Annotated in this window: 49 protein-coding genes (2 of these 49 only partly in view); 26 read left to right on the top strand and 23 right to left on the bottom strand. The window is 67.1% G+C overall.

What is annotated here, in order from left to right; genetic code table 11:
• The 3 genes in view from KW836_RS02060 to KW836_RS02050 are tightly spaced (each overlapping or abutting the next) and all read left to right on the top strand, a layout consistent with a single transcriptional unit that may run on beyond the window.
• Positions 1-628, top strand: the 3' portion of a protein-coding gene (locus tag KW836_RS02060) for an ABC transporter substrate-binding protein (protein ID WP_175185624.1). It extends 599 nt beyond the left edge of the window; the window shows 628 of its 1,227 coding nt (coding positions 600-1,227); its start codon lies beyond the left edge, outside the window; its stop codon occupies positions 626-628.
• Positions 625-1,737, top strand: coding sequence for an alcohol dehydrogenase (locus tag KW836_RS02055; RefSeq protein ID WP_218342313.1), 1,113 nt, complete (start codon positions 625-627; stop codon positions 1,735-1,737). Before KW836_RS02060 ends, KW836_RS02055 begins: the two co-directional genes overlap by 4 nt.
• Positions 1,734-3,155, top strand: coding sequence for an aldehyde dehydrogenase family protein (locus KW836_RS02050; protein ID WP_218342312.1), 1,422 nt, complete (start codon positions 1,734-1,736; stop codon positions 3,153-3,155). Before KW836_RS02055 ends, KW836_RS02050 begins: the two co-directional genes overlap by 4 nt.
• Before the next feature lie 36 nt (positions 3,156-3,191).
• Here the strand turns inward: KW836_RS02050 and KW836_RS02045 are convergent, their stop codons facing one another.
• On the bottom strand, positions 3,192-4,412 hold the full coding sequence (locus KW836_RS02045; RefSeq protein ID WP_175137131.1) for an MFS transporter: 1,221 nt from the start codon (positions 4,410-4,412) through the stop codon (positions 3,192-3,194).
• A 97-nt stretch (positions 4,413-4,509) separates the two neighbouring features.
• Here KW836_RS02045 and KW836_RS02040 point away from each other — a divergent pair, with 97 nt between their 5' ends.
• A complete protein-coding gene (locus tag KW836_RS02040; RefSeq protein WP_218342311.1) occupies positions 4,510-5,445 on the top strand; it encodes a LysR family transcriptional regulator in 936 nt (311 codons plus the stop codon).
• Between the two features lie 31 nt (positions 5,446-5,476).
• Here KW836_RS02040 and KW836_RS02035 read toward each other — a convergent pair whose 3' ends face one another.
• The 3 genes from KW836_RS02035 to KW836_RS02025 form a co-directional block, all read right to left on the bottom strand.
• Positions 5,477-6,457, bottom strand: coding sequence for a quinone oxidoreductase (locus KW836_RS02035; RefSeq protein WP_218342310.1), 981 nt, complete (start codon positions 6,455-6,457; stop codon positions 5,477-5,479).
• Between the two features lie 41 nt (positions 6,458-6,498).
• On the bottom strand, positions 6,499-7,434 hold the full coding sequence (locus tag KW836_RS02030) for an ornithine cyclodeaminase family protein (protein ID WP_218342309.1): 936 nt from the start codon (positions 7,432-7,434) through the stop codon (positions 6,499-6,501).
• A gap of 130 nt (positions 7,435-7,564) precedes the next feature.
• Entirely contained in the window at positions 7,565-8,497 is a 933-nt protein-coding gene (locus KW836_RS02025; RefSeq protein ID WP_218343243.1) for an N-carbamoyl-D-amino-acid hydrolase, read from the bottom strand.
• 469 nt (positions 8,498-8,966) lie between these two features.
• Here KW836_RS02025 and KW836_RS02020 point away from each other — a divergent pair, with 469 nt between their 5' ends.
• Both KW836_RS02020 and KW836_RS02015 read left to right on the top strand, forming a co-directional pair.
• On the top strand, positions 8,967-10,487 hold the full coding sequence (locus KW836_RS02020; protein ID WP_239215271.1) for an EAL domain-containing protein: 1,521 nt from the start codon (positions 8,967-8,969) through the stop codon (positions 10,485-10,487).
• 174 nt (positions 10,488-10,661) lie between these two features.
• Positions 10,662-11,714, top strand: a complete 1,053-nt coding sequence (locus KW836_RS02015) for a YafY family protein (protein WP_218342308.1) — start codon at positions 10,662-10,664, stop codon at positions 11,712-11,714.
• 16 nt (positions 11,715-11,730) lie between these two features.
• Here the strand turns inward: KW836_RS02015 and KW836_RS02010 are convergent, their stop codons facing one another.
• Positions 11,731-12,510 (bottom strand): Sir2 family NAD-dependent protein deacetylase, encoded by a 780-nt coding sequence (locus KW836_RS02010; protein ID WP_175123781.1) that lies wholly within the window; start codon positions 12,508-12,510, stop codon positions 11,731-11,733.
• A gap of 247 nt (positions 12,511-12,757) precedes the next feature.
• Between KW836_RS02010 and KW836_RS02005 the strand changes: the two genes are divergently transcribed.
• Positions 12,758-16,168 (top strand): TM0106 family RecB-like putative nuclease, encoded by a 3,411-nt coding sequence (locus KW836_RS02005; RefSeq protein WP_218342307.1) that lies wholly within the window; start codon positions 12,758-12,760, stop codon positions 16,166-16,168.
• Between the two features lie 96 nt (positions 16,169-16,264).
• Here KW836_RS02005 and KW836_RS02000 read toward each other — a convergent pair whose 3' ends face one another.
• From KW836_RS02000 to KW836_RS01990, 3 genes are all read right to left on the bottom strand, one after another.
• Complete coding sequence (locus KW836_RS02000) at positions 16,265-16,477, bottom strand: DUF1059 domain-containing protein (protein WP_175123779.1); 213 nt, start codon at positions 16,475-16,477, stop codon at positions 16,265-16,267.
• Positions 16,478-16,623: 146 nt separating this feature from the next.
• Positions 16,624-18,735: a bifunctional diguanylate cyclase/phosphodiesterase gene (locus KW836_RS01995; RefSeq protein WP_218342306.1), complete on the bottom strand. Its 2,112-nt coding sequence runs from the start codon at positions 18,733-18,735 to the stop codon at positions 16,624-16,626.
• Between the two features lie 182 nt (positions 18,736-18,917).
• A complete protein-coding gene (locus KW836_RS01990; protein ID WP_175123777.1) occupies positions 18,918-20,027 on the bottom strand; it encodes a YcjF family protein in 1,110 nt (369 codons plus the stop codon).
• A gap of 339 nt (positions 20,028-20,366) precedes the next feature.
• Between KW836_RS01990 and KW836_RS01985 the strand changes: the two genes are divergently transcribed.
• Together KW836_RS01985 and KW836_RS01980 are read left to right on the top strand one after the other, a co-directional pair.
• Positions 20,367-21,368 carry a hypothetical protein gene (locus tag KW836_RS01985; protein ID WP_218342305.1) on the top strand — a complete coding sequence of 334 codons (1,002 nt, stop codon included), beginning with the start codon at positions 20,367-20,369 and terminating at the stop codon, positions 21,366-21,368.
• Entirely contained in the window at positions 21,365-22,540 is a 1,176-nt protein-coding gene (locus KW836_RS01980; protein WP_175123775.1) for a glycosyltransferase family 4 protein, read from the top strand. The genes KW836_RS01985 and KW836_RS01980 overlap by 4 nt, the downstream gene beginning before the upstream one ends.
• Here the strand turns inward: KW836_RS01980 and KW836_RS01975 are convergent.
• A complete protein-coding gene (locus KW836_RS01975; protein WP_056319378.1) occupies positions 22,479-23,588 on the bottom strand; it encodes an S-(hydroxymethyl)glutathione dehydrogenase/class III alcohol dehydrogenase in 1,110 nt (369 codons plus the stop codon). The two genes, KW836_RS01980 and KW836_RS01975, sit on opposite strands and share 62 nt — an antisense overlap.
• Before the next feature lie 23 nt (positions 23,589-23,611).
• Positions 23,612-23,902, bottom strand: coding sequence for a metal/formaldehyde-sensitive transcriptional repressor (locus KW836_RS01970; RefSeq protein WP_175123774.1), 291 nt, complete (start codon positions 23,900-23,902; stop codon positions 23,612-23,614).
• 170 nt (positions 23,903-24,072) lie between these two features.
• Between KW836_RS01970 and KW836_RS01965 the strand changes: the two genes are divergently transcribed.
• Both KW836_RS01965 and KW836_RS01960 read left to right on the top strand, forming a co-directional pair.
• Entirely contained in the window at positions 24,073-24,675 is a 603-nt protein-coding gene (locus KW836_RS01965; RefSeq protein ID WP_175123773.1) for a HutD family protein, read from the top strand.
• An 87-nt stretch (positions 24,676-24,762) separates the two neighbouring features.
• Complete coding sequence (locus KW836_RS01960) at positions 24,763-25,527, top strand: carbon-nitrogen hydrolase family protein (RefSeq protein ID WP_175123772.1); 765 nt, start codon at positions 24,763-24,765, stop codon at positions 25,525-25,527.
• A 4-nt stretch (positions 25,528-25,531) separates the two neighbouring features.
• Here the strand turns inward: KW836_RS01960 and KW836_RS01955 are convergent, their stop codons facing one another.
• The gene (locus KW836_RS01955; RefSeq protein WP_175137140.1) at positions 25,532-27,154 is read right to left on the bottom strand and encodes a methyl-accepting chemotaxis protein; all 1,623 of its coding nucleotides are present in this window, start codon (positions 27,152-27,154) and stop codon (positions 25,532-25,534) included.
• Positions 27,155-27,322: 168 nt separating this feature from the next.
• Entirely contained in the window at positions 27,323-28,732 is a 1,410-nt protein-coding gene (locus tag KW836_RS01950) for an MFS transporter (protein ID WP_218342304.1), read from the bottom strand.
• Positions 28,733-29,170: 438 nt separating this feature from the next.
• On the opposite strand from KW836_RS01950, the gene KW836_RS01945 reads away from it, so the two are divergent.
• From KW836_RS01945 to KW836_RS01930, 4 genes are read left to right on the top strand one after another with little or no spacing between them, the layout of a single operon-like run.
• Complete coding sequence (locus tag KW836_RS01945; RefSeq protein WP_175123769.1) at positions 29,171-29,674, top strand: spore coat U domain-containing protein; 504 nt, start codon at positions 29,171-29,173, stop codon at positions 29,672-29,674.
• 12 nt (positions 29,675-29,686) lie between these two features.
• Positions 29,687-30,394 (top strand): molecular chaperone, encoded by a 708-nt coding sequence (locus tag KW836_RS01940; protein WP_218342303.1) that lies wholly within the window; start codon positions 29,687-29,689, stop codon positions 30,392-30,394.
• 59 nt (positions 30,395-30,453) lie between these two features.
• Positions 30,454-32,799 (top strand): fimbria/pilus outer membrane usher protein, encoded by a 2,346-nt coding sequence (locus KW836_RS01935; protein ID WP_370632971.1) that lies wholly within the window; start codon positions 30,454-30,456, stop codon positions 32,797-32,799.
• Positions 32,796-33,779 (top strand): spore coat U domain-containing protein, encoded by a 984-nt coding sequence (locus tag KW836_RS01930; protein WP_218342302.1) that lies wholly within the window; start codon positions 32,796-32,798, stop codon positions 33,777-33,779. Before KW836_RS01935 ends, KW836_RS01930 begins: the two co-directional genes overlap by 4 nt.
• 67 nt (positions 33,780-33,846) lie before the next feature.
• Here the strand turns inward: KW836_RS01930 and KW836_RS01925 are convergent, their stop codons facing one another.
• Together KW836_RS01925 and KW836_RS01920 are read right to left on the bottom strand one after the other, a co-directional pair.
• On the bottom strand, positions 33,847-35,928 hold the full coding sequence (locus tag KW836_RS01925; RefSeq protein ID WP_218342301.1) for a site-specific recombinase: 2,082 nt from the start codon (positions 35,926-35,928) through the stop codon (positions 33,847-33,849).
• A 16-nt stretch (positions 35,929-35,944) separates the two neighbouring features.
• Complete coding sequence (locus tag KW836_RS01920) at positions 35,945-37,636, bottom strand: MFS transporter (RefSeq protein ID WP_218342300.1); 1,692 nt, start codon at positions 37,634-37,636, stop codon at positions 35,945-35,947.
• Between the two features lie 256 nt (positions 37,637-37,892).
• Between KW836_RS01920 and KW836_RS01915 the strand changes: the two genes are divergently transcribed.
• Positions 37,893-38,324, top strand: coding sequence for a DUF2809 domain-containing protein (locus tag KW836_RS01915; protein ID WP_175123764.1), 432 nt, complete (start codon positions 37,893-37,895; stop codon positions 38,322-38,324).
• A 135-nt stretch (positions 38,325-38,459) separates the two neighbouring features.
• On the opposite strand, the gene KW836_RS01910 is transcribed toward KW836_RS01915, so the two are convergent.
• The gene (locus tag KW836_RS01910; protein WP_105237066.1) at positions 38,460-38,675 is read right to left on the bottom strand and encodes a hypothetical protein; all 216 of its coding nucleotides are present in this window, start codon (positions 38,673-38,675) and stop codon (positions 38,460-38,462) included.
• A 226-nt stretch (positions 38,676-38,901) separates the two neighbouring features.
• On the opposite strand from KW836_RS01910, the gene KW836_RS01905 reads away from it, so the two are divergent.
• The 4 genes from KW836_RS01905 to KW836_RS01890 all read left to right on the top strand — a co-directional run bounded on the left by KW836_RS01905 (position 38,902) and on the right by KW836_RS01890 (position 40,689).
• Positions 38,902-39,633, top strand: coding sequence for a TenA family transcriptional regulator (locus KW836_RS01905; RefSeq protein ID WP_056319353.1), 732 nt, complete (start codon positions 38,902-38,904; stop codon positions 39,631-39,633).
• 72 nt (positions 39,634-39,705) lie between these two features.
• The gene (locus KW836_RS01900; RefSeq protein ID WP_056566926.1) at positions 39,706-40,005 is read left to right on the top strand and encodes a 2Fe-2S iron-sulfur cluster-binding protein; all 300 of its coding nucleotides are present in this window, start codon (positions 39,706-39,708) and stop codon (positions 40,003-40,005) included.
• On the top strand, positions 40,002-40,337 hold the full coding sequence (locus KW836_RS01895) for a ferredoxin (protein ID WP_246282835.1): 336 nt from the start codon (positions 40,002-40,004) through the stop codon (positions 40,335-40,337). Before KW836_RS01900 ends, KW836_RS01895 begins: the two co-directional genes overlap by 4 nt.
• Positions 40,338-40,341: 4 nt before the next feature.
• Positions 40,342-40,689: a 2Fe-2S iron-sulfur cluster-binding protein gene (locus KW836_RS01890; protein WP_175137147.1), complete on the top strand. Its 348-nt coding sequence runs from the start codon at positions 40,342-40,344 to the stop codon at positions 40,687-40,689.
• 67 nt (positions 40,690-40,756) lie between these two features.
• Here KW836_RS01890 and KW836_RS01885 read toward each other — a convergent pair whose 3' ends face one another.
• Positions 40,757-41,479, bottom strand: coding sequence for a GntR family transcriptional regulator (locus tag KW836_RS01885; protein ID WP_105237069.1), 723 nt, complete (start codon positions 41,477-41,479; stop codon positions 40,757-40,759).
• A gap of 79 nt (positions 41,480-41,558) precedes the next feature.
• Positions 41,559-42,302, bottom strand: a complete 744-nt coding sequence (locus KW836_RS01880; protein ID WP_218342299.1) for a sulfite exporter TauE/SafE family protein — start codon at positions 42,300-42,302, stop codon at positions 41,559-41,561.
• A gap of 230 nt (positions 42,303-42,532) precedes the next feature.
• Here KW836_RS01880 and KW836_RS01875 point away from each other — a divergent pair, with 230 nt between their 5' ends.
• The 4 genes from KW836_RS01875 (at position 42,533) to KW836_RS01860 (ending at position 47,224) form a co-directional block, all read left to right on the top strand.
• Positions 42,533-44,065: a hypothetical protein gene (locus tag KW836_RS01875; protein ID WP_218342298.1), complete on the top strand. Its 1,533-nt coding sequence runs from the start codon at positions 42,533-42,535 to the stop codon at positions 44,063-44,065.
• 170 nt (positions 44,066-44,235) lie between these two features.
• A complete protein-coding gene (locus KW836_RS01870; RefSeq protein ID WP_218342297.1) occupies positions 44,236-45,696 on the top strand; it encodes an aldehyde dehydrogenase family protein in 1,461 nt (486 codons plus the stop codon).
• 29 nt (positions 45,697-45,725) lie between these two features.
• Positions 45,726-46,205, top strand: coding sequence for a heme-binding protein (locus KW836_RS01865; RefSeq protein ID WP_056319338.1), 480 nt, complete (start codon positions 45,726-45,728; stop codon positions 46,203-46,205).
• An 11-nt stretch (positions 46,206-46,216) separates the two neighbouring features.
• Positions 46,217-47,224: a 2Fe-2S iron-sulfur cluster-binding protein gene (locus KW836_RS01860; protein WP_218342296.1), complete on the top strand. Its 1,008-nt coding sequence runs from the start codon at positions 46,217-46,219 to the stop codon at positions 47,222-47,224.
• Positions 47,225-47,258: 34 nt separating this feature from the next.
• On the opposite strand, the gene KW836_RS01855 is transcribed toward KW836_RS01860, so the two are convergent.
• The 6 genes from KW836_RS01855 to KW836_RS01830 all read right to left on the bottom strand — a co-directional run bounded on the left by KW836_RS01855 (position 47,259) and on the right by KW836_RS01830 (position 53,964).
• The gene (locus tag KW836_RS01855) at positions 47,259-47,696 is read right to left on the bottom strand and encodes a universal stress protein (protein ID WP_175123758.1); all 438 of its coding nucleotides are present in this window, start codon (positions 47,694-47,696) and stop codon (positions 47,259-47,261) included.
• Between the two features lie 104 nt (positions 47,697-47,800).
• A complete protein-coding gene (locus tag KW836_RS01850; RefSeq protein ID WP_218342295.1) occupies positions 47,801-49,507 on the bottom strand; it encodes an ABC transporter ATP-binding protein in 1,707 nt (568 codons plus the stop codon).
• Positions 49,508-49,521: 14 nt separating this feature from the next.
• Positions 49,522-50,400 (bottom strand): ABC transporter permease, encoded by an 879-nt coding sequence (locus KW836_RS01845; protein ID WP_218342294.1) that lies wholly within the window; start codon positions 50,398-50,400, stop codon positions 49,522-49,524.
• The gene (locus KW836_RS01840; protein WP_218342293.1) at positions 50,397-51,374 is read right to left on the bottom strand and encodes an ABC transporter permease; all 978 of its coding nucleotides are present in this window, start codon (positions 51,372-51,374) and stop codon (positions 50,397-50,399) included. Before KW836_RS01840 ends, KW836_RS01845 begins: the two co-directional genes overlap by 4 nt.
• A gap of 19 nt (positions 51,375-51,393) precedes the next feature.
• Positions 51,394-53,076 (bottom strand): ABC transporter substrate-binding protein, encoded by a 1,683-nt coding sequence (locus tag KW836_RS01835; RefSeq protein ID WP_175137153.1) that lies wholly within the window; start codon positions 53,074-53,076, stop codon positions 51,394-51,396.
• Positions 53,077-53,136: 60 nt separating this feature from the next.
• A complete protein-coding gene (locus KW836_RS01830; RefSeq protein WP_218342292.1) occupies positions 53,137-53,964 on the bottom strand; it encodes a hypothetical protein in 828 nt (275 codons plus the stop codon).
• Positions 53,965-54,190: 226 nt separating this feature from the next.
• Between KW836_RS01830 and KW836_RS01825 the strand changes: the two genes are divergently transcribed.
• Together KW836_RS01825 and KW836_RS01820 are read left to right on the top strand one after the other, a co-directional pair.
• A complete protein-coding gene (locus tag KW836_RS01825; protein ID WP_218342291.1) occupies positions 54,191-55,432 on the top strand; it encodes an SfnB family sulfur acquisition oxidoreductase in 1,242 nt (413 codons plus the stop codon).
• 4 nt (positions 55,433-55,436) lie between these two features.
• On the top strand, positions 55,437-56,593 hold the 5' portion of the coding sequence (locus KW836_RS01820; protein WP_218342290.1) for an SfnB family sulfur acquisition oxidoreductase. The gene runs 88 nt beyond the window's last position; only the first 1,157 of its 1,245 coding nucleotides appear in the window; the start codon lies at positions 55,437-55,439; the stop codon falls past the right edge of the window.

Below are 56,593 nucleotides of genomic sequence, written 5' to 3'. Positions count from 1 at the left end.
CTCGCCGCTGAACACGCCCGACTTCAGCTCGTACCTGCTGCAGGCGCAAAGCTCCAAGGCCGGCATCATCGGCCTGGCGCTGGGCGGCAACGACGTCATCAGCGCGATCAAGCAGGCCGCGGACTTCGGCATCGGCCGGCCGGGCAGCTCGCAGCGGCTGGTGGCGCTGCTGGCGTTCCTGTCCGACGTCAAATCCATCGGCCTGCCGCTGGGCCAGGGGCTGCTGCTGACCGAAGCCTTCTACTGGGATCAGAACGACGCCACGCGCGCATGGTCGCAGCGCTTTCAGGACAAGGTTGGCCGCAAGCCCACCATGACGCAGGCGGGCACGTATGGCGCCGTCACGCACTACCTGAACGCGGTCAAGGCCGCGGGCACCAAGGACGCCGACGCCGTCATGGCGAAGATGCGCGAGATGCCGATCAACGACTTCATGACGAAGGACGGCAAGCTGCGCGTGGACGGCCGCGTGGTGCGCGACATGTACCTGTTTGAAGTGAAGAAGCCGGCGGACTCCAAGAGCGAGTGGGACCTGTACAAGCAGGTTGCGGTGATTCCCGGCAACGTGGCGTTCCGTCCGCTGGACAAGGGCGGCTGCGCGCTCGCCAAGTCCGGAGGCGCGGAATGATCAGCTATCAGGTCACAGCGTTTGGCGAACCGCTGACGCGCGCCGAACGCGCGACACCCGCGCCGCAGGGCAGCGAGGTGCTGCTGCGCGTGCTGGCCGCGGGCGTCTGCCACACCGACATCCACACCTGGGAAGGCTCGTACGACCTGGGCGGCAGCAAGCGCCTGAGCATGCAGCAGCGCGGCGTGACGCTGCCGCTGACGCTGGGCCACGAGACCGTGGGCGAAGTCGTTGCCACCGGACCGGACGTGCCGGGGGACGTGCAGCCGGGGCAGCGTTACCTCGTCTATCCCTGGATCGGCTGCGGCGACTGCAAGGTGTGCAGACGCGGCCGCGAGAACCTGTGCGCGTCGCCGCGCTTTCTGGGCATCTTCCGCCCCGGCGGCTACAGCGATCACATCGTGGCCCCGCACGCGCGCTACCTGGTCGATATCGGCGAACTGCGGCCCGAGCAGGCCGCGCCCTACGCGTGCTCGGGCCTGACCACCTACAGCGCCATCCGCAAGATTCCCGAGGACGTGCTGGCCGAGGAGTCGGTGGTGGTGATCGGCGCGGGCGGGCTGGGGCTGATGGGCGTCACGCTGCTGCGCGCGATGGGATGCGGCCACGTCGTCGTGGTGGAGCCGGACGGCGCGCGCCGGGGCGCGGCGCTGGCCGCGGGCGCGCATGCGGTCATCGACCCCGGCGCAGCCGATGCCGCCGCGCAGGTTCGGCAGGCGGCGGGCGCGGTGTGGGCCGTGATCGACTGCGTGGGCGCGGCCAGCACCGTGCAGCTGGGCCTGGAGCTGCTGACCAAGGGCGGCCAGCTCATCCTGGTGGGCCTCTTTGGCGGCGAGCTGTCGCTGTCGCCCGCGCTGGTGCCCATGCGCGCCATCAGCATCGAGGGTTCGTACATCGGCAACCTGGACGAACTGCGCGCGTTGATGGCGCTGGTTCGCGAACGCAAGCCCATCGCCATTCCGACCGCGTGCCGCTGCCTGGATAACGCGCAGTCCGCGCTGGCGGATCTGGCCGCCGGCCGCGTGGTGGGACGGCTGCTGCTCACGCCCGCTGACGGCACGGTTCCTGAAGCATCCCCGGTCTCTCTTGAACAGGCAACACAACCATGAGCATCAATCTGGATTCCGATTACACGATGACGGTGGACGGCCGCGCGGAGACGTCGCCGCAGACCTTCGACGTACTCAACCCCGCCACCGAGGAGCGCATCGCGGCCGTGCCCGATGCGTCGCTGGACCAGTTGAACGCCACCATCGCGGCGGCCCGCGCGGCGTTCGGCCCCTGGCGCGACCGCCCTATCGGCGAGCGCCAGGCGGCGCTGCGCAAGATGGCCGATGAACTTGAACAGCACGCCGACGGCTTCATGCGCCTGTTGACGCGCGAGCAAGGCAAGCCGCACGCGGACGCGCGCGCAGAAGTGGGCCGCTGCGTTGCCTGGCTGCGCGCCTTTGCCGCGCGCGATCTGCCGGTGGCGCATCACGACAGCGGCGCGGGCCATCGGTTCGAAACGCGTCGCGTGCCCATCGGCGTGGTCGCCGCCATTGCGCCGTGGAATTTCCCGATGACGCTGGCCATCTGGAAGATCGCGCCCGCGCTGCTGGCCGGCAACACGGTGGTGCTCAAGCCCTCGCCGTACACGCCGCTGACCTCATTGAAGATGGGCGAACTGTTTCGCGGCCTGCTGCCGCCCGGCGTGCTGAACGTGGTCAGCGGCGGCGACCGTCTTGGGCCGTGGCTGACCGAGCATCCCGGCATCGACAAGATCGCCTTCACCGGCTCCACCGTGACCGGCCGCCGCGTCATGCAAAGCGCGTCAAGCCGGCTCAAGCGGGTGACGCTGGAGCTGGGCGGCAACGACGCGGCCATTGTGCTGCCCGATGTCGACGTCAAGGAAACGGCGGCCAAGCTGTTCTGGGGCGCGTTCCGCAATTCGTCGCAGTATTGCCTGGCGACCAAGCGGTTGTACGTGCACGAGTCCATCTATGACGCGTTTGCCGACGCGCTGGCGGGCGAGGCGGCCAACGTCATCGTGGGTGACGGTTCGCAGCCCGGCACCGGACTCGGCCCCATCCAGAACCGCGCGCAGTTCGAACGCGTGAAGGACCTGATCGCCGACGCGCACCGGACCGGCGTGCGCTTTCTGACGGGAGGTGAGGTGCCGGAGGGCAAGGGCTACTTCGTGCCGGTCACCATCCTGGACAATCCGCCCGACGATGCGCGCAGCGTGGTCGAAGAGGCCTTCGGGCCGGTGCTGCCGCTCTTGAAGTACCGCGAGATCGATGAGGTGATCCGGCGGGCCAACGACACCGAGTACGGATTGGGCGGTTCGGTGTGGTCCAAGGATGTGGCCCTGGCGCAATCGATTGCGCGGCGGCTGGAGACCGGCACCGTGTGGATCAACCACATCCACGTCATGTCGCCCGACGTGCCCTTTGGCGGGCACAAGCAGTCGGGCGTGGGGGTGGAAAACGCGCTGGACGGACTGCTGGAATACACCAACACGCAGACGGTGTCGGTGCTGGTGTAGCGGCAAGGGCCGGCGCGCAAAGCGCCGGCCCGATCCTCACGCCGCGTAGCGGCTGGCCTCGCCGTTGCGGTTGCTGGCGGGCCACAGGCGCAGGGCCAGGGCGGCGGCCGCGGCGCCGGCTGCGGTCAGCGTCACGCCGGTCCAGCCCCAGTGGGCCAGCGCCAGGCTGCCCAGCGCGCCACCGGCGGCCATGCCGATGAAGACGCCCGTCATCAGGATGGCGTTCAAACGGCTGCGGGCTGCAGGGTCGATGCCGTAGACGATGCTTTGATGCGCGATCAGCGAGGTCTGGATGCCCAGGTCGAAGCCGACCGCAGCGCCGCCGATCAGCCACAGCGCGGCATGCGTGGGCAGGAAGGGCAGGAAGATCATCGCGGCAAACGACACCATGGTCAGGCCGGCGCCCAGGCTGGCGACCGCCAGCGGACCCCGCGTGTCGGCCACGCGGCCAGCCAGCGGCGCGGCCAGGGCGCCCGCGGCGCCGGCAAGACCGAACGCGCCGGCAGCGCCCGCGCCCAGGTGAAACGGCGCGTCGTGCAGCATCACGGCCAGCGTCGACCAGAAGGCGCTGAAGCCCAAGGACAGCAGACCCTGCGCGGTGGCGGCGCGGCGCAGGCCGGGGTGCTGGCGCCACAGCGTCAGCAGCGAACCCAGCAGCGCACTGTAGGCCAGCCGCGTCGACGGCTCGAACCGCGGCAGGCCGCGCCATAGGGCCGCGCCCAGCGCCACGATGCTGACGGCGGCGGCCGCGAACATCATGCGCCAGCCGAACTGCTCCGCTACGAAGCCGCTGACCACCCGCGACAGCAGGATGCCCAGCAACAGGCCCGTCATGACGGTGCCGACGATCTTGCCGCGCTGGTCGGCCGGGGCCAGATGCGCGGCGGCCGGGACGATGTCCTGCGCCAGCGTGGCGGACAGGCCGATGGCGAAGCTGGCGGCCAGCAGCAGACCGATCGTCGGCGACGCGCCGGCCAGCAGCAGCGCCAGGCTCAGCACGGCGGCCTTGATCAGGATGATGCGTTTGCGGTCATAGCGGTCGCCCAGCGGCGCCAGCATCAGGATGCCGAAGGCGTAGCCCAGCTGCGTCAGCGTCGGAATCCAGCCCAGCGTTTCTGCGCTGGCGTGGATGTCCGCGCCCAGCACGCCAAGCATCGGCTGGCTGTAGTAAAGGGAGGCGACGCCCAGGCCGGCGCCCACGGCCAGCAGGAAGACCAGGCCGCGCGATAGGGAGGGGTGGGAAGTGGGGGATGACATGGTGGTGTCCGGTGGCTTTGGGTACGGGGCAGATTCTGGGCTTGCCGCCGGGGCTTTGGTAGCCGACCTTCGGGTACAGGCGTTATACGATAGGCGTATGACCGCCTCCGCCCTCCCCGCCGCAGCCGGCACCGACCGCATGCTGCTGATCGAAACCTTCGTGCGCATCGTCGAGGCCGGCAGCCTGTCCGCCGCCGCCGCCCAGATGGGCGGCACTCAGCCTACCGTCAGCCGCCGCCTGCAACTGCTGGAACGCACCATGGGCGTGCGCCTGTTGAAGCGCTCCACCCACGCCATCCGCCTGACCGAAGACGGCCAGCGCTGCTACGAGCGCGGCAAGGAGCTGCTGGCCAGTTGGCAGTCGTTCGAGAGCGAGGTGCGCGGCGCGGACGACGACCCGGCCGGAATGCTGCGCGTGGTGGCGCCGCACGTCTTCGGCCAGGATCAGTTCATCGAGCCGCTGGCGAAGTATCTGAAGCGTTATCCGAAGATGCGGGTGGAGTGGCTGCTGCATGACCGCATGCCGGACCTGATCGCCGAGAACGTGGATTGTGCGATCCGCGTCGGGGCGGTGACCGATCCGTCGGTGATTGCGGTGAAGCTGGGCGAGGTGCCGCGCATTGTCGTGGCGTCACCGGACCTGCTTGCGGGCGGGCCGGTTCCGCAGGATCCGTCGGATCTGGCGCGCCTGCCATGGCTGGCGTTGCGCACCTTCTATCGCACCGAGGTGACCCTCACGCACTGCGGCAGCGGCGACAGACAGTCTTTCGACATTCAGCCGCGCCTGTCCACCGACGGCCTGCACGCGCTGCGCAACGCGGCCATCCAGGGGCTGGGCGTGGCGCTGGGATCGGCGTGGGCCATGCAGGCCGATCTGGCCGCCGGCCGCCTGGTGCACCTGGCGCCGCAGTGGCGTGCGGACGCCCTGCCCGTCTTCCTGGTCTATGCGCCGTCGCGCTTTCAGCCGGCGCGCCTGCGGCGCTTCATCGAGATCATGCGCGAGCATCTGCCGATGGAGCTGGCAGGGGCCTGACTTTGCGTGGCGCCGGCCCCCGCGTCGTCGATCAGGGCGTGATGACGATGGCGCCAGTGACCGCGCGGCTTTCAGCGGCGCGATGCGCGTCCTGGATCTGCGCCAGGGGATAGCGCGCCCCGATGGCCGCGCGGACCGCGCCACTTTGCATGGCGTCGAAGACATCCGCCGCATTGGCGCGGAACGTCTGCGTGTCCGCGTTGTGCGGAAACACGGACGGACGCGTCAGGAACAGGCACCCCTTCTTGTTCAGCAGTTCCGGATCGATGGCCGGGGCCGGGCCGGACGCCGCGCCGAACAGCACCACCATGCCGAATGGCGCGGCGCAGTCCAGCGATCCCATGAACGTGTGCCGGGCCACGGAGTCGTAGACGACGCGCGCCTTCTTGCCGCCCGTGGCCGCGATCACCTGCTGGACCCAGTCTTCCTGCGTGTAGTCGATGGCCACATCGCAACCGGCCGCCCGCGCGGCCTCGCACTTGGCGGCCGAGCCCGCCGTGCCGATGACCCTGGCGCCCAGCGCATGGGCCCAGCCGCTCAAAATCTGTCCGACCCCGCCCGCGGCGGCGTGCACCAGCACAATGTCGCCGGGTTGGACCGCATGGGTTTTCTTGACCAGGTATTGCGCCGTCATGGCCTTGAAGAACACGGCGGCGGCGTCTTCGTCGGAGATGCCCGCCGGGATCTTCACCAGTTTGGCGGCCGGCACGTTGCGCCGGTCGGCGTAGGCGCCCACGCCGGCGTTCATGTAGACGACATGGTCGCCCACGCGCAGGTCCGTCACACCTGCGCCCACCGCCTCAATCACGCCGGCTGCTTCATGCCCCAGGCCTGTCGGCGTGGGCAGCGGATACTTGCCCGCGCGCTGATAGATGTCGATGTAGTTGAACCCGATGGCCGTCTGGCGCAGCTGCGCTTCGTCCGGCCCCGGGGGCGGCAGGTCGGCGTCGACAAGCCGCATGACTTCCGGGCCGCCGAACTCGGTCAATTGGATGGAACGTGCCTGCGTCATGCGTTGTCTCCTTTGCGTTATGGGTAAAGCACCATCTGCCCTCATTCCTTCACGGATTCATACACCAGCGTCGCCAGCGTGAGGTCTTCGAGCGCGCTGCCCACCGCCTTGAACACCGTGATCTCCTGATCGTTGCGCCGTCCGGGGGCCTCGCCTTTGGCGAGCTGGTGCAGGTTGCCTTTGATGCCTTCGCGCGTCAGCACGCCGGCGTCGAATGCCGACAGCAGGTCGCCGGACTTGGTCGGCGCCTCGTCGGTATCGACATAGACGGTGGTGCCGTCAAAGCACGCGGGATCGGTCTCGCGCATTTCCGGCTTGAAGCTGCCGATCAGGTCCAGATGCGTGCCGGGGCGCAGCCACGCGCCATGGATAAGCGGTTCGGTGGACAGCGTGGCGCAGCTGACGATGTCGGCCTGTCCGGCGGCCGTTTGCAAGTCAGTGACCGCCTGCGCATCGAAGCCCTGCTCGCGCAAGCTGGCCGCCAGCGTCTCCGCGCCGGCCGGCCGCACATTCCACACCAGAACGCGCTGGATCGGGCGCACCGTGCGCATGGCCTGCGCCACCAGGCCGGCAATGCGGCCGGATCCCACGATCAGCAGCGTGCGGGCATCGGCGCGCGCCAGGTAGTCCGCGCCCAGCGCCGCCGCGCCCGCGGTACGGTACACGGTGACGATATCGCCGTCGACCTGCGCAACCGGCACGCCCGTGGTGGCGCTGTACAGGTTGTACGTGGCGTGCAGGCCCGGCAGGCCCTGATGGGTGTTCTCGGGAAAGATGTTGATGATCTTCACGCCAAAATACCCGCGGTCACTCCACGCCGGCATGATGAGCGACGTGCCGTGCGCGTTGCCGGACTGGATGGCGTGCACGTGGCGGGCGGGCACCGTGGCGTCTTCGCGGAAGGCGTCCCGCAGGGCGGGGATGACGGTGTCGAAGGACAGGGCGTTGCGGGTCTGTTCGGTGTCGATTAAGCGCATCGGATCGTTGCCTGCGTGGTCGGTCAATCAAGGGGCCTCGGGCAGTCTAGCAGCGTGCGGGGCGCGGCCGCCAAAAGAAAATTGCCCGCGATGACGCGGGCAATGGGTCGCTTACCGCAGGCGAACGGCGTCAATCCACGTCGGGCCGGGGCAGCGGATCGCCCGCGCCGGTGCGCTCGACGATGAGCTTGTAGTGATGCGGGCTGCGATGCTTGGCGAAGTTGAACACGTGGTCGCGGAAGGTCTGGCCCATCCCCAGATCGATGCGCGCGGTGATGACTTCGTCTTCCTCGCCGCGGGCGCGGGCCACGATCTCGCCGGACGGCGCGACGATCATCGAGCTGCCGATCATGTGATGGCCGTCCTCGTGCCCGCACTTGGCGGCCGCGCCGATCCACACCGCGTTCTGGTAGGCGCTGGCCTGCAGCACGATCTCGTGCGTGGTGGTGCGCAGGTGCGCGGGCTCGTTCCAGTGGATGTTCAGTGACGGCGTGTTGTAGCCCAGCACGATCAGCTCGGCGCTTTGCAGCGACATGACGCGGTAGGTCTCGGGCCAGCGGCGGTCATTGCACAGGCACATGCCGATCTTGACGTCGTTGGTCTCCCACACGCCAAAGCCCAGGTCGCCGACTTCGAAGAACTTCTTTTCCAGATGCTGGAAGGGGGCGTCGACCTTGTGGTCCGAGTGGCCCGGCAAGTGGATCTTGCGGTACTTGCCGATGATCTTGGCGCTGCGGTCCACCAGGATGGCCGTGTTGAACTGGCGGCCTTCCGGCGTCAGTTCGGCATAGCCCAGGTAAAAGCCGATGCCCAGCTCGCGCGCCGTGTCGAACAGCGGCTGCACGTCGGCGTTGGGCATGGTCTTTTCGAAATAGCGCTCCACCGCTTCGGCGTCGTCCATCCAGTAGCGCGGGAAGAACGTCGTCAGCGCCAGTTCGGGAAACACGACGAACTCGGCCTGGCGGGCGGCGGCTTCGCGCATCATCTCGACAAGGCGGCGCACGACCACCGCGCGGGTGTCGGCCAGATTGACGGCGCCCATCTGGGCGACGGCCAGGCCCATTTTGCGGGACGGGGAAGAGGGGGTCACGGAGATCTCCAGAATCTTGCGAAGGGGCCGCCACGCGGAGGCGCGTTCAAGGCCGAAGGCGCAAGCATGCCCGCGCTCAGGCGGATCGGAAACCGCGGTCTGGCTGTCTGGCGCCGCGTTGCATTGGCCTCGTCCCGGCATGCAACCCACTGATCTGAATGGAAAATCCCGATAAGCCGCGCCATCGCATCCGGCCCTGTGCATAACGCGGGATCATGGGCGTCGCGCAAAGTTTTATATCGGGTTTCCCCGTAGATCCGGTGATTCAGAGGCACTTTGGCGCGGACTGCCCACCGGTTTTCCTAGCAACGTGCCTATTTCCGAAAGCCACAATTAGCGGGTCAGGAGGGGCGAATTTGCCGTTTAGGCTGCGGGAAGTTCGGTTACATTGCCTTACGCGCAGAATTGCATGCCACGCGCCGCCCATGTGCACCGGTCCCCCATGTCACGTTCCAGAATCGCGGCTTTCGTGTTGTTGTTGTCGGCGCTTGGATTCCTCGCGGGGGTGCTGGCTGGACGCCAGATCGAACTGAACCAGGCCGACGACAAACTAGCCGGGCATAACGCCCGGCTGCTTGCGCACGCGCTGCGGGTGGCGCAGGAAAGCCATCGCCTGATGGCTGCGGCCACACAGGGCGGCCCGCTGTGTTCCGAAGCCGATGTGGCGACCCTGCGCGTGCTGCTCTTCAACTCCACCTATATCCGCGACATCGGCCGCACGCTGGGCGGCATGCTGCGCTGTTCCGCGGCGTGGGGCAAGCTGCCCGATCCGCTGACCCTGCCACCGCCGGCCTTCACGTTGGCCAGCGGGCTGCAGCTCTGGGTGGGCGCCGCCAATATCGTCGACCGCCGCATCATCGGCGACATGGCGGCGATGCGCGACATCATCGTGTTCACCGCCCCGGGCGCGTTCGACGGCTTTCCGGAACCGGGTTCCGGCATCGACGCCAAGATCGTGACGCGTGACGGCGACCATGTGTACCGGCGCTTCGGCCGCGCGCACGACCTGGACATGCCGCGCGAGAACGTGGACGACCAGGGTTTCGCGCCTGAACGGCGCGCCTCGCTGTGCGCGCCGGACGGCGGCCCCGACATCTGCGTCGTGTCGCGGCTGCGGTCCGACGCCTGGTTCCAGCTTCCGGCGATGGTGCTGTCCGTGGTCGGCGCCCTGGCCCTTGCCTTTCTGGCGGGTCTTTGCGTCATGTGGCGCATGCACGCGGGCAGCGCCAAGAGCGAGCTGCGCAAGGCCATCCTGGGCGGCGACATCCAGGTCCACTACCAGCCGCTGCGCCAGCTTGCCTCCCGGCAACTGGCGGGTTTCGAGGCGCTGGCACGGTGGCGCGCCCGTGGCCGCGATGTGTCGCCCCTGCTGTTCGTGCCGCTGGCCGAAGCCATGGGGCTGGGCCGCGCGCTGTCCCGGCTGGTGACCTCGCAGGCGCTGCGCGACCTGCACGAGCGCCTGCGCGGCAATCCCGCGCTCTACGTCAGCATCAACGTGTCGGCGGCCGATTTGAAAGACGCGGGTTACCGGAACTTCCTGTTGGACGCGGTCAGCGAGCGCGGTCTGAAGCCCGGCAACGTCGCGCTGGAAATCACCGAAGGCACGCCGTTGTCTGATGGCCATGTGCTGGCAATGGTCAAGACCTTGCGCGGCAAGGGCTTCAAGGTGTTCATCGACGATTTCGGCACGGGGCATTCCAACCTGAACTATCTGGCCGAAATGCAGGCCGACGCCATCAAGCTGGACCGCAGCTTCACCAGCGCGATCGGCGCCGAGGACGCGGGCACCCTGATCATCGACCACGTCATCGCAATATCCCGGGAGCTGGGCATCAGCCTCATCATCGAGGGCATTGAAACCGAGGCGCAGGCCAGCTATCTGCTCGCCCGCCAACCGGCCGCAGTGGGCCAGGGCTGGCTGTTCGGCCGTCCGGTTCCGCTTGCCGACATCGTGGCCGATTGACCGATGGCCGGCTGGTTGTCGAATGTCCATTTTATTTTTGGCACAACCGACATAATGCAGCGCCGTCGCGCAAACTACGCGGCCCGCATTATCTACACCCCGGCAAAACAATATGCGCCGCTTTTACAGATAGAATGCGGGCGGTATTTAACGGGTTAATTTGCTGCATCTGCCATGGGACATAACCAGACGCTCGTCGACAACCTGCTGCGCATCCTTCCGTATGTCCAGAACGAAGAAACCGATGCGATGGCGATGGGCATGGGCATGGCGGAAATCCGCGACCGGCTGGCCGCGCTGCAGAACCCGGTGCCCGGCGACAAGCAGATCCACCGCACGCTGCTCAAGCTGGACAGCGTCGGCAGCGTGGGCGCCACGCGCGGCAAGCTCTGGTATCGCACCATCCAGCGCGCCGATTTCCATATCCAGAACATGAACGCGAACATGGCAATGGCGATGTGCGCGCTCAAGCAGGTGGCCGACCGCCACCTGCCGGCCGTCGTGCTGGACGATCTGGAAACCACCTTCGACAGCGCGTGGCGCTACCTGGAAACGCACCGCTCACAGCCCGGGATCGGGCCGGCACACGACTGGGCGCGCAAGATCCTGCGCATCGACGGCACCCATCCCACCGTGTTGCCCACGGTGTCTGCCGAGGTCTACCGCCAAGTCAGCGGCGCGCTGTACTTCAACCGCAAGCTGTCGTTCCGCAACACGCCCTTCGGCGAGAAGAAGCCCGCCGACCGCCTGTACGTCATGACGCCGCTGGCGATGGTCGACCGCGCGGGCGTGCTGTACATGGTGGCGTGGGGGGCGCGCCAGCCGGGCAGGCGCTTCCTGTTCCGGATGGACCGGTTGTCCGAGGTCCGCCTGCTGGACGAGGCGGCGGACCTGGATCCCACGTTCGACCTGCAGGACTTCGTACGCCGCGAGGAAGCGCTGAACTTCGATCCGGGCGAGGAAACCCGCATCCGTCTGCACGCCGCCGAACCGGTGCTGGACGATGGCCGGCGCCAGCGTCATCCGCTGCGCGAATTCTGGTTGTCGGCGGACCAGATGATCGACGAGGACGAGCGCGGCTTCACGCTGACAGCCACCGTGCGCCCGTCCGTCATGCTGTGGCAACTGCTGCACGGGCACGCGTCCTCGATCGAGGTGCTGGAACCCGAAGACATCCGCGACCGCTTTGCCCAAGAGGCCCGCGAACTGGCGCGCCGCTACCTCTAGTCCGCCGCCCGCGGCGTCAATCGGCGGGCCAGGCGCGCGCCAGCAGCAGCGGCAGCACTTTCTCTGCCGCGCCCCGGATGCTGTGCGTCGCCACGCGATCCAGCGTTGTCGGGTTGGGATTGATCTGCACCAGCTGCGCGCCGCATCCGACCGCCTCGTAGCAGAGCTCGGCCGCAGCGGATGTCTGGCACGACGTGCCCGCTGTCAAGATCAGATCGGCGTTGGCCACCAGCCCCTTGGCCACCCGCCAGACGGCGGGCGCGGGCGCCTCGCCGTGCCACAACCGCCCCGGGCGCACCAGTTCGCCGCAGATACGGCAGGCGGGCGGCGCGGGGTACGGGCCGTGCCGCGCGGACTTGTCCGGCGGGGCGGTCAGCGTGTGGGGCATGCCACAGCCCGAGCAGCGCGGCTGGTCGAACCGGCCTTGCAGATGCAGGATGCGCGGGCTGCCCGCCTGCTCATGTAGCGTGTCGCCGTTCTGCGTCACCACGAACGTGCCCGGCACGCGACCGGCCAGCGCCGCAATGGCGCGGTGCGCCGCGTTGGGCGTGGCCAGCAGCGCGCGGCGCCGCCGTTCCTCGTGCCAGGCCCACACCAGCGACGGATCGTTGCGGTAGCCGGCATCGGTCGCCAGGGCCGCGGCATCGTAGCGCGCCCACAGGCCGCGCATGCCATCCCGGGTTTGTGGCAGGCGGCTGGCGGGGTTCAGGCCCGATCCCGTCACGACGACGATCAGACGCGCCGCGCGCAGCGTTTCCACCAGGGGATCAGGGATATCGAGGGAGCGAAGTTTCATGCGAACCGCCCGCCGTTTGAATGGGCCGCGGCGCGGCCAAGGCTGCAGTTAAACGTATCGAACAAACCAGGCATGTCGCTTCCATTTACTGAAACAGCCTGGATTATGAAACTGCATTCGGACAATTCAGGGTTGAATTAATCGGAACGGATTTCAAGGGATTACTCAGGTATTGGCCGGATAATGTCCAAATTCTTGTTTTGCTATTCTTGGCCTCCGCAAATTGCGCCCGGCCTATTTACGCACCATGCAAAAAACCGGCGACGGCCTGTTGTTTTCCGCCTCCGACCTGGTCGGTTTCCTGGAATGCGAGCACCTCACCACGCTGGATCTGCTCAACCTCGAATCGCCGTTGCCGGCCGCGCCAGAGGACGAGCAGCTCGAACTTATCCAGCAGAAAGGGCTGGACCACGAGCGCGCGTATCTTGAACGGCTGCGCGCAAGCGGCCGGCACATCGTCGACGTCAGCGATGCGGGCGACGGGCTGACCGCGCGCCTGGCCCGGACGCGCGAGGCCATGGCCGACGGCGCAGATGTCATCTACCAGGCGGCGTTTCGGCATGGCCAATACATCGGCCATGCCGATTTCCTGCTTAAGACCGAACGCCCTTCACGCCTGGGCGATTACAGCTACGAGGCCAGCGACACCAAGCTGGCGCGGTCGGCGCGCGCCAAGTTCGCGATCCAGCTCTCGTTCTATTCATGGCTGCTGGGCCTGGAACAGGGCGCGGCGCCGCAGCACATGCACGTGGTGCTGGGCAGCGGCCGCGAGGTGTCCCTGCGCGTGGCCGACTATGCCCATTACTTCCGCCAGGTCATGCGCCGCTTCGAGGCGCACGTCGATCAGCGGGACGCTGCGTCCACGTATCCCGACCCCTGTGAGAAATGCGCCCAGTGCCGCTGGGATCCGCTGTGCAAGGCACGCCGCGCGGAAGACGATCACCTGTCGCTGGTCGCCAACATCACGCGGCAGCAGATCCGCAAGCTGAACGCGCAGGGCATCCGCACGCTGGAACAACTGGGCACGCTGGCGCCCGATGCGGCCGTGGCGCGCCTGGAGCCCGCCATCCTCTCCAAGCTGCGATCGCAGGCGGCGCTGCAGCTGCGCGCCCGGACCGACGGCGGCCGCCATTGGGACCGCATCGCCAAAGACCCGGACGACACCGCGCTGCGCGGCTTTGAACGCATGCCGCAGCCCGACGCGGGCGACATGTTCTTCGACATGGAAGGCGACCCGCTGGAGGAAGGCGGGCTGGAGTACCTGTTCGGACTGTACGTCATCGACGACGGCCAAGAGCGTTTCGTGCCGTTCTGGGCGCACAACCGCGGCGAAGAGAAGCTGGCCTTCGAGGCCTTCATCGATTACGTCGTGGCGCGGCTGCACCGCCATCCCGATGCGCACATCTATCACTACGCGCCCTACGAGGCGACGGCGATCAAGAAGCTGATGTCCGTGCACGCCACGCGCGAGGCAGAGGTCGACAACCTGCTGCGCATGAACAAGCTGGTGGACCTGTACCAGGTCGTGCGCGAAGGCGTGCGCGTGTCCGAGCCGGGGTACTCCATCAAGAACATCGAACATTTCTACCTGCCGCAGCGCGAGGGCGGCGTGACCAACGCCGGCGCCAGCATCGTCTACTACGAGCGCTGGAAGCGCACCGGCGAGGCGAAATTGCTGCAGGACATCGCAGACTACAACCGCGACGACGTGCTGTCCACGTACAAGCTGCGCGAATGGCTGTGCGCGCTGCGTCCTGACGGCATGCCGTGGGCGAACCGCCGCGACTCGCAGCAGCAGATCGACGCCGCCCGGTTCCAGGTCGGCGAAAAGACCGCAGCCGAACTGCGCCTGGAGCCGTACCGCGCCGCGCTGCTTGGCTCCCTGCCCGCCGACGAGCTGGACTGGTCGGCGCGCGACCGCTATCGCGCGCTGGTCTACCAATTGCTGGATTTTCATCGCCGCGAACAGAAGCCGGAATGGTGGGCCATGTTCGCCCGCATGGAGGCCACCGATGCCGAACTGATGGAAGACAACGAATGCCTGGCCGGACTGGTGCGCGACGACACTGTGGCGCCCGAACCGGTGGCGCAGTCGCTGCGCTACACCTACCGGTTTCCCGCGCAGCAGACCAAGCTGCGCACAGGGTCCCCCTGTACGGACGTGCGCGGCGGGCCGGCGATCAGCCGGCTGACGGTGGATCCTGCGGCCGGCGTCGCCACCTTCACCCTGTCGCGCAAGGCGACGCCGCCGCAGCGCCTGTCGCTCGGGCCGGGCAGGCCGGTCAGCATCGACGAACTGGCCAACGCCATGTTCCGCTACGGCGACGCGCTGCTCGCCTCGGACGATGGCGCCAGCACGCCGTTCCGCGCGGTGGATGCGCTGCTCAAGCACGAACGGCCGCGCATTGACGGCGTACCGCCCGGCACCCCGCTGGCCGACCCGGGCGCGACGCTGCTGGATCAGGTCGTGGACATCGTCGGCCGCATGGACCAGACCACCCTCTTCCTGCAAGGCCCGCCCGGCGCGGGCAAGACCTACACCGGCTCGCGCGTGCTGGTGAACCTGCTGCGCCAGGGCAAGCGCATCGCGGTCACGTCCAACAGCCATCACGCCATCAACAACCTGCTGGCCGGCCTGGAGAAGGCGGCGCGCGAGGCGGGCCTGACGTTCGCCGGCGCCAAGAAGTCGGGCAAGGAGGGCGACGACTCCTGTTTCAACGGCGACTTCATCGAAGACGTCTTTGCCAACGACAGGATCGACCTGGCGCGCCATCAACTGGTGGCGGGCACGGCGTGGCTGTTCAGCCGGGCCGACTTCCAGCAGCAGTTCGATTACCTGTTCGTGGACGAGGCCGGACAGGTCAGCCTGGCGAATCTGGTGGCGCTGGGCCAATGCGCGCGCAACATCGTGCTGCTGGGCGACCAGATGCAGCTTGGCCAGCCGACCAAGGGCACGCATCCCGGCCGCTCGGGCGAATCCACGCTGGAATACCTGTTGAACGGCCACGCCACGATCGCGGCTGATCGGGGCATCTTCCTGGACACGTCCTATCGCATGCACCCGGCGATCTGCGGCTTCATTTCCGACGCCATCTACGACGGCCGGCTGCGCGCCGCGGAATCGGCCGCTGGCCAGGGCCTGGTGCTGGGCGCGGACGCACCGGACGCGCTGGCCGCCAGCGGCATCCGGTACGTGCCGGTCGTGCACGAGGGCAACGCGCAGTCCAGCGACGAGGAAGCGCGCGAAGTCGCCGCGCTGTACGCCAGCCTGATGCGGCAGCGCTATCTGGACAAGCACGGGCGCGCGGTGCCGATGACGCCCGACGACGTGCTGGTGGTGGCGCCCTACAACGTGCAGGTCAACACGCTGCGGCAGGCGCTGCCCGAGGGTGCGCGAGTAGGCACCGTCGACAAGTTCCAGGGCCAGGAAGCGCAGGTGGTGATCATTTCCATGGCCACCTCCAGCGGCGAGACCATGCCGCGCGACATGGAGTTTCTGTTCAGCAGGAACCGCCTGAACGTGGCGGTGTCGCGGGCCAAGGCGCTGGCGATCCTGGTCGCCAGCCCCGCCCTGTTGTCGGTACGGTGCCAGACGCCGGAACAGATGGCGCTGGTCAACACGCTGTGCTGGGTGGCCGAGGCGGGTCAGAACGTGTAGCGCGGTCGGCGTAACGCCGTCGCAATACGGGCAAGGAAGGCGGGCGCGCCGTACCGGACAGAAATTGCCGGCCCGGCGCGCCCGCAGGCGTTGCCGTCAGCCTCGGCGGGGCGCTTCGGCGGGCGGCGTGCCGATGTGGAACAGGGACTTGAGCTGCGAGCGCAGTTCGGGCGAGTCAGCGTGCTTGTGCACCGTGGTGGCGTGCTGCACCGCGGCTTCCAGCAACTCCTCGTCCGAGTCCGCGGACAAGGCGACCGAGCAGTTCATCTCGCTCGGATACTCGCGGCAATCGATGTATTTGCGTGTCATGGGGCTCTCCCCGCGCATGCCTGAAAAGGCATTGCGTGCTTGAACAGCCGGCGCGCCAGGCGCAACACACCGGCGCGATGGCGCGTCGCATCGCGGCCGGTGTTTTCAAAGTATAGGTCTGCGGCGCCCGCCGCAGACGTCTTATTTCAGGGGGCCGCACCGGGTCCGTTTCTCGCCGGCGCCGCCTCGGCGGCGGCGTCGCCGTGCGATACGGGTCGACCCAGCAGATAGCCCTGGAAGTGCGAGCAGCCCTCCGCCGTCAGGCGTTCCAGCTGCGCTGGTGTTTCCACACCCTCGGCCGTCGTCGGAATGTCCAGACTGCGGCCGATGCCGTTGATGGCGCGGATGATGGCCAGCGCCTCGCGGCTGGATTCGACGTCCTGCGTAAACGACTTGTCGATCTTGATCTTGTCGAACTCAAAGGTGCGCAGGTAACCCAGCGACGAATAACCCGTTCCGAAGTCGTCCAGCGCCACCTTGACGCCCAGTTCCTTCAAGCGGTGCAGCGTTGCCAGGTTGCCGGAGGAATTGGTGAGCAGCACCGATTCGGTGATCTCAAGTTCCAGCCGGCGCGCGGGCAGCCCGGACTTGGTCAGCGCGGACTCCACCAGCGACACCAGCGCGCCGTTGGTGAACTGGCTGGCCGACAGGTTGACCGCCACGGTTTCGTGGTCGTCCCAGCGCATGGCCTCGACGCAGGCCTCGTGCAGCGTGAAGGCGCCCAGTTCGTGGATCAGGCCGGTTTCTTCCGCGATGGGGATGAAGTCCTGCGGCATGATCAGACCCTTTTTCGGATGCTGCCAGCGCATCAGCGCCTCGCGGCCCACGATGCGCACGTGGCTCACGTCCATGATGGGCTGGTAATAGAGCTGCAGCTGATGCGAGATGATCGCCTGGCGCAGATCCATCTCGACTTCGTGGCGCCGCAGCGCGGCGGCTTCCATTTCAGGCTCGAAGAAAGCCAGGCAGTTGCGGCCGTTGCGCTTGGCCTCGTACAGCGCCATGTCGGCGTAGCGCAGCAGGTGGTCGGCCGACAGCGCCTGTGATTCGGATATGGCGATGCCGATGCTCACGCTGACGGGCACGGTGTGCCCGGCGATCTCGAACGGCTGGCGCACCGCCTCGATCAGGCGCTCGGCCAGCTTGCGCACGTCGTCCTGTTCGGCGATGTTGGGCAGCACGATGGCGAATTCGTCGCCGCCCAGCCGCGCCAGCGTGTCCTGTTCGCGCAGGTGCTTGGGCAGGCGCTTGGCCAAGAGGCGCAGCAGTTCGTCGCCGTATTGATGGCCCAGCGTGTCGTTCACGCTCTTGAAGTTGTCCAGATCCAGGCACAGCACCGCGGTCGAACGCTCGCGGCTTGCGCCCAGCGCGCTCAGCAGCCGGTCGCGGAACAGGCGGCGGTTGGGCATGCCCGTCAGCGTGTCGTGGTGCGCCATGTAGCGCACCTGCGCGTGCGCGGCATTCTCGTCGGTGACGTCGTCCGCGATCAGCAGGACGTAGCGCGAGCGCGGATCGTTGCTGTGAAACGCCAATGTCTTGGTGTTCAGCGTGCGCGGGCCGCGCGCGGTGGCCAGTTCTTCTTCCTCTTCGCGCATGGCGCCGTCCGAACGCAGCGCGTCGTTGGTCAGGCGGTCGAAGAACGCGCACACCAGTTCAGGCAGGGCTTCTTGCGCGGTCTGGCCCTGCAGGCCGCCCGGCTTGCCGCCAAACGTTTCTTCGGCCTGCCGGTTCGCCAGCAGGAACTTGCGCGACACGGCATCCAGCACCAGCACGCAGGAGGGAATGTGCGACACCACCGCCTGCAGAAAGGTCGACATGGACGTGAGCTCGCTGTTGTAGTGCTCGACCAATTGCTTGGCCTTCAACAACTGCTGTTCGCGTTCGCGGCGTTCGGTGTTGTCGCGCGTGACCTTGGCAAAGCCGATCAGCGCGCCCGTGTCGTCGTGGATGGCGTCGATGACGACGTGCGCCCAGAACAGCGTGCCGTCCTTGCGCACGCGCCAGCCTTCGGCTTCGAACTTGCCGGTTTCACGCGCGGTGGCCAGGCCGCGCTGCGGAACGCCGCGTGCCTGGTCTTCCTCGGTGTAGAAGCAGGAAAAGTGGCGGCCGACGATTTCGGCGGCGGTGTAGCCCTTGGCGCGCTGCGCGCCGGCGTTCCAGTTGGCGACGGTGCCATCCGGGTTGAGCATGTAGATGGCGTAGTCGACGACGCCTTGCACCAGGTGGCGGTACATGACGTCGGAATTGGCGAGGATCATTGGATGCGGCGGGCTCGCGCTCCGGCCGCGTTGGGGCAACGCGTCTGCGCGGATGTGCCCTGAAGAACTAGGGGTTATACGGATTTACGTCGTGAAGCCGGCAATATTTACCTTACTGTCACGAAAAAGACCAATCTATCGAATCGTGTCGTACAAACGCATTTCATTGCATCGGTCCGCGATCAGAATTTGACGCGTTGCTTCAATGCCTGCGCGATCATGGCGACGTCGATGTCCTTGCCTGGGTTCTTCAGGCAGAAGTCGTGCAGCACCGCGATGTAGGCATTGCCCAGCAGCTTGGTGATGGCGCCTGCCGTGGTGGCCGCGATAGTGCCGCCGACGGCGCTGCCTGCGCCGGGGATGAACTTCAGCATGCCCGAGACCACCGAGCGGCCGATGAGCGTGGCGGCCGACGCGCCCAGCGTGGATGTGACCAGCGTGGTGATTGCGGTGGTGTTCAGTTCCATGCCGAAGGTGATGCCGATCTTGGCGATCATGCCGACCTGGATCGGCACCAGCGCAAAGGCGTCCGAGAACGGAATGGGTGCTGCGGCGGCCGAGGCGGCCAGGCCCGCGGCCACGTTCACCTCGATCTCAGCCCGCTTTTTTTTTACTTCCAGGGCCTTCTTGTTGCGGGTGGATAGCGCGTTGGCGTAAGCGCGTTGCTGCGCCTCGGGCACGTGCTCGGCCGTCACCTCGATCAGGCGGTCCAGCCCCATGGGCGGCAATTCGGCATCCAGTTCGTCGATCCATTCCGGCAGCGCGCGCACGGCGACGACCTGCCGGGCGCGCGGCAACAGCTTGCGCGCCTCGTCGACGAACGGACTGTTCTTGCGCGCTTTGGTCAGCACGGCCACGACAGGGATGCCGGCCTTGTCCAGCATGTCGCACAGCTCGATTTCCGCGTCCTCGACGCGGTGGCTGCTGTCCTGGATGCACAGCCACGCCACGTGCAGGTGCCGGTCCTGGTCGTCGGATGCCGAGCGTTCCTGGATCAGCTCGGCAAGCTGCGCGCGCGAACCCTCGTAGTCGCCGACTTCCAGGCCGCGCGTGTCGATGATCGTGAGCGGATGGCCCGGCCGGGTGAATTCCTGCGTGGTCTGGGTGACGGGCTTGCCCGCGCCCGTCCGGGCAAGATCGCCGCGGAACACCGCGTTGAGCAGCGTGCTCTTGCCCACGCCCGTCTTGCCGGCAACCAGGATATTGACGCGGCCGGCGCCGCGCGTGGCCGTGCTGATGGCATCCGCGATGGCGTCCTGCAGGTCGGGGTGGTCGGGGCGGATGGCGCTCATGAGGGAACAAGGAAAGCGAAGGAAGGATGGCGGAACAATATCAGACGACGACTTCTTTGGCGCAAAACGTAATCGCCGCCAAACGTGTCGTCCATACGGGGGACACCATCGGCACGAGTCATGTCCGTCATGCCGCTCAGGCATCCCGTGGGAGGGAATGGGGTTTTTTCTTGCCGTAAAAGAAGGGGCCGCAGCAGACGCCGCATCAGGAATATTTGGGGGCGGATTGTCCAAGTCTTCAAAGGGTTACATCTCACATAATCCCCTCGCGCTTTCCCAAATGGCGCTGCGTAGAATCAGGCCGTTGTAAGGCTACGCCGCGGCACCCGCGCAACCATCATGCACCGTCTTGCGCTCGTCCCCCGCTTGCTGCGCTCGCGCCCCGTGACCAAGGGGCTGCGCTACTTGTACCGCTACACGCGGTCCAGGGCGGAGCGTCATAACGAAACGCTTTGGCCCTTCGTGACCGTGCGCCGCGACGGGCCGGAACGTCTGACCGGCTGCAATCTGCATGGGGTGCGCGGCCCCAAGACCCTCCCGCTGGCCGAACTGCCGCGAGGCATCGGCGGCGATGCGCACCTGATTCTCAGCGGCCCTTCTGTCGCGCAGATCGACTACGCCCAGTGCCGCATGCGTACCGTGATGGGCGTGAATGGCTCGATCGCGCTGCGCGCCCGCCATCCGGCGCTGCGGTTTGACTATTACGCCATGCTGGACGCGGGGTTCGTGAAGAAGCGCCGCGACCTGGTGGCCGAGGTGCTGGCGCAGGACCTGGTGTTGTTTGTGACGCCCGAGGTGTACCGCTGGATTGCGCTGCTGTTCGACGATCGGGCAGTGCGTTGCCGCATCGCACTGTTCGAGGAAGTGCATCAGCGCGCGCAACGGCCGCGTGCGCAACCTGCGGCGCTCGAGGCGCAGCTGCGGGCTGACGAAGAATTGGTGTTGTTCGATGCGCATCATCCGATGCACGCGCACGGCTTCAGCCTGAATGCCGCCCGCGGCCTGTTTGGCGGCGGAACGGTGGCCTACACGGCGTTGCAGCTGCTGGCCTGGCTGGGCGCCAAGACGGTGTACCTGCATGGGCTGGACCTGACGGCCACGGCGGGCCCGCGTTTCTACGAAAGCGCCGGCGCGCAGTTGCCCACCGCGCTGGACCGCCAGTTTGCGGGACACATCGAACCCGCGTTCCGGCAGGCCGGCAAGCTGCTGCGGGCGCGAGGTGTCCAGGTCTACAACCTGTCGCTGCTGAGCCGGCTGGGCGACGACATATTTGAAAAACGGCATTGGAGTTGTTTGCTGGAAGACCCCTCCCCGCAACCGCCGACGAGACCCGAATCATGAAGATCCTCTACACGAATTTCCACCAGGGCGATGGCGGCGGTCACACGACGTACGTGATGTCGCTGGCCCGCATCCTGTGCCAGAAATCGCAGGTCACGATCGGCGCGCCGCGCAAGAGCCGCCTGCTGGCCGAAGCCGAGGCCCTGCCCGGCCTGCGCACCGTCGATCTCGAATTCAAGGGAAAGCTGTTCGAACAGCTTGCCGCGCTGCGCCGCCTGCGCAACCTGGTCCGCCAGGAACAGTTCGATGTCATCCACGTCAATGGTTCGGCCGATCACCGGCTCTGCATGCTGGCCACCATGGGCATGGGACGCAAGCGCCCGTTCATCGTGTACACGCAGCATAACGACCGCGATGCCAACAGCTTGGGCGTGCGCTTGCGCGCCAAGTGGGGCACGAACCGCGTCATCTGCGTGTGCAGCCACACGTTCCGGCGCATGAAGCAGTCGGTGTTCCGCAACGAGGATCTGCGCGTGGTGCACAACGGTGTGGATACCGAGAAATACCGTCCGGCCTGCCGCACGGAAACTGCCCAGGCGCGCGCGCGTTTTCTGCCGCCCGCGCTGCGCGACCGGCTGGTGATCGGCAGCAATGCCGGCACGGCGGACTACAAGAGCTGGATCGACATGGTGGCTGCGGTGTCGCTGCTGCCCGCCGGCCAGCGCAGCCAGGTCGCCGTCCTGATTGCCGGCGCGATGCCGGGCGATGACATGCTCAACCGGGTGGCCGAGCTGGGCATGCAGGATCAGGTGGTCTTCACCGGCCTGCTCGACAATGTGGAGCCCGTGCTGGCGGCGCTGGATGTGGGATTTGTGCTGTCGTCCCGGCTGGAGACGATTTCGTTCGCGTGCCGCGAGATGATGGCCGCGGGCAAGCCGGTCATCGTGTCGAGCGTGGGCGGCCTGACGGAGAACGTCACCGAGGGTCGCAATGGCTGGATCGTGCCGCCCGGGTCCCCGGAATCGGTGGCCCGGACGCTGTCGGACATCCTGGCGAACCGCGGCGTGCTGCACGCCATGGGCGTGGATGCGCGCAGCACGGCGCTCAAGGAGTTCTCGCTGGCGACCTTCGTCGGCAATACCGAACGCGTCTACCGCGAGAACGCTTACGTCAGTAGTGGATCACCGTCCGGATCGACTTACCTTCATGCATCAGATCGAAGGCTTCGTTGATACGGTCCAGGGGCAGCGTGTGCGTGACGAACGGATCGAGGTCGATCTTGCCGCTCATTGCGTCTTCGACCATGCCCGGCAGCTGCGTGCGGCCCTTGACGCCGCCGAACGCTGAGCCGCGCCACACGCGGCCCGTCACCAGCTGGAACGGACGCGTGCTGATTTCCTGACCGGCGCCGGCCACGCCGATGATGATGCTTTCGCCCCAGCCCTTGTGGCAGCATTCCAGCGCGGCGCGCATCACGTGCACGTTGCCGATGCATTCGAACGAGAAGTCCACGCCGCCGTCGGTCAGTTCGACGATGACTTCCTGGATGGGCTTGTCGTAGTCCTTGGGATTGATGCAGTCGGTCGCGCCCATGGCGCTGGCCAGCACAAATTTGTTCGGGTTGGTGTCGACGGCGATGATGCGGCCGGCCTTGGCCTGCACTGCGCCCTGAATGACCGCCAGGCCGATGCCGCCCAGCCCGAACACCGCAACGGTGTCGCCTTCCTTGACCTTGGCGGTGTTGTGCACCGCGCCGATCCCGGTGGTCACGCCGCAACCCAGCAGGCAGACTTTTTCATGCGGGGCGGCGGGGTTGATCTTGGCCAGCGAGATTTCGTTGACGACGGTGTATTCGCTGAACGTCGAGCAGCCCATGTAGTGATAAAGCGGCTTGCCTTCGTAGCTGAAGCGCGAGGTGCCGTCCGGCATGACGCCCTTGCCCTGCGTGGCGCGCACTTTTTGGCACAGGTTGGTCTTGCCCGACAGGCAGAACTTGCACTCGCGGCATTCGGCCGTGTAGAGCGGAATGACGTGATCGCCGGGTTTCAGCGAGGTCACGCCTTCGCCCACTTCCACCACCACGCCCGCGCCTTCGTGACCCAGCACGGCCGGGAACAGGCCTTCGGGATCGTCGCCGCTCAGCGTGAAGGCGTCCGTGTGGCAGACGCCCGTGTGCGTGATCTGCACCAGCACTTCACCGCGCTGCGGCGGCGCGACGTCGATTTCAACGATTTCCAGGGGCTTGCCGGGGCCGAATGCGACTGCTGCGCGTGATTTCATAGCGATGCTCCACGTAGATGGGGTTATTTCAGATAGGAACGGACGATGCGCATGAGGTCATCGATCTGCGATTCGGTCTCGGGCCTGGGGTCGGGCGGATTCGCCTGAGTAGACTGCAGGAAGGTTTCCCGCAGATGGCTTTCCAGCACTTCGGCCATCAGGCCGTTCGTGGCGCCGCGCAGCGCCGCCAGCTGCTGCAGCAGCGCGCCGCATTCCGTGCCTTCGTTCACCGCGCGTTCCAATGCTAACGCCTGCCCCTGAATGCGGCGCAGGCGCGTGACAACGCGTTTCTTTTCTTCTGGGGAGTGCGGCACGGCAGGCTCCGATTCGATACAGGGGGGGAGTATACGGATTTCGAGGGGGCGCGTCCAGGCGGGGCGTGCGCCGACGCCCCGCTGCGTCGGTCGCCCGCATTGGTCACCCGTATCGGCCACCTATAATTTCGCCTGTCTTCCGCCCGACCCGACAGGACTTATCCGTGGCCATGATTCCCTCTGATGTGCGGCTGTACCGGGCCGCGGACTATCCCCGCATGCCTTGGCGCAACGGCGGCGGCACGACGCAGGAAGTCGCCTGCAATCCGGGCGGCCATACCGCGTCGTTCGGCTGGCGTCTCTCGCTGGCCGACGTCGCGCAGGACGGCGGCTTTTCTGCCTTTGGCGGATATCAGCGGATCATCACCGTGCTGGAAGGCCGCGGTATCGAGCTGACGGTGGACGGGCAGCGCCAGCCGCCTTTGGCGCCAGGCATCGCGTATGCGTTTTCCGGCGACGCACAGGTGGCATGCCGCCTGCTCGACGGCCCCATCCGCGACTTCAACCTGATCTACACGCCCAACCTCTGGCACGCCCGCCTGCAATGGGTGCGCGGCGCAGAGCCCTGGGTGTTTCACAGCAGCGCGACGAGCGTGCTGGTGTTCAATGCCGGCGGAGAACTGACGGTGGAGCTGGACGGCGCGCAGCATCGGCTGGCCTCGCGCTACGATTGCCTGCACGCCGAAGGACGGGATGGGTTTGGCCAGTATCGTCTTAGCGCGGAACACGGCGTCGACGCGTGTGTCATTGAACTGTCGCCGCGCGCGGGCTGATGCGCGTCGCGTGGATGTAAGCAACGCATCAGCGCCACCGAAGCCACGACAACAGCGCATCAACGGCGCTTCGAAAAAGGGGTGTGCATGCGGATCTGCATGATGGAAGGCCCGGCCGGCCTGATGCCGGAAGGCGCGAACTGGGTAGGCATCGCCGAGCGCATCCACGAGTTGGCGCCCGACCTGCTGGTCACCAACGAGATGCCGTTCGGCCCCTGGCTGGCGGCGTTGCCGTCCTATGACGCCGCGCTGGCTGCCGAGTCCGTGCGTATCCACGAGGCCGGTCTTGCCGCGCTGGCGGCGCTGAACGTGCCAGCCATCGTGTCGTCCCGCCCCGTGTTTGCCGGCGGGCGGCTTGCCAATGAAGCGTTCGCGTTGCGGGACGGACACTATGCGGCGCTGCATCACAAACAGTATTTTCCGCAGGAACCAGGCTTTTTCGAGGCGGCCTGGTTCCACAGCGCGCGCGACGGATTCGAGGTCGCCGACGTGGGCGGCATTCGCGTCGGCGTGCTGCTGTGCACCGAGCTGATGTTCAACGAACGCGCGCGCCGCTATGGCCGAGACGGCGCCGAGCTGATCGTCGTGCCACGCGCCAGCGGCGCGTCTAGCGGCCGCTGGCTGACGGCGGGCGCCATGGCCGCGCTGGTGTCCGGCTGCTACGTTGTCAGTTCGAACCGCGCCGGGCGCACGCCCGAGGGCCAGGTGTTCGGCGGCGTGGCGTTTGCGTTCCAGCCAGGGGGCGAGCCGCTGGCGCAAAGCACCGATACGGAGTCCATCGTGGCGTTCGAGGTGGACCCCGCCCGGGCGCGGGCGCAGCAGGCGCTGTATCCCTGCTACGTAAAGGAATAGCCCATCAGGCCGGCAGTAGCGCCGGCTGGCCGTAGGCAGGCACCGCGTGCTGCGCGCCGCCCTGTCCCTGCGCCGGCAGCCGGAATGCGCTGACCGCTGCCTGCAGCCGCTGCGCCTGCGTTTCCAGCGACGACGCGGCCGCCGCGGCTTCCTCGACCAGCGCCGCGTTCTGCTGCGTGACCTGGTCCATCTGCGTGACGGCGGTATTGACCTGGTCGATTCCGGTCACCTGCTCGTTGGACGCGGTGGCGATGTCGTTCACCAGCATCGTCAGCCGCTCGATGGTCTCCAGGATCTCGGTCATCGTCAGGCCCGCCGCCTCGACCTGCGTCGAGCCGGCCTGCACCGTGGCGCCCGAGGCGTCCAGCAATTGCTTGATTTCCTTGGCGGCGCTGGCGCTGCGCTGCGCCAGCGACCGGACCTCGGCGGCCACCACGGCAAAGCCCTTGCCTTCCTCGCCCGCGCGGGCCGCTTCCACCGCCGCGTTCAGCGCCAGGATGTTGGTCTGGAACGCAATTCCGTCGATCACACCGACGATGTCCTCGATGCGGCTGGAGTCCTGCGCGATCTTGCGCATCGTGCTGACCGCGGCCTGTACGGCGTCGCCGCCGCGCTGCACCACCTCGGACGCGGTGGCGGCCATCTCGTTGGCCATGCGGGCATTTTCAGCGTTGCTCGTCACGGTGGACAGCAGTTGTTCCATGCTGGCCGCGGTTTCCTCCAGCGACGCCGCCTGCTGTTCTGTGCGGCTGGACAGGTCCTGGTTGCCCGCCGCGATCTCGCTGGAACCCGTATTGATCTCGACGACGCCGTCGCGCACGGCGTGCACGGTGCGCACCAGGCTCGCCTGCATGTCCTGAAGGAACGGGATGATCTGGCCCACGCAGTTCCTGCCGAACGACGGAATCGGCGTGGTCAGGTCGCCGCCCGCGATGCGCTGGAAGTGGCCCTTCAGCGAATCCAGCGGACGCTTGACGAAATACACGACGTAGCGGTCGCCCAGGATCAGCAGCAGCAGGCAGATGCCCAGCACCACACCCATGCCGATATAGGCCTGGCGGCGGTTGGCATCGGCATTGCCCAGCAGCTGGACTTCGCGCGCCTGCGCGTACGCCTCGTATTCCTCCATGCTCTTGCCGAAGCTGCGGCTGGCGGTGACCACCGGCCCGGACGCCTGGGCGCGCGCCTTGTCGACCTCGCCCGCATCCAGATGCCGGCGCTGCACGGCAATGCCGTCGGCCAGCGCGTCGAATCCCGAACGCATGGCGTCCAGCAACGCCGCCGGGGCGTCGCGCCGGGCCAGCTCGATGAATTGCGCCTGATGCTTCTTCGCTTCGGTCAGCGCGGTGTCGATGCTGCGCCCTTCGGCCGCGGCCTGGTCTTTCTGGCCGCCGGCCACGTATTCCAGCTGGCGCGACAGCCGCAGCCGCGCGCGCATGATCTGGTCGTTGACGCGGGAAAGCGCCGATACCTCGTGCAGGAGTTCGTTGCTGGCTGCGAGCGCTTCCTCTGCGCTGCGCAGCCCATGGACGCTGATGGCCGACAAGCCGGCGATGAAGAGGCTGATCACGAGCAAGGTGCCCAGGATCATGCGGCGGATGGTGATGTCTTTCAGAAACTGTGTCATGCGCGTCGTCCCAAAGGTGCAGCAAGCCTGCATAAGGACAACGGCCCCGCCAGAACCTTATTTAGCGGATGTTGCACATCTTACGAATATGACGTCGCACCGCCCGAATATATCGACACGAACGGCAATAGTGTTGCGTGATGACGTTGTCATCGGACTACTGGCGTATCAGCGCGACGCCGGGGTCTGCACCGGTTCACTTGCGTCGAACCGCAGGCGGGCAAAGCTGGCGATGCAGGCCAGCCCGGCGCACAGGCCGCCCAGCCACAGGGCCGCGATGGCGCCGTGCGTGGTCGAGACGTTGAAGCACGCAGCGACCAAGGCCGCGCCCGTGGCTTGGCCCAGCAGGCGCACCGTGCCGATCATGCCGCTGGCGCCGCCCGCCCGCGACGCCGGGGCCGAGGTCATGATGGCGCGCAGGTTGGGCGACTGGAAAAAACCAAAGCCCGCGCCGCAGATCGCCATGCGCCACGAGATGTCCAGCACCGACGGGTCGGCCGGCATCAGCGCCAGCAACGCCATGCCCAGCGCCAGCAAAGCGAGCCCCACGCCGCCCAGCATGCCCGCCGGATAGCTGTCGGACAGCCGCCCCGCGATCGGCGCCATGAAGGCCACGACGACGGGCCATGGCGTGATGAGAAAACCGGTCTGGACCTGGCTGTAGCCCAGCACCGACTGGAACAGGAATGGCAGCGACACGAAGGCCAGCGCCTGGGCGGCGAACGCGCATACCGCGGTGGCCGCGGACAGCGCAAAGAGGGGGCGGCGCAGCAGGTCCACTGCCAGGATGGGCGCGGGGTGGCCTGCCTGGCGCCGCATCAGCAGCCAGAGGCTGGCCGCCGCCAGACCGCCCTCCAGCGCCACGCGCGGCCACGGCGCGCCGTGCGCAAGTTCATTGGTCGCCAGGACAAGCAGCCCCAGCGCCATCGCGCACAGCAGCGCGGCCAGGCCGTCGAATCCGTGACCGGATCGCGTGGTGTCGGGCAGGCCGCGCAGGGCCAGCACCGCCGCCAGGATGCCGATGGGGAAATTGACGAGGAACAGCCAGTGCCAGGACCCGAGCAGCAGGATGGCCGACGCCACGGTGGGCCCGCCGGCAAACGACAGCCCCACCACCATGGCGTTCAGTCCCAGGCCGCGGCCCAGCATGTGCGAGGGGTAGATGAAGCGCAGCAGCGCGCCGTTCACGCTCATCACGCCCGCCGCGCCCAGCCCTTGCAGAATGCGCGTGGCCACCAGGACGGGCAGCGACGGCGCCAGGCCGCTTGCCAGCGAGGCCAGCGTGAATACCGCGAGCCCCACGATGTAGACGCGCCGGTGACCCAGGATTTCGCCCAGCGCGGCCGCCGGCAGCAAGCCGGCCACCATCGCCAGCTGATAGCCGCTGATGACCCAGATGGAACCCGCCTCGCTGGCCTGCAGGTCGCGCGCGATGGTCGGCAGTGCGGTATTGGCGATGGCCGTATCCAGGCTGGCCATACAGACCGCCAGCATGACGGCGATGAGTGCGCCCAGCCGTTCGGCGGCGGGCAGGCCGACGCCGGCCGGATAGACGGTGCTGCGGGAGAACGAGAGCATGAATGGGCTGCGCTGCGAGGGCGTCCGGCCGGTGCGTCCGGATTCGTAGGCACTGATTCTAATGCGCTGTTTGAATTCGGGCTTTTCGTCTGACGGCATGCGCGTCAGGGTGGGCTCGGGTCAGGGCGGCAATTCAGGATGTGCGCGCCCGATTAAACCTGTCATGCGCGGCGATTATCCGATTGGATAATCAGACGGTAATTGTCACTTAATGAAACTGCTACGGAAATTCAATCACAACAATATGTACAGCGGAAATTCCCACGGTCTCTAAGGAGAGGTTAATTATTGCGGTGCAGTATTCCAGGTTGATTCGTTAATAATCGTAATAAATACCCCTGGTATATGAAACTATTTGGTGCCGCATACCAATATTTGGACGTACGATTATCCGCAGCAGGATTGGTGGTGCAACCGTATACCGTGGAGGCATACCTCATGAAACGCCCGACCTTGCGCGCAGCGACGCTGTGTTTGTTTATCGGTGGTGCAGCGCCCGGCATAGCGCTCGCTCAGACCGCCACCGCCAATTTCAACGTCACGCTTACCATTACGGCCAATTGCGTCATTTCCGCGACTGACCTCAGTTTCGGCAGTCAGGGCGTGCTGAATACCGCGGTCACCGGCAATACCAACCTGTCAGTTACGTGCAGCAATACCACCCCGTATACCGTCGGCCTGAACGCGGGCACGGGCACGGGGTCGACGGAAGCCCAGCGATTTCTGAGCGGCACCGGCGCCAATACCGCGACGGTGGCTTATCAGCTGTACAAACCGGGCAGCACGACCGTCGTGTGGGGCGATGCCGACGTTGCAGCGCGAGTGGGCGGCACCGGCACCGGCGCCGCGCAGCCCATCCAGGTGAACGGCGTCGTGCCCGCCCAGACCACGCCGGCGCCCGGCACCTACTCTTCCACGGTTACCGCGACGGTCTACTTCTAAGGGGGCCGCCCGATGCGGATGTTTTTTCGGGCGCTGCTTGCCGCCTGCCTGGCAGGCTGGGGCGGCGCAGCGGTGGCGGCTGCCCTGCAGATCTCTCCGGTGCTCGTCGAGCTTGCGCCCACGCAGGGTGCAAGCGGCATCATGCTGCGCAATCCCGGGTCCACGCCGATCTACGGGCAGGTGCGCATCTACGGTTGGGAACAGGCGGACGGCGACGACGTGCTCTCGCCAACCGACGACATCCAGGCCAGTCCACCCATCATCCAGGTGCCGCCTGGCGGCGAGCAGCTCGTCCGGCTGGTGCGCGTGTCCAAGGATGCGCCGTCGCTGCAGCAGGGGTTCCGCCTCATCATCGACGAAATTCCTGACCCGTCCTCGCCCGGCGTGAATGGCGTGGTGCTGCGTCTGCGTTATTCGGTGCCGGTGTTCGTGTCCGGCACGACGCCATCTCCGGAACCCGAGCTGGCGTGGCGCGCGGAACGCTCTGGCGGCGACTGGGTGGTGAGGCTGTCCAACAGCGGCAGCCGCTATGCGCAGGTGGCCGCGCTGCAGATCCTGAATGCGGCGGGCAAGCCGGTGGCCGAGGTAGAGGGGCTGCTGGGCTATGCGCTGGCCAACCGGTCGCGCCAATGGAGCATTCCGGCAAAGCAGGGCGCGGCCGGGCCGGTAAAGATCAGGGCAATGATCAACGGCGACACGGTCACCGTCAGCCCGCGTTGACCGCATGACCGCGTTCCGGCTTGCCGCTCGGCCCGCCGGCAACCACAGAAGGGCAGTCTATGGCAGTGCGCGCTACCCGTCTCCGCGGGCAACGCGCCTTGGGAGTTGCACTCTTCCTGCTGGGTGCGCCTGCCCAGGCGGCGGATGTGCCCGGTCAACTGGTCTCGTTCGGCAGCATCGCCGAGCGTGACGTGTACCTGGAGGTCAGCATCAACGGCGTCAACACATCCCAGCTATTGCGCTTTCACGACACGCATGGCCGCCTGTCCGTCAGCGGCGCCGCGCTGCGTTCGCTGGGCGTGGACCTGTCCGTGATCGGCATGTCCGCGACGCGCGAAGTCAGCCTGGATGCCGTGGCCGGCCTGCGCTACGTGTACAACCCGGCGGCGCAGTCGGTGGATCTTGTGCTGCCCGACACGTTGCGCGTGCCGTACGAGGTGAATACCCGCGGACTGCCGGCCACGCCGCTGGCGACGGCCGGGCGCGGCGTGGTGGTGAACTACGACGCCTATGCGCAGACCGACTACGAGTACGGGCTGTCGCTGTATTCCGAACAGCGTTACTTCGATTCGAATGGCGTGTTCAGCAATTCGGGCACGGCCTACTTCGGCGGCCGCGGCGATGAATACGTGCGCTACGACACGTTCTGGACGCGCTCTGATCAGGAGACGCTGCGCACGCTGCGGCTGGGCGACACGATCACCTCGTCGCTGAACTGGTCGCGCTCGGTACGCGTGGCCGGCGTGCAGTGGGGGCGCAACTTCGCGCTGCGTCCGGACCTGGTCACCTTTCCCGTGTCGTCGCTGAGCGCGTCGTCGGTCGTGCCGTCGTCGGTGTCGCTGTTCGTCAATGGCGTACAGCAGTACTCGGGCAACGTGCCGCCGGGGCCGTTCGTGGTCAACCAGATTCCGGGCATCACCGGCGCGGGCCAGGCAACCTTGATCACGCGGGACGCGCTGGGCCGCACCGTCAGCACGTCGGTCCCCTTGTACATCGACCCGCGGATGCTGGCGGCGGGGCTGTCCAGCTGGTCAGTCGAGGCCGGCTTCGTGCGCCGCCAGTTCAGCGTGCGCTCGTTCGACTATGACAGCAAGCCGGTGCTGACGGCATCGGGTCGTTACGGCTACACCGACAACCTGACGCTGGAGGCGCACACCGAGGCCGGCCCGGGGCTGTACAACGCGGGCGCCGGCGCGATGGTGAAGATGGGGCAGCTTGGGGTGCTGAGCAGCTCGCTTTCCGGCAGCGCCGGGGACTACAGCGGCGGACAGGTCAGCCTGGGGTACCAGTACGTGCGGCCCGAATTCAGCGTGGACACGCAGGTCACGCGCCTGATCGGCAACTACGGCGACCTGGGCTCGCGCGAGGACGCGCCGGTGCCGCGCCAGACCGACCGCGTGACGGTGTCGATGCCGCTGAGCCGCTCGCAAAGCGTGGCGCTCAGCTACATCGGCTACCGCATGCCGGACGTGCCGATGGCAAAGCTGGGGTCGGCCTCGTACACGGCCAACCTGCACAGCCGCGTGGTCCTGACGCTGAGCGCGTACAAGGACTTTTCGCAATCGAATTCGGAAGGCGTGTTCCTGGGTCTGGCGGTGATGCTGGGCGAACGCGCGCAGGCCGGCGTGTCGGTCGGCCGCCAGGGCGGCGAGGACACTTACAGCGTCAACGCGCAGAGCAGCGTGCCCTATGAGGGCGGCTGGGGGTGGGCAGTGCAGAACGGCCGCAGCGGCGGCATGCAGCTCAACCAGGGCCAACTTCAGTATCTGGGCCAGTACGGGCTGGTCAGCGGGCTGGTCCAGGACTACGGCGGCCGGACGCAGGCGTCGGTGCAGGCCTCGGGGTCGCTGGTGATGATGGACAGCACCGTGATCCCGTCGCGCCGCATCAACGACAGCTTCGCGCTGGTCTCCTCCGATGGCACGGCCGATGTCGCGGTGCTGCACGAAAACCGCCGGCTGGGCCGCACGAACGGCAGCGGCCATCTGCTGGTGCCCGACCTGAACGCCTACCAGACCAACCGCATCTCCATCGACCCGGAAGACCTGCCCGTGGACGTGCGGCTGGACTCGACGCGGGCGGTCGTCGTGCCGCAGTCCGGCGCCGGCGTGTTGACCACGTTCAAGGTGGAAAAGTACGACGCGGCCTCGGTGATCCTGACGCTGCCGGACGGGGCCTTCGTGCCGGTCGGGGCCGAGGTTGCGCACATCGAAAGCGGCAAGCGCACGGTGGTGGGCTACGACGGCCTGACGTTCGTGGAGGACGTGGCGGCGACCAACCGGTTGCGGGTGCGCGGTGGTGGCGTGTCGTGCGAGGCCGAGTTCGATTACGCGCACTCGGATGCCGATCCGCTGCCGACGCTGGGACCGATCGTGTGCGAGCCGTTGGAAAGGGGGCAACCATGAGAATCGCCCTGCTGCTTGCCGCCATGGGCGTCTGCGCGGGCTACGCCGGCTCGGCGCAGGCAAACACCTGCGCGCTGTCGGCCGGCACGACTGCCACGCTGGACTTCGGCACGGTCAATCCGCTGCTGCCGGGCGACACGGTGGCGGACGGAACGGTTGCCGTGACCTGCAATTTTTCGCTGCTCGCCATCGGCGCGCGGCTGTGCTTCAGCCTGGGCGTGGGCAACACCAGTCCGTCCATCGCGGCGCGCGCCCTGGGCGCGGGCACGAACCGCATGAACTACAACCTGTACACGGACGCGGCGCGGACGCAGATATGGGGAGCGGCGACGGCCGGGCAACCGACGTCGCAGACGCTCACCGGCCCGCTGCTGGGGGGCGGAAACGTGTCGACCACCTTCCGGTTCTACGGCAAGCTGCCGGGCGGGCAGTCCGCAGTGCCGACGGTCGGCAACGCCAATACCGTCTACAGCGAAACCTATGCGACGACCGGCCGCCTGGACGTGCTGTTCGGCCTGCTGTCGGGCCTGTCCAACTGCCCGCTGGCGGCGCCGACGCAGCGCATCACGATTCCGCTGGTGGTGCGCACGACCGTGCAGAAGAACTGCACCATCAATGCGACGGACATGGCGTTTCCCCCGCGCGGCGTGTTGAGCGCCGCGGTCACGGCCAACAGCCAGATCACCGTCCGATGCACCAACGCCAACGCCTTCTCCCTGGCGTTGAATGGCGGCTCGGTCGCCGGCAACGTGCTGGCGCGCAAGATGAAACACACGACCGCCGCCGACACCGTGAACTATCAGCTTTACCAGGATGCGGCCTACGGCACGGTCTGGGGCGATGCTTCGGGCGGCGCGCCGCGGGCGGGCGTGGGCACGGGCGCCAACCAGACCTTCACGGTGTATGGCCGCGTGCCTGCGCAGACGACGCCTCGGCCCGGCACGTACCGCGACGTGGTCACCGCCACGATCACGTTCTGAACACGCGGCGCCGCAGCCGCGTCCGTTCAGGCGCGCCATGTCAGTCAGGCCTGCCCAGCGCAGCGCGTCAGGATTGCACGGGCGTGGCGCGCGGCTTGACCGGCCAGAACAGCGCCGCCGGCCGCCGCAGGATGCGGCGGCGCACCCCGGCAGTCAGCGACACGCGATCGTCGCGGCGCATGTCGCGCGACGCCAGCGCTACGTTGAAGGCCAGCGCAAAACTGACGATGACGTTCAGCGCGCCCGTCGCCACCGTGCCCGCCACGGCCAGCCAGAACACCTGCGTATGCACGAGCTCCCAGCCCAGCGTCGCAATCGCGGCCGCGATCTGGCCGGCGCTGAGCGACACGTGGCGGACCTCCAGCGTCGATCCCAGCGCGCTGACGAGGGCCGGCAGCAGGCCCAGCATCAGTCCCAGCGAAACGTTGGCGGCGATCTGCGAAACGTTGCGCCGCCAGAAGCCCGCCCACCGAACGGCGCCGCGCGCCCCGAGCAGGTAGCGGGTGCGCCGGCCGTACGCCATCACGTCGTGCACGCGATGCAGCGCGAACCAGTTGTCGGCCCAACCTGCGATCAGGCTGGACACCCAGATCAATGCGCCGGTCACCGCGGCATACAGCGGCGTCGGTCCCCAGAACGACAACGATTGCAGCGTGTCTTGCGCCTTGTCGGCATCGATCAAAGGCTGTTCCAGAAACCGCATGGCCAACCACTGAATCGCCCAGGCCAGCGGAAACACCACGGCCAGGTTGCCCGCGATCGCGGCGGCGTTCGAACGCAGCATCGCCAGCGTGTCGTCGACGAAGGCCTCGCGCCCGTCGGGCGAGTAGGCCGCGTCCAGCCGGCGGGCAAGCGCAGGCCCGGTCATGGCCGGCTGCTTGGTGGCCAGCGTGAAATGCGCGAACTGGATCACGAGAAAACTGCCGGCGTAGTTCAGTGCGTTCAGCAGGCCTTCCATCCATTTGTCCAGGTGGGCCGACGTGATGATGAACTTGACGTACACCGTGAACGCCACGACGAAGCCGCCGCCCATGGACGCCTTCAGCATGTCCATGTATTCCAGCGTGTCGCGGGCGATGTAGTGTTCGCCGGTCTCGGCGCTGCGGTCCATCACGCGGCGCGCCAACTGCAAGAGCGACGACGCCGCCAGATGCCGGATGCTGCTGCGGGCCAATGTGCACCGGATCAGCTCGGCCATCAGGTGCGCGTACCGGTGGCGTTGCGTGGGGTCGATCCACACGCCCAGCAGCAGTTCGATGCGCGCCAGGCGCAGCTTCATGCACTCGATCTGGTAGACCACGTCGACCGCGACGCCATTGCGCTTGAGTTCTTCATAGACGGCGTCGCCGGCCGCGCGGCAGTCGTCCAGCAAGGCGCGCAGCACGTTCAGGCGCTGGCCCACCACCTCGTGCGGCGTGTCCGGCGTGCTGTCGAAGAGTTCTGCCGCGGTGCCCTCCAGCGTGAAAAACGGCGATTCTTCGACGCGGCCCGGCACACGGGAGCGGATATCCTGGCTGAGTCCGACGGCGCCCACCTGGCTGACGAGCACCTGCATGCTGCTGGTCAGTGCCTGGTCCAGCCGCCGGGCAAGCGCCTCGGGCGTGGGGGCTGACAACGCATCGGGTTCTTTTGCCGGGTCGTCCTCTTTCAGACGCAGCAGCGCGCGCACGCGCGCCAGCGTCTCGTCGTCCAGCGATTCGATCCATTGCGCGTCGCCGGCGCGGCGAAACAGCAGCGTGAAGAGGCCCGACATATCGCCCTGATTGACGGTCGGCGGCAGCATCCAGGCGACGACGCGGCGCCACAACTCACCCCAGAAGCCGGGGCGTGACGCCACGCCGGTGTCGCACAGGAGCGCGGTGGGGTCGTTGTCCACCAGCACCGAGCGCAGCGTGGCCGCCGTGCGCGCCGCAACAGCGGGATTGCGTTCCAGCACCTGCAACAGGTAGCGCAGGCGGGCGTGACGCGGGTCGCGCCCGTCTTCCCGTGCCGGTTCGCCGTCCGGACGGTTCAGCCAGCGGCCAAGGTCGACCAGCCACAGATTCCGTTCGGCCAGCGGGGCTTGGGGGTCGGCGTTGGACAGGATGACGTCAAGCTGCGACCCGCCACGCCGCCAGGTCCGCCAATTGCGCCACAGAGAGGTAAGCATGGTCGGGCCTCGCGCGTCATCGGGAATCGGGGGCGCGGCGCAGCGAGAAACCCTGCGCCTCGTTCATGGCCAGGTAGCTGACGTTGCGCGACACCACCGGCGGCTTGTCGCCCGCGTGCAAGGCGCGCACCTCGTCCAGCACCATCTTGTCGGCCAGCGTCATGCGGTCGATCATCCGCAGGTACTGCATCCAGCTTTCCACCAGAAAGACCTCGCGCCAGACGCCCTCGCGCTCCAGGTCGCGGAACAGCTGCCACTGCTGCGCGCCATTGCGCAGCCGCAAGAGGCGCAGCGGCCGGGCGGCATGGATCAGCGCGGCCAGCTTGTCCGGGTTGATCAGGTATTCCACGGCGACCAGCACCGCGCCGCGCTGCGTGTTGAAGCCGGCGGCGGCCATGGCCGGTTCGGTGTCGTCGGCGCGCGTCAGCGACCGCGCGTCCACCTGTTCCGGCAGACGCGAGCGGTACAGCAGCGCCACGGTCACGCCCAGCACGATGCCTGCGGCCGACATCGCGCCGGACACGCCCATCGTGCCCGCGAAGTGACCCCACATGAACGAGCCCGCCGCCAGGCCGCCGAAGATCGCGGTCTGATACAGCGCCAGCGCGCGCGCCTTCACCCAGTCCGGCACCAGAAGCTGCACGGTCGTGTTGTAGGTGGCGAGCACGCCGATCCAGCAGCCGCCCGACAGGAGCAGCGCCGGAAACGCGACCCACAGCGTATCGGTCAGCCCCAGCGCCAGCAGACAGACGGCCAGGAGCGCTGCGGCCACGCTGATCAGGCCGCCGGATCCCCACGCCGCGCGCGCCCGGCGCACCACCACGCTGCCCAGGATGGCGCCCACCCCCAGCGCGCCAAGCATGTAGCCGTACAGCAGCGCGCTGCCGCTTTCGTGCTCGTGCGCCAAGAGCGGCAACAGCGCCCACAGCGCGCTGGCGGACAGGCCGAAGGCGAACGAGCGCAGCATCACCACGCGCGTCACCGTCGAATGCTGCGTGTAGCGCAGCGCGGCGACCACGCCTTCAAAGAGGCCTTCGGGCGGGAGCCTGCGCACGGGCAGGTCGCGCTTCCAGCGCCAGATCGCCCAGATCAGCCCAGCGTAGCAGAAACAGTTCAGCAGAAAGACCCAGGACGTGCCCAACGCGCCCAGCAGCAGGCCGCCGATGGCCGGCCCCACCGCCCGCGCGACGTTGAAGTTGACGCTGTTCAGCAGCACGGCGCTGCCGACGTGCTCGCGCGGCACCTGTTCGCCCACGGCGGCCTGCCATGCGGGCGTGACGATCGCGCTGCCGATGGCGATGCAGAACACGGATGCAATCAGCGTGATGGGGTGCAGCAGCCCCGCGAAGGCCAGGATGGTGATGAAGACGCCGCCCGCCAGCTCCAGCAGCATGCCCGCAAGCATGACGCGGCGCCGGTCATGGTTGTCGGCCAGCACCCCGGTCAGGATCGACAGGGCGACCAGCGGAAACGCCGCCGCCACCTGGATCATCGCGACCATCAGCGGGCTGCTCTGCTCCGTGGTGATGACCCACGCGGCGGCCACCGATTGCGCCCAGGTGCCCAGGTTGGCAAACAGGTTGGCGATCCAGATGATGCGAAAGGCGGGAAAGGCGAGGGGGGAAAGCGTGCTGACCTGGAGGACAGGCGCGGGCGCGGCCGGTGGGGCCGCCGGCAGATCGGTCGAAGCCGAAACGGGCTGCAGCATGGGAACGTGGCCGGACGCGAGGATCGCGCCCGTTCTGGGCTGGGTCGGGGTCGCTCAATGGTACGCCCAAGGCAGGCGGCCGAGGAGGGCGGCCCGCGCTTTTCCGGTAACCTGCGCGCTGCCCTTGTTACCGGCCGGGGCGCGGGCTTAGCAGCGCTGCGTGTGCGGATTCTTGCGCGAATTCAGGCAGCGATGCGCAGCCGCCGCGAACGCAGGCGCGCGCCTCCCTGTTTCACTATTTACGTTTGCTGATTCAATGACTTTGACTTTCAACGGGCGCGCGTTCGCCGCCCTGCTTGCCGTGACCGCCGTGCTGGCGCTGATCGCCACCGTGGGCGCACCTTATCCCTTCCTGCGTGGGTTCGTGGGGGACGTGGTGGCGGTGGGCTGGGCCTATCTGCTGTACCGCAGCTTTGTTCGAGCGGGCGTGCTGCCGCTGGCGCTGGCGGCGCTGTTCACGGGGTATGCGGTCGAACTGGGCCAATACCTGGCGCGACACTTTGGCTGGCGCATCGAGCAGCCGGTGCTGCGCGTGGTGTTCGGCAGCGTGCCGGATTGGTGGGACGTGCTGGCCTATACCGTAGGCTTTGCGATTGTGCTGGTGCTTGCCGGCGGCAATGCCCGGCGTCAGCGGAACGCGGCGCAGCAAAACGCCCGGATGCAGGTCAGCCTGCGCGCACGGCGCTGACGGGGCTAACAGCGCTAGCGGGGCTAACAGCGCTAACGGCGCTTCGCTCGTCCGGGAAGACGTCCCGTGCGTTCTAGCCGGGGTGTTTCAATCCCGGCCATTTCAAGCCGGGACATTCAGTCCCGGGCTTTTCCTTCAGCCAGCTTGGCAGACCGTGTCGTCGCGTTGCGTGCGTGCGGCGGGTGCGGCTGCGCGGAGCGGTTGCAGACGCGCGTTGCGGAACGGGGCCAGCAGTTCGGCCCAGGACGACGGGAACAGCGGCGTGGCGTGGCGCACGGCGTCGCGGCGAGCGTAGTGGGTGAGCAGTTGTTGACCGATCGGGGCGTCGCCCAGCGGGTGGCGGGTGTTCATGGTATTTCCGTATTGCGTTGAAATTGTATTCATTGTACGCCTGCGGCGCGCTTTGGTCCAATTCGCCTAGTGGATGGTAAGTGCTTGATCTGGTTGAAACTGTCCCTCTTTAAGCGAGGAACTTCGGGATTGCCCTAGCGGTTCAAAACAGTAGACGGTATACAATGTTCATCATGCCCGGGCTGACACAGGCCTGGAATTTCTCCCACTGGACCTGGAGCGAGTCATGGCAGAACTGATGAACCGAGATGAATTCCGCACGGCACTGGAAAACGCGATCAAGGGCAAGAGCGCCAACGCGTCGCCCTTTTCGATCGCCTGGGCCGAAGGCAAGCTGAGCCGCGAGCATCTGTCGCGCTGGGCCGAGAACCACTATCACTATGTCGGCCCCTTTGCCGACTACCTGGGCTACCTGTACGCCCGTACGCCGGACACCTATACCGAGGCCAAGGATTTCCTGCTGGCAAACATGTACGAAGAGGAGATTGGCGGCGACCGCCACACCGACCTGCTGATCCGCTTTGCCGAAGCCTGCGGCACCACCCGCGAACGGGTCACCAATCCGGACAACATGTCGCCCACGACGCGCGCGCTGCAAAGCTGGTGTTATGCCGTTGCCATGCGCGAGGATCCGATCGTCGCGGTGGCCGGCCTGGTGGTGGGCCTGGAATCGCAGGTGCCCTCCATCTACCGCAAGCAGACGCCGACCCTGCGCGAGAAGTACGGCTTCACCGACGAGGAAGTGGAGTTCTTCGACCTGCACATCGTGTCCGACGAGATCCATGGCGAACGCGGCTACCAGATCGTGCTGGAGCACGCCAACACGGTGGACCTGCAGCAGCGCTGCCTGAAGATCTGCGAAATCGGCGCGCAGATGCGGCTGCTGTACACCACGGCGCTCTACACCGACTACGTGCAGGACGAGATCAAGCTGCCCGAACTGGGCCTTGCCGCCTGATCGCCCGAACGCGCCCGGCCCGCCCAGCCCGGCCGGGCGGTGGCCGCACCGCAGAACCTGGACGAAGACCTCATGCCTACCGTTGTGTTTCATAAAGGCGGCCAGACCTACACCGACGTGGTGAAGGACAACACCAACCTGGTGGTGCGGGCCGGCATCAAGCAGTTTCCGTTTCCGCATCTGCGCTATGAATGCGGCATGGGCAAGTGCGCCAAGTGCGCGTGCCGCATCATCGCCGGCGCTGAGCATCTGCCGCCGGTGAACTGGAAGGAAAAGAAGCAGCTGGGCGACCGTGTCGACCAGGGCTACCGGCTGGCATGCCAGCTTTGGCTGAGCAGCGACATCGAGCTGTCGCAGGACGTGGAGGCATGATGGCGACGCAATCCATCTATGTGATCCTGACCTCCAAGCCCGGCGTCTTTCGCACCGAGGCGGGCGACGGCGCCGACATCATCGAGACCTACGACTACGTGTTCTACGGGCGCGCGCTGGCGGTGTTCAGCATTGCCCGTCTGGACCGTGAGATCAAGCTGGTGGTCACCGAGGAAACGCCGCCCTACGTGGTCAACCACGTGCCGTCCAAGTTTCTGGAGAAGTTCTCGTCGGTGGACGCGGCCCGCAAGGAGCTGGCGCACCTGACGCGTTTTGGCAGCATGGCGTCGACGCTGACGCTGCGGTCCGGCGTGCGCGCCGCGGAGCACTGAATATATGGTCCAGATCACGTTCCTATCCAACGGCGGCATGGTCGCCACCGCGCCGGAAAACAGCAACCTGTTGCGCGTGTCGCTCAAGGAAAAGGGCGGCATTCCGTTCAAGTGCGGGGGCGGCCTGTGCGGCACCTGCAAGTGCCGGATCGAAGAGGGGCTGGAAAACACCGACGCCATCAAGCCGAAGGAGCGCAAGCACCTGCGGCCGGAAGACTTCGAAGCCGGCTACCGCATGGCCTGCCAGACGTTCGTGAATGGCGACGTGAAAGTGTCGTGGGTGGTGCAGAACGGCAAGGGGATCGTGGTCGGCGCAGCGCCGGGCGCGGTGGAAGCGGCCACGACGGGATGAGCGGATGGCGGGGGCGCCCGGGCGCCGGCGCGGCGGCGGTGACAGCCGCTCGTCGGGGGTCAGGCGCTCAGGCCACCGACGCCTGTTGCGGCGGCTGCTGCGCTTCGGTGTAGGCCTTGGCCGCGTTGTGCACGTGCTGGCTGGCCAGCAGGGCCGCCAGATCGCCGTTGCCCGCGATGACGGCATTCAGGATCTGCGAATGCTCGTCCCAGTTCTGCTTGGCGCGGCGCATGTTGCTGGGCGCGAACAGCAGGGCGGTGCGGTCGCGCAGCGAGCGCATCAGGTCGGTCAGCACCACGTTGCCGCCGATCGTGGCCAGCATTTCATGGAACTGCGAATTGAGCGCCAGGAACTTGTCCAGTTTCTCGTCGCGCGCGGCTTCCGTTCCTTCGCGCAGAAACGCCTGCAGGCGCTCCACTGTCTTTTCGTCGCGGCGCTGCGCGGCCAGCTTGGCGTTCAGGCCTTCCAGCGTGGCGCGCACTTCCACCATGTCGTAGGCCACGGCATCGGACAGCACCGACACCGACGCGCCGCGCCGCGGCTCGATCGTGACCAGGCCTTCGGCGGCCAGCGCCCGCAATGCCTCGCGCACCGGGATACGGGATACACCCATTTCTTCGGACAGGCGGCCTTCCACCAGGCGGTCGCCGGGCGTGAACTCGCCGCTCAGGATGCGTTCGCGCAGCTTGTCGCGGATGACGGCAAACAATTGCGGGTGCTGCTCGCCGATCTTCAGCGGGGAGGAATGCTGCGTCTCGACGGCTTGCGGGCTGACGGGGGAAGTTGTCATGGCGAGCAGGTTTGGCGTAATGGATATAGTCGGCATTGTATTACCGGGTGTAGCCGTCCGTCGCTGGCGGTTTGCCGCATCAGTGCACCCAGAATGACTTCACCAGCACGCCCACCGCGCCCATGGCGCAGGCGACGAGCAGCACACCGCGCACCGCGCGGGGAGGCAGCAGGGTGCGCAGCCGGCTGGAGACGGCGAATCCGGCCAGCAGAAACGGCGCCAGGCTGAGCGCCAGCCCGGCGTGATAGCCCGTGTAGCGCTTGGCCAGCGCCAGCATGGCGAGCGAAAAAATGGATCCTAGAAAGAGCACCATGCCCAGCGTGGCACGCAGCCGCGGCGGCGCCGCGTGCTGCAGCACGATGGCGATGGGCGGGGCGCCCACCGACGTCATCGTGCCCATGATCCCCGAGGCCACGCCCGCCCCGGACACCCGGCCCGGCGTCGCGGAGAACTTCAGTCCCGCCACGCTGAGCGCGACGGCGGCCAGGATCATGCAGGCAAAAAGCACGCCCAGCGCCTGGGGCGCAAAGCGCGCCATGGCGTAGATCGCGATCAGGGTGCCGACGGCGCGCCCGGCCAGGGCGTAGGAGACGGCGGGCCAATCGATGGCGGCCCGCTCGCGCAGGGCGGTCAAGAGCGAAATGAAGCCGCCCAGGGTCAGGAGCGGGCCAGGCGCCAATTGCGGGAAGAACATGGCGGCGACGGGTGCGGCGAACATCGCAAACCCCACGCCGCCCACGCCTTGGGCGACGGCCGCGCCAAACACGACGGCTGCCATGGCGGCGTAATGCCACAGATCGGTGGTTATCAGGGAGGGCAACATGCCTGAGGGCTTTGTAATTTATGTATACGATAGTCTATCGATGAATTCGGACGCTGATCGCAAAATTCCAAAAACTCCGGGTAATCCCTTGATTTTCAGCTGAAAATCAGGCTGAAACCCGCACTATCGGTTTCCCTAGGCGGCGCATATTTCGGTTGGTATGACTACTAACGAAATATAGTATACCGAGTGTGGCGACCCAACAGCCACGCATACAAGGGGAATAGCGCATGCAATCCGACGTCGTGCTCACTGCCGCTCATTGGATTTACCTGATCAGTGTGGCCGCCATCATCCTGACGATGATCCTGCGCGCCAATGTCGTGGTGCCTTCCGTCATCGGTACGTTTCTGGTCGTGCTGGCGATCACAGGCAATCCGATCAGCGGGCTGATCGGCATCTTTTCCGCCAGCTTCGTCGCCGCCAAAGAGCTCTTCAACATCTTTCTCGTCATCACGTTCATGACGGCGCTCCTCAATTCCCTGAAGACGCTGCAGGCGGACGTGCGCATGGTCCAGCCATTTCGGCGGGTCATGCGGGGCGGGCATTCGTCGTTCGTGATCATCGCCCTCTGTACCTATGTAATCTCGCTGTTCTTCTGGCCCACGCCCGCCGTGCCGCTGGTGTCCGCCATCCTGCTGCCGGCGGCCATCGCGGCCGGGCTGCCGCCGCTGGCCGGCGCCATGGCGATCGCCATCGCAGGGCAGGGGATGGCCTTGTCGTCGGATTACGTGATCGGCGTGGCGCCGAGCATCAGCGCCAAGGCGGCGGGGGCGGCCATCAGCGCCGCCGTCGTGGCCGACCGCGCGCTCGTGCTGTCGTTGATCACCGGCGGGATCGCCCTGGTGGCGGCCTACCTGCTGGTGCGCCGTCACATCGTGCCGGCCGATCCTGCACTGCTGACGGCCTGGCAGGCCCGCGCGCAGGACGGCAGCCTGGCGCGCATGGAACAGGCCGGGTCGTTCGACAAGGCGGAACTTGCCCGTGGCACGATGGGCGCCGATCCCGCGCTGCCCGCCGGCCCCGCGCTGAGCGAGGAAGAGGAGCGCCGTGTCCGCTGGTCGAAGGTGTTTGCGGTGGTGACGCCGCTGGCATTCCTGGCCGTGATCGCCGTGATGGTGCTGCCCCGGCTGTTTCCGTCGCTGCCCGCCCTGCGCGGCGGCGATGCGGCGGCGCTGGTCGGCGGTGTCGCCTTCGTGGTGATGATGCTGGTGACGCTGGCCGCCGAAGGCCCTCGCAAGATGCTGGACGTCTGTCCGGAACACGTGACCGACGGCTTCGTGTTCGCCTTCAAGGCGATGGGTTCCGTGCTGCCCATCGCGGGCTTCTTCTTCGTGGGCGCCAATGAGACGGCCGCGCAGATCCTGGGCGTGCCGGCGGCGCAGGCGCCCGGCCTGCTCTTCGAGGTGATCTCCGCCGCGCAGCATCTCATCCCGGAAAACCACTTCCTCGTCGCCTTCGGTGTGCTGCTGGTCGGCATGATCACCGGCATCGACGGCTCGGGCTTCGCAGGTCTGCCGCTCACGGGCACGTTATCCGGCGCGCTGGGTCCGGTCGTCGGGGTAGACCCCGCGACGCTGGCGGCGGTCGGCCAGATGGGCGCCGTCTGGACGGGCGGCGGCACGCTGATCGCCTGGTCCTCGCTGATCGCGGTGGCGGGGTTTGCGCGGGTGAATGTGCTGTCGCTGGTGCGCGCGCTGCTGCTGCCCGTGCTGCTGGCGCTCTTCGTCTCGACGATCTGCGCTGTGCTGATCTGGAGTTGAACGGCGCGACGTGACGCGAAAAGGCTCCCGCGCGGGAGCCTTTTTGCTGACGCTTCAGGTGGGGTTTCCACGGATCGTCGCCTAATGATTAAAGTATACAATGTTCTGAACGTAGCCCAGGCGCCTTGCGCCTGCCGCGCCCGCCCAGACTCAATCAAGGAAGCGCTCCCGTGAACGATCTCTCGCAGCAGACCTTTTTGAACTACATCGGCGGCAAGTGGACGCCCAGCGTGTCGGGTAAAACCGCGCCGAACCGCAACCCGGCCGACACGGACGACGTCGTCGGGCAATTCCAGGTCTCCAACGCCGAAGACGCCCGGCAGGCGGTCCTGGCGGCCGAGGCGGCGTTTGCCGCGTGGCGCGACACGCCGATCTCCAAGCGCGCGGCCATCCTGTTCAAGGCGGCCCAGCATCTGGAAGACAACGCCGCGTCGATCGCGCGCGAACTGACCCGTGAAGAAGGCAAGGGCCTGAACCTGGCCAAGGACGAGGTCTTGCGTTCGGCGCAGACGATCCGTTTCTACGCGGTTGAAGGCCAGTCATTCACCGGCGAGACCTATCCCAACGACGATCCGGACATGATCGTCTACAGCCAGCGCGAACCGCTGGGCGTGGTGACGGTGATCTCGCCCTGGAATTTCCCCATCTCGATTCCAGCGCGCAAGATCGCACCGGCCCTCATCACGGGCAACACGGTGGTGTTCAAGCCCTCGTCCGACGCGCCGATGTCGGGCTATCGCCTGACCGAGGCCTTCGTGCAGGCCGGATTGCCGGCCGGCGTGCTGAACTTCCTGACGGGCCCGGCAGGAGCAGTGGGCGAAGCCATCACGGGGGCGAGCCAGGTGCGCGCCATTTCGTTCACCGGCTCCACCGCCGCCGGCGAGCAGATCCATCGCACGGCCGGTCTGACCACCCGGACGCAGATGGAACTGGGCGGCAAGAATCCCTTGATCGTGCTGGCCGACGCCGACCTGGACCGCGCGGTGGACCTGGCGGTCAAAGGCGGTTTCTCGCTGAGCGGCCAGGCGTGCACCGGCACCAGCCGCGTGCTGGTCGACCGCAAGGTCAGCGGCGCCTATACGGAAAAGCTGCTCGCCAGGATCAAGACGCTGACCATCGGCAACGGCCTGGACGGCAATTTCGACCTGGGCCCGCTGGCCACCGCCCGCCAGCTCGACAACGTGCTGGGCTACATTGAACTGGGCAAGCAGGAAGCCAAGCACCTGCACGGCGGCGATCGCCTGACGGGCGCGGGTTTCGACCGCGGCTATTACGTCACGCCCGCGCTCTTTGCCGGCGTGACGCAGCAGATGCGCATTGCCCGCGAAGAAATCTTCGGTCCGGTGATCGCGCTGATCGAGGTCGACGGCTATGAAGACGCCATCGCGCAGGCCAACGACACGGAATACGGCCTGTCGGCCGCCATCGCCACCACCGACGCGCGCTACGCGCACCGCTTCGCCCGCGATATCCAGGCAGGCACCGTGAAGATCAACCGCACCACTACCGGCAACCTGATCAACGCGCCGTTCGGCGGGCTGAAGCATTCCAGCACCTCCACATTCCGCGAATCTGGCCGCGTGGGCCTGGAGTTCTACACGCAGATCAAAACCGTCTACCGCGCCGGCTGACGGCTCATCCATCCAAAGAGGCTTTGCACATGAAACAGATCTATCGCCTGGAACTTGAAGAAGCGCGCGTCATGGTGCGCGCCGCCATCGCCAAGTCGCAGGAAATCGGCGTGCTGGAGTCGATCTGCATCGTGGACGACGGCGGCTATCCGATTGCGCTCGAGCGCATGGACGGCGCCCGCATCACGGGTCCGCAGATCGCCTGGAACAAGGCGTTCACCGCCGCCGGGCACAAGCGCTCGACGCACCTTTTCAATACGCCGCCCAACGGCCCCGCGCTGCCCGGCAACGAAGCCTTCGGCATCCAGTGGAGCTTCGACGGCAAGTTTGCGGTGTTCGTCGGCGGCTTTCCCATCGTGGTGAATGGCGAGGTGATCGGCGGCGTGGGCCTGAGCGGCGGCAACGGTGAGCAAGACACCAAAGCAGGTCTTGCGGCACTGGCTGCGCTGGGCGAACTGCTGGAGCCGCGCGGCATGAAGGTGCTGGTGGAAGCGGACATCAAGAAATAGGCGAGGGCGTCATGGCATACCGCGTGCACATCCTGGAAACCGCAGAAGCCTTTGTCGTCGATGAAGGCGAATCCGTGCTGGAAGCCGCGGAGCGTTCGGCGGTGAAGCTGCCGCACGAATGCACGTTCGGCGGCTGCGGCACCTGCCGCATCAAACTCGAATCGGGCACTGTCCGGTATGACGAATTCCCCATGGCGCTGACCCCGGAAGAGGCCGAGCAGGGCTACGCGCTGGCGTGCCAGGCCCGTCCGACGGCCGACCTGTGCATCAGCGTGGCGAGCAGCCGGCAGACCTTTCCTCCCCCCCGCCGCATGCCCGCCACGATCCATCGCATCGCCGCGTTCTGTGACGACGTCATCCACCTGACCCTGGCGCTGCCCGGCGACGGCCTGGATTACGTGCCGGGACAGTATATGAACGTGGTGCTCCCCGACGGCGAGACGCGCAGCTTCTCCATGGCGTCGGCGCGGGCGGGCAACCTGATCGACTTCCACGTGCGCCGCATTCCCGGCGGCCGCTATACCGACCAGTGGCTGGGGCAGGCCAGCGCCGGCACGCCGGTGGAGATCGAGGCGCCGCTTGGCGTCTTCAGCTATCACGAGGAAGATTGGCGCCCGCTCATCATGATGGCCACGGGAACCGGCATCGCGCCCATCAAGGCGATTCTCGAGTCGCTGCTGGACAATGAGGACTGCCCGCCCGTGACGCTGTATTGGGGCATGCGCACCGAGGCGGACCTGTACCTGCGCGACGAGATCGAAAGCTGGGCCGGGCGGCTCTATGAATTCAATTTCGTGCCCGTGCTGTCGCGCGCGGGGGCGGACTGGCAGGGGCGCCGCGGCTACGTGCAGCAGGCGGTGCTGGAAGATCACGCGGACCTGTCGGAACATGCGTTCTATCTGTGCGGCGCGCCGGAGATGATTCGCCAGGCCAAAAGCCTGTTGGCCGAACGCGGCGCCAGTCTGGATCACCTGTACGCGGACAGCTTTACGTTTCAGCACGCGCTGGCGGCCGCTTGACCGCGGCCACCCGGCCCGACACTTTGACGCAAGGCTATCGGTACACCAGCACCGGCAGCCGCGTGCGCGCCAGCACGCGCTGCGTCTCGCTGCCCAGCAAAAAGCCCGTCATGCCGTGCCGTCCGTGCGAGCCCATCACGATCAGGTCGCACCCGGACTTTTGCGCCGTCTCCACGATGGCCTCGTGCGGATGGTCGTTCACCGTGACGATGGCTTCGCAGGGCACCAGCGCGTGCCGCGCCTCGGCTTCAAGCCCGTCCAGATACGCCTGCGCGTTCTTGCGCGCCTGATCGGTGTGATGCCCTTCGGTGGTGCCCAGCATTTCGGCCTGGTAGACCAACAGGTGGTCTTCCGGGATGGCGCGCAGCAGGGTGATGGTGGCGCCCATTTCCTTGGCGAAAACGAGGGCGCGCTTGAATGCCGATTCGGACAGCAGGGATCCGTCCACGGCGATGAGCAAGTGCCTGTACATGTTGCCTCTCCTTTAGGTAAAGGAATGTCCAGCAACGGCGAATCCAGTATAGGCCTGCGGGCAGGCGCAAGCCAGCCCCCCTTAAGGCGGAGCCCGCGGCGGCGTCAGGCGATCCGCCGCTGCGCCTCGTCCCGCGGTTCCAGTCCCCGGGGCAGCGCGGCGATGAGGCTGCGCGTGTACGGGTGGCGGGCGTCGCGCCAGAGCGTGGCGTTCGGCCCCTCCTCGACGATTTGCCCTGCGTTCATCACCAGTACCCGGTCCGCCAGGTAATGCACCACGGACAGGTCGTGCGAAATGAACAGGTAGGACAGCCGGAACTCATCCTTCAGGTCGACCAGCAGGTTGAGGATCTGCGCCTGCACGGACACGTCCAGCGCCGACACCGGTTCGTCGCAGATGACCAGCGCCGGGCGCAGCACCAGCGCCCGCGCGATGCCGATGCGCTGGCGCTGGCCGCCCGAGAATTCGCTGGGGTAGCGTGCCAAGGCGTCGCGCGGCAGGCCCACGGCGTCCAGGATGTGGAGGATGCGGCGGCGGCGATCGTCGCGATCCTTCACACGGTGAATGCGAAGCGCCGCCTCCAGGATGTCCGCCACGGTGTGCCGGGGATTGAGGGACGCGTACGGATCCTGAAAGATCATCTGCACGCGCTGGCGGTAGCCCGCCAGACGTCCGGCGTCCAGTTCCGTGGCGTCTTCGCCGCCAAGCAGGATGCGCCCCGAGGCCGGCGGCAGCAGCCTAACCAGCGCGCGCGACAGCGTCGACTTGCCGCAGCCCGATTCGCCCACCAGACCCACGGTTTCGCCCGCTGCGATCTCGAACGACACGCCATCGACCGCGGCGGTGACGCCGCGGGACGTCCGGTACTGCACGCGCAGATCCTGCACCTGCAGCAGCGGACCGTTGGCGCTGGCCGCGGGATCGTTGGCGGCTGCGGGCGCGCGCGGCGGCGTCACCAGTCCAAAAACCGGTTTGCCCGACGCAGGATCCAGCCGCGTGCGAATTTCCGGCAGCCTCAGCCTGCTGTAATGCGTGGCGTCGTCCAGCCGCAGCGATGCACCAAGCAGGCCGCGCGTGTACGGGTGGCGCGGCTGGCCCAGCAGCGTGGACGCCGCGCCTTCTTCCACCTTTTCGCCTTGCACCATCACCGCCACGCGGTCGGCCCATTCGCCCACCACCGCCAGGTCGTGCGTGATCAGCAACAGCCCCATCCCCAGTTCACCGCGCAGGTCGTCCAGCAGCTTCAGGATCTGCGCCTGGACAGTCACGTCCAGCGCGGTGGTGGGCTCGTCGGCCACCAGCAGCGCGGGCTGGCAGGCGATGGCGGCGGCGATCATCGCGCGTTGGCGCTGACCGCCCGACAGGTGATGCGGATAGTCGTCCACCCGGCGCTGCGGCTCCGGCACGCGCACCATGTCCAGCAATTCGATGGCGCGGGCGCGGGCCGCGCGGGCGGACGCGCCGCGATGCAGACGCAGCGCTTCGCCGATCTGGTCGCCCAGCGTCAGCACCGGATTCAGGCTGGTCATCGGCTCCTGAAAGATCATCGCGATGCGGTCGCCGCGCAGCGCGCAGCGGCGGCGTTCGGACAGCGCCAGCAGGTCCTGGCCCTCGAACAGCACGCGGCCCTGCACTTTCGCATGGCGCGGCAGCAGCCCCAGCAAGGCGAGCGCGGTGGTGGACTTGCCGCAGCCGGACTCGCCCACCAGCGCCAGTGTTTCGCCCGCGCGCAGTTGCAGGTCCAGGTTCCGCACGGCCTGGTGGCCGGGGAAGGCGACGTTCAATCCTTGGATGTCGATCAGCGTGGTCATGGCAGGAGATGAAGTTACGGCTGGCCGGCGGCGGCGGGCTGTGCCGCCACGCGGCGGCGGCGCAGCTTGGGGTTGAGCGCGTCGTTGATGGCGTCGCTGAGCAGGTTCAGCGCCAGCACCGTCGCCATGATGGTCAGGCCGGGCAGCGCGGTCATGTACCACGCGGTGCGCAGCGCCTCGCGGCCCGCGCCGACCATGCTGCCCCAGCTCACCACGTTGGGATCGCCCAGTCCCAGAAAGGACAGTCCCGCTTCGGACAGGATGGCGTGAGCCACCAGCACGGCGGTGGTCACGATGATGGGCGGCAGGGCGTTGGGCAGGATCTCGCGGAAGATAATGCGGGCGTGGCCGGCGCCCAGCGTCTGCGCGGCCCGCACGAATTCGCGTTCGCGCAGCGAAATGAATTCGCCGCGCGTCAGCCGCGCGATGCCGGTCCACGACGTGATGCCCAGCGCAAAGATGATGGTCGACAGCGACGGCCCCAGAATCGCCACCAGCACGATCGCCAAGAGGAACGAGGGCACCGTCTGGAACAGCTCGGTGATGCGCATCAGCACGGCGTCGGTGCGCGGACCGGCATACCCGGCAAAGGCGCCCACCAAGAGGCCGATGCCCAGCGCAATCGCCGCCGACGCGCCACCCACCAGCAGTGACACGCGCGCCCCGTGGAAAAGTCCGGCCAGGATGTCGCGGCCCATCAGGTCGGTACCCGCCGGAAACGTGGCGTCCTCGCCGGGCCAGGTGAACGGCGCGCCGACCATCTCCAGCGGATCGTCAGGGAACAGCCAGGATGCGGTGGCCGCCGCGCTGATCACGATGGCCAGAATGACCGCGCCGACGGCGGCCGAAGGCGTGCGCAGCAGGCGCAGGGCGGCAAGGACGGGTGCTTTCATGTCTTTCTCACTCGGGGGTCGAGCAGGCCGTAGCAGGCATCGACGGCAATGTTCATCAGGGCGACCAGCGCCGCGCTCATCAGCAGGATGCCCAGCAGCAGGTTCACGTCGCGGCTGGCGATGGCCTCGAACGACAACTGCCCCAGGCCCGGCCACGCGAACACGGTCTCGACCACGATGCTGCCGCCCAGCAGCGCGCTGCTTTGCAGACCCAGCATGGTGATGACCGGCAGAATGGCGTTCTTCAGGGCATGGCGCCAGATCACACGCGCCTCGCCGTTGCCGCGGGCGCGGGCTGTGCGGATGTAGTCCTCCTGCAGGGTCTCGATCATCGATGCGCGCGACAGCCGGGCGTAGATGGCCACGTAGTAGATCGCCACGGTCGTGACCGGCAGCGCCAGGTGGCGCGCGTAGTCCAGCCACAGCGCCCAGCCTTGATGCGCCGCGCCCACGTCACGGATGCCGCCGACCGGCAGCCAGTTCAGGTGCACGCCAAAGCCCACGATCAGCATCAGCGCCGTCCAGAACATGGGCGCGGAATAGCCGGCCGTGGCCAGCCCGGACAGCAGCGTGTCCAGGATGCCCTGCGGACGCCGGGCGGCCAGCACGCCCAACAGCACGCCGACGGCCACGGACAGCGCCAAACCCGTGCCAATCAGCGCCAGCGTCGCGGGCAGCCGGTTGAAGATCAGGTCGGACACCGGCTCGCCATAGCGGAACGAGTACCCCAGGTCCAGCGACAGCAGGCTCTTGAGGTAGTAGCCCAACTGCGCGAACACGCTCTGGTCCAGGCCATACGCCTGGCGCAACTGCGCGACGTGCTCGGGCGTGATGCCGCTGTTTTCAGAGGCGATCACGTCCACCAGATCACCAGGAACAAGTTTCAGCAGGAAGAAGTTGGCAATCGCGGTGACGCCCACCACGAACAGGATCTGCAGCAGGTAGCGCAGCGGACGGGGCAGGCGCAGGGACATGGCGATATTTCCCCGGCCGTCAGGCCTTGCCCAGCCAGACGTTGGCAAAGTTGTTGCGCGAATGGGACGAGGCATCCGTCACGTTGCGCACCTGTTTGTCCCACACGCCAAACCAGCGGAACTCGAACAGCCCGATCAGCGGCAGATCACGCTGCGCCAGCCGCTGCACCTCGTTGTACTGCTCGATGCGCTTTTGCGGATCGGTTTCGATCTGCGCCGCTTCGATGGCCCGGTCCATGTCTGCGTTCTTGTAGCCGGACACGTTGTACCAGGGCGTGCCCTTGGCTTCAGCTTTGCTCCAGTAGCGCGTCTCCACGCCCAGCTGCGGATCGATCAGCACGGTGCCCCAAGAACTGATGAGCTGGAAGTTGTAGTCGGTGAACACATTGCGCGTCCACGTCGCCAGGTCCAGCCCGCGCAGCGTCACGTCGATGCCGATCTTGCGCAGCGCCTGGCGCACGAACTCGCCGGTGCGCCGGTAGTCGTCGCCGAACGGGATGTAGTCGTGCGTCAGCGCAAAGCGCCAGCCGTCGGCCTTGCGCGGATAGCCCGCTTCGTCCAGCAGCTTCTCGGCCAGCGCTGGATCAAACGGATACTGCTGCACGTTGGGATTGTGATAGGGCTTGACCAGCGACGGCACCGGGCTGACGAACGGTTCGGCATAGCCGTTCCAGACGGTCTTGACCAGCACCTGCTTGTTCACTGCATGCGCGATGGCCTGGCGCACCTTCAGGTTCGACAGGATGGGATCGCGCAGGTTGGCTTCCAGCCACAGCCACGCCGCAAAGCCGTTGTAGCCGGACGTGTCGACCGCCAGCTTGGGCAGCTTGGACAGGCGCGTCGCATCGGTGAAGGCCACCGGATTGCGCTCGCCGTAGGCCACGCCGCCGGTTTCCAGCGCAGTGGCGCGGCCCGAGACGTCGGGAATGATTTTCCAGACGATGCGGTCCAGGTACGGACGCTCGGGCTGCCAGTATTTCTCGTTCTTCTCCAGCACGATGTAGTTGCCCCGGTTCCATTCCTTGAACACGAAGGGGCCCGTGCCGATGGGCTTGTTGTTGTACGGATTGTTCTGGATGTCCGTGCCTTCGAACAGGTGGCGCGGCAGGATCGGCGCACCCAGCGAGTCGATGGCGTTCAGCGCCACGGGGGTGGGCTGGGACAGGTGCAGCACCACGGTGTGATCGTCCGGCGCTTCCACCTTCTGCAGGTACTGGAACACGCGGCGCGCGCTGGGCGCATGTTTGAGCCACACTTCCTCGGCCGACCACTTCACATCCGCCGACGTGAACGGCTTGCCGTCATGCCACAGCACGCCCTGGCGAAGCTTGAAGGTAATGGTCTTGCCGTCCTCCGACACGGTCCAGCTTTCGGCCAGGACGGGACGCGGTTTGAGGTCCGGGCCGTACTCCACCAGCCCGTCGAAGATCTTGCTCACCACCGCGCCGGTCGGCGTGGACGAGTTCAGGTAGAACGCCAGCGTCGGCGGTTCCGGATGCACCACCGCATTGAGCACGCCGCCGCGCACCGCGCCGTCCACCGTGTTGGGCAGGCTGTTCGTGTCGGCGTGCGCCGGCGCGAAGATCACGTTGGGAAACAGGGCGCCCGAGCCCATCAGCGCCGCGGCGCCCATGAGCCAGCGTCGCAACGGGCTGGCGGGCTGGTCCTGATCGTCCGCGGCGGGGGGAAGAGACTGCGTCATCGTGATGTCCTTGCGTGTGAGATAGAAGCGTCGTGCAGAGAAGGGGGGAGGTGTGCGGAATCACGCCGCCAGGCTGGTCAATGCAGGCAGATCCGCCGGATCACGCCGCAGCAGCGTGGCCAGCAACTCGCGCCGCCACGCGTCGTACAGCGCGACGTGGTTGCGGGTGTCCAGGCGCGTGGCGTGTTGGTTCAGTTGCCAGGAGTCGCGCAGATAGGGACCCAGGATGCGCTGCGCATCCTCGTCGGCCTGAATCAGGCCTTCCACCCAGTCTTCACGTTGGGCCGGGTCCGCGCGTTCCAGCTTGTTCAGCCACCACTGCGTGATGCGGATGCGGTGCGCTTCCTCGTCCGGCAGAATGCGGTTCTCGCCGAATTCGCGGTGGCCGAAGTCCAGCACCTGTGCGGTGCGCCGGTTCACGAACAGGCGCGCCAGGATGTAGTGCTCGTAGTGAAACTGCCACGCCAGGAAGTTCTGCCAATTGCGCAGCGCAAAGCCGCCGATCAGGTCCCATGCGTCACGCACGCCCTCCTCGACCAGCGGCAGCGGATCGGCGCCCAGCAGTATCGCGGCGCGTCCGCGCGAAAACTCCGCGTGCGCCGCGTCGTCGCCAAGCTGACGCGCCAGCGCAAACTGAAACTCGACGTCGTCGTCGAACAGGCCCGATATCGCATGCGCGGCGACCTGCGTGATGAAGAGGTCATGCACGGTGTTCCACACGGCGTAGCGGCCGGCGGCCTCGCGCTCTTCCGCGTTTGCCAGGTCGCGCGGCGCGTCGAGGCGCGCGGCCGGAATGTTCGGCGCAACGACAAGCCGTAGATCGTCAAACAGCTGCGCTTCAAGCGCGCCGTCGTAATGCAGGGACAAGGGCAGGTCCAGTTCGGGCATGGCGGCTGCTAGGTGGTTGGCGGAAAGACTCGACTCTAAGCAAGCGCCAACGCCCGCCACAAACATTCTTTGGTGATTTGGATATGCGCGCCGCGCCCCGCTAACAGGGGCGTGCGCAGCGTTCGGGCGCATATGCCGATTTCAAATAAGCCAATGCAAAATCAGTTCTTCCGCTTCGCCTCGGCCGCGACGTAGGCTGCATGTCTTCTCAACGCCGGGGCATTCCATGCCGCAAGCTTCAAGCATTTCCACCACGCACGACATCGACGAGGCGCCGCGGGTCGTGCCTGCCGTCCGCATCGCCGGCGACGCGCAGGCCATCGACGCCGCGCATGCGCTGGCGGCCGATTTCGCACAAGGCGCGGCGCAGCGCGACCGCGAGCGCGGCTTGCCGTGGCGCGAGATCGAACGCTACTCGGCGAGCGGCCTGGGCGGCATCACGGTGCCGCGTGAATACGGCGGACCGGACGTGTCCCATGTCACGCTGGCCGAGGTCTTTCGCATCATCAGCGCGGCGGACCCGTCGCTGGGCCAGATCCCGCAGAATCACTTCGGATTTCTGAATCTGCTTCGCCTGACCGGATCGCCCGCGCAGAAGCGCCGGTACTACGAAGGTGTGCTGGCGGGACGGCGGCTGGGCAATGCAGGTCCGGAACGTCACACGCGCCACACCCGCGACATCCAGACACGCCTTGTCCCCGACGGCGACGGCTTTCGCCTTACCGGCCGCAAGTTCTACTCCACCGGCGCGCTGTTCGCGCACTGGATTCCCTCCAAGGTGCTGGACGCGCAGGGCAGGCTGGTGACGGTCGTGCTGGAACGCGGCGCGCCGGGCCTGACGGTGGTGGACGACTGGTCCAGCTTCGGCCAGCGCACCACGGCCAGCGGCACGGTGCTGCTGGACAACGTGCGCGTGGAAGCGGACAGCATCCTGCCCGCCTGGACCGTGCAGGAAAGCCCCGTGCTGATCGGCCCCTTCGCGCAGCTGATGCAGGCCGCCATCGACGCCGGCATCGCGCAGGGTGCGCTGAACGACACGATCGCCTTCCTGCGCGAACGCGCGCGCCCCTGGGTGGAGGCCAACGTCGAACGCGCGACGCAGGACCCGTACGTCATCGCCGACGTGGGGCGTCTGTACACCGACCTGCATGCTGCCGAGGCCTTGCTGACCGAGGCCGCGCAATACCTGGACGACACCGCACGACGCGAGCTGGACGCCGACGCCGTTGCGGCCGCGTCCATCGTGGTGGCGCGCGCCAAAGCGCTGACCACGGAGATCGCGCTTACCGCCAGCGAGAAGCTCTTTGAACTCTCGGGCTCGCGCGCATCGCTGGCCGAGTTCAACCTGGACCGCCACTGGCGCAATGCGCGCACGCACACGTTGCACGACCCGGTGCGCTGGAAGTACCACGCCATCGGCAACCACGTGCTGAACGGACAGCGTCCCAACCGCCATTCCTGGATCTGACCTCATGCCCCATCAGAACGTGTCCACGCTGGCGCCCCGCCGCGCCCCCATCATCCAGAACGACGCGCAGGCCATCGAAACCGCCCACGCGCTGGCCGCCGAATTTGCCGAAGAGGCGTCGGTACGCGACCGCGAACGCCGACTGCCCCTGCCGGAGCTGGAGCGCTATTCCCAGTCGGGCCTGTGGGGCATCACCGTGCCCCGCGAGCATGGCGGCGCCGGCGTCTCCCGCGTAACGCTCGCCGCCGTCACGGCGATCATCTCGCGCGCCGACGGCTCGCTGGGCCAGATCCCGCAGAACCACTACTACGCGCTGGAAGTCCTGCGCGTGAACGGCAACGCCGACCAGCAGGCCCGCTTCTACGCACGCGCCCTGGCCGGCGACCGCTTCGGCAATGCGCTCGCCGAGGTCGGCACACGCACCGCCGCCGAGCGCCGCACCCGCCTGACGCCCGACGGCCAGGACGGCTGGCGCATCAACGGCAGCAAGTTCTACTGCACCGGCGCACTCTATGCCCAGTGGATCCCCACCGCCACCGTTGACGAGGGCGGCATCCAGCGCCTGGCCTTCGTGCGCCGCGACAGCCCCGGCGTCGAAGTCATCGACGACTGGTCCGGCTTCGGCCAGCGAGTGACCGGCAGCGGCACCGTGGTCTTCAAGGACGTCGCCGTGCCGCCGCAAGACGTACTGCTGCTTGCCGATCCGTCCGCGCCCGCCAACACGATCAAGCCGCTGGCGCAGCTGATCCACGCCGCCATCGACCTGGGGATCGGCCAGGCCGCGCTGGCCGACGCCGTCGACTTCGTACGCGAACGCTCGCGGCCTTGGATCGACGCCGGCGTCGACGAGGCGCGGCACGACCCGCTGACAATCAGCGAATTCGGCCGCCTGTCCGTCCGGTTGGAGGCTGCCCGCGCCCTGGTGGCGCGCGCCGGCCGAATCCTGGACATCGCCACCACGGACGCCACCGCAGAACACATCGCCGCTGCCGCCATCGCCGTGGCTGAGGCCCGCGCGCTCACCACCGAGGCGTCGCTGGCCGCCGGCACCAAGCTCTTCGAGCTGTCGGGAACGCAATCCACGCTGGACCACCTGAACCTCGACCGCCACTGGCGCAACGCCCGCACCCACACGCTGCACGACCCGGTGCGCTGGAAGAT

Source organism: Achromobacter sp. ACM05, from assembly GCF_019218915.1.
Lineage (GTDB): Bacteria > Pseudomonadota > Gammaproteobacteria > Burkholderiales > Burkholderiaceae_B > Achromobacter > Achromobacter animicus.
This window is presented reverse-complemented; position numbering and strand designations above follow the sequence as displayed.

What these genes read in the sequence shown, in the direction of transcription:
- KW836_RS02055 (WP_218342313.1), top strand. Translation starts at nt 625, where the DNA reads ATGATCAGCTATCAGGTCACAGCGTTTGGCGAACCGCTGACGCGCGCC.
- KW836_RS02050 (WP_218342312.1), top strand. Translation starts at nt 1,734, where the DNA reads ATGAGCATCAATCTGGATTCCGATTACACGATGACGGTGGACGGCCGC.
- KW836_RS02045 (WP_175137131.1), bottom strand. Translation starts at nt 4,412, where the DNA reads ATGTCATCCCCCACTTCCCACCCCTCCCTATCGCGCGGCCTGGTCTTC.
- KW836_RS02040 (WP_218342311.1), top strand. Translation starts at nt 4,510, where the DNA reads ATGACCGCCTCCGCCCTCCCCGCCGCAGCCGGCACCGACCGCATGCTG.
- KW836_RS02035 (WP_218342310.1), bottom strand. Translation starts at nt 6,457, where the DNA reads ATGACGCAGGCACGTTCCATCCAATTGACCGAGTTCGGCGGCCCGGAA.
- KW836_RS02030 (WP_218342309.1), bottom strand. Translation starts at nt 7,434, where the DNA reads ATGCGCTTAATCGACACCGAACAGACCCGCAACGCCCTGTCCTTCGAC.
- KW836_RS02025 (WP_218343243.1), bottom strand. Translation starts at nt 8,497, where the DNA reads ATGGGCCTGGCCGTCGCCCAGATGGGCGCCGTCAATCTGGCCGACACC.
- KW836_RS02020 (WP_239215271.1), top strand. Translation starts at nt 8,967, where the DNA reads ATGTCACGTTCCAGAATCGCGGCTTTCGTGTTGTTGTTGTCGGCGCTT.
- KW836_RS02015 (WP_218342308.1), top strand. Translation starts at nt 10,662, where the DNA reads ATGGGACATAACCAGACGCTCGTCGACAACCTGCTGCGCATCCTTCCG.
- KW836_RS02010 (WP_175123781.1), bottom strand. Translation starts at nt 12,510, where the DNA reads ATGAAACTTCGCTCCCTCGATATCCCTGATCCCCTGGTGGAAACGCTG.
- KW836_RS02005 (WP_218342307.1), top strand. Translation starts at nt 12,758, where the DNA reads ATGCAAAAAACCGGCGACGGCCTGTTGTTTTCCGCCTCCGACCTGGTC.
- KW836_RS02000 (WP_175123779.1), bottom strand. Translation starts at nt 16,477, where the DNA reads ATGACACGCAAATACATCGATTGCCGCGAGTATCCGAGCGAGATGAAC.
- KW836_RS01995 (WP_218342306.1), bottom strand. Translation starts at nt 18,735, where the DNA reads ATGATCCTCGCCAATTCCGACGTCATGTACCGCCACCTGGTGCAAGGC.
- KW836_RS01990 (WP_175123777.1), bottom strand. Translation starts at nt 20,027, where the DNA reads ATGAGCGCCATCCGCCCCGACCACCCCGACCTGCAGGACGCCATCGCG.
- KW836_RS01985 (WP_218342305.1), top strand. Translation starts at nt 20,367, where the DNA reads ATGCACCGTCTTGCGCTCGTCCCCCGCTTGCTGCGCTCGCGCCCCGTG.
- KW836_RS01980 (WP_175123775.1), top strand. Translation starts at nt 21,365, where the DNA reads ATGAAGATCCTCTACACGAATTTCCACCAGGGCGATGGCGGCGGTCAC.
- KW836_RS01975 (WP_056319378.1), bottom strand. Translation starts at nt 23,588, where the DNA reads ATGAAATCACGCGCAGCAGTCGCATTCGGCCCCGGCAAGCCCCTGGAA.
- KW836_RS01965 (WP_175123773.1), top strand. Translation starts at nt 24,073, where the DNA reads ATGATTCCCTCTGATGTGCGGCTGTACCGGGCCGCGGACTATCCCCGC.
- KW836_RS01960 (WP_175123772.1), top strand. Translation starts at nt 24,763, where the DNA reads ATGCGGATCTGCATGATGGAAGGCCCGGCCGGCCTGATGCCGGAAGGC.
- KW836_RS01955 (WP_175137140.1), bottom strand. Translation starts at nt 27,154, where the DNA reads ATGACACAGTTTCTGAAAGACATCACCATCCGCCGCATGATCCTGGGC.
- KW836_RS01950 (WP_218342304.1), bottom strand. Translation starts at nt 28,732, where the DNA reads ATGCTCTCGTTCTCCCGCAGCACCGTCTATCCGGCCGGCGTCGGCCTG.
- KW836_RS01945 (WP_175123769.1), top strand. Translation starts at nt 29,171, where the DNA reads ATGAAACGCCCGACCTTGCGCGCAGCGACGCTGTGTTTGTTTATCGGT.
- KW836_RS01940 (WP_218342303.1), top strand. Translation starts at nt 29,687, where the DNA reads ATGCGGATGTTTTTTCGGGCGCTGCTTGCCGCCTGCCTGGCAGGCTGG.
- KW836_RS01935 (WP_370632971.1), top strand. Translation starts at nt 30,454, where the DNA reads ATGGCAGTGCGCGCTACCCGTCTCCGCGGGCAACGCGCCTTGGGAGTT.
- KW836_RS01930 (WP_218342302.1), top strand. Translation starts at nt 32,796, where the DNA reads ATGAGAATCGCCCTGCTGCTTGCCGCCATGGGCGTCTGCGCGGGCTAC.
- KW836_RS01925 (WP_218342301.1), bottom strand. Translation starts at nt 35,928, where the DNA reads ATGCTTACCTCTCTGTGGCGCAATTGGCGGACCTGGCGGCGTGGCGGG.
- KW836_RS01920 (WP_218342300.1), bottom strand. Translation starts at nt 37,636, where the DNA reads ATGCTGCAGCCCGTTTCGGCTTCGACCGATCTGCCGGCGGCCCCACCG.
- KW836_RS01915 (WP_175123764.1), top strand. Translation starts at nt 37,893, where the DNA reads ATGACTTTGACTTTCAACGGGCGCGCGTTCGCCGCCCTGCTTGCCGTG.
- KW836_RS01910 (WP_105237066.1), bottom strand. Translation starts at nt 38,675, where the DNA reads ATGAACACCCGCCACCCGCTGGGCGACGCCCCGATCGGTCAACAACTG.
- KW836_RS01905 (WP_056319353.1), top strand. Translation starts at nt 38,902, where the DNA reads ATGGCAGAACTGATGAACCGAGATGAATTCCGCACGGCACTGGAAAAC.
- KW836_RS01900 (WP_056566926.1), top strand. Translation starts at nt 39,706, where the DNA reads ATGCCTACCGTTGTGTTTCATAAAGGCGGCCAGACCTACACCGACGTG.
- KW836_RS01895 (WP_246282835.1), top strand. Translation starts at nt 40,002, where the DNA reads ATGATGGCGACGCAATCCATCTATGTGATCCTGACCTCCAAGCCCGGC.
- KW836_RS01890 (WP_175137147.1), top strand. Translation starts at nt 40,342, where the DNA reads ATGGTCCAGATCACGTTCCTATCCAACGGCGGCATGGTCGCCACCGCG.
- KW836_RS01885 (WP_105237069.1), bottom strand. Translation starts at nt 41,479, where the DNA reads ATGACAACTTCCCCCGTCAGCCCGCAAGCCGTCGAGACGCAGCATTCC.
- KW836_RS01880 (WP_218342299.1), bottom strand. Translation starts at nt 42,302, where the DNA reads ATGTTGCCCTCCCTGATAACCACCGATCTGTGGCATTACGCCGCCATG.
- KW836_RS01875 (WP_218342298.1), top strand. Translation starts at nt 42,533, where the DNA reads ATGCAATCCGACGTCGTGCTCACTGCCGCTCATTGGATTTACCTGATC.
- KW836_RS01865 (WP_056319338.1), top strand. Translation starts at nt 45,726, where the DNA reads ATGAAACAGATCTATCGCCTGGAACTTGAAGAAGCGCGCGTCATGGTG.
- KW836_RS01860 (WP_218342296.1), top strand. Translation starts at nt 46,217, where the DNA reads ATGGCATACCGCGTGCACATCCTGGAAACCGCAGAAGCCTTTGTCGTC.
- KW836_RS01855 (WP_175123758.1), bottom strand. Translation starts at nt 47,696, where the DNA reads ATGTACAGGCACTTGCTCATCGCCGTGGACGGATCCCTGCTGTCCGAA.
- KW836_RS01850 (WP_218342295.1), bottom strand. Translation starts at nt 49,507, where the DNA reads ATGACCACGCTGATCGACATCCAAGGATTGAACGTCGCCTTCCCCGGC.
- KW836_RS01845 (WP_218342294.1), bottom strand. Translation starts at nt 50,400, where the DNA reads ATGAAAGCACCCGTCCTTGCCGCCCTGCGCCTGCTGCGCACGCCTTCG.
- KW836_RS01840 (WP_218342293.1), bottom strand. Translation starts at nt 51,374, where the DNA reads ATGTCCCTGCGCCTGCCCCGTCCGCTGCGCTACCTGCTGCAGATCCTG.
- KW836_RS01835 (WP_175137153.1), bottom strand. Translation starts at nt 53,076, where the DNA reads ATGACGCAGTCTCTTCCCCCCGCCGCGGACGATCAGGACCAGCCCGCC.
- KW836_RS01830 (WP_218342292.1), bottom strand. Translation starts at nt 53,964, where the DNA reads ATGCCCGAACTGGACCTGCCCTTGTCCCTGCATTACGACGGCGCGCTT.
- KW836_RS01825 (WP_218342291.1), top strand. Translation starts at nt 54,191, where the DNA reads ATGCCGCAAGCTTCAAGCATTTCCACCACGCACGACATCGACGAGGCG.